At 42.2% G+C, this 57,671-nt stretch carries 41 protein-coding genes and 1 pseudogene (1 of these 42 only partly in view); 23 read left to right on the top strand and 19 right to left on the bottom strand.

Going from position 1 to position 57,671, the window contains the following annotated elements:
- Window positions 1-233 precede the first annotated feature (233 nt).
- The 6 genes from ACR5KR_RS10950 to ACR5KR_RS10925 all read left to right on the top strand — a co-directional run bounded on the left by ACR5KR_RS10950 (window position 234) and on the right by ACR5KR_RS10925 (window position 14,035).
- Window positions 234-1,412, top strand: a complete 1,179-nt coding sequence (locus ACR5KR_RS10950; protein ID WP_448266537.1) for a response regulator — start codon at window positions 234-236, stop codon at window positions 1,410-1,412.
- Window positions 1,413-1,735: 323 nt separating this feature from the next.
- On the top strand, window positions 1,736-2,101 hold the full coding sequence (locus tag ACR5KR_RS10945) for a response regulator transcription factor (protein WP_069073698.1): 366 nt from the start codon (window positions 1,736-1,738) through the stop codon (window positions 2,099-2,101).
- A 13-nt stretch (window positions 2,102-2,114) separates the two neighbouring features.
- Entirely contained in the window at window positions 2,115-2,645 is a 531-nt protein-coding gene (locus tag ACR5KR_RS10940; RefSeq protein ID WP_445626523.1) for a chemotaxis protein CheW, read from the top strand.
- 14 nt (window positions 2,646-2,659) lie between these two features.
- Entirely contained in the window at window positions 2,660-5,596 is a 2,937-nt protein-coding gene (locus tag ACR5KR_RS10935; RefSeq protein WP_448270163.1) for a methyl-accepting chemotaxis protein, read from the top strand.
- A gap of 189 nt (window positions 5,597-5,785) precedes the next feature.
- Window positions 5,786-11,596 (top strand): response regulator, encoded by a 5,811-nt coding sequence (locus ACR5KR_RS10930; protein WP_448266536.1) that lies wholly within the window; start codon window positions 5,786-5,788, stop codon window positions 11,594-11,596.
- Between the two features lie 369 nt (window positions 11,597-11,965).
- A complete protein-coding gene (locus ACR5KR_RS10925) occupies window positions 11,966-14,035 on the top strand; it encodes a prolyl oligopeptidase family serine peptidase (RefSeq protein ID WP_448266535.1) in 2,070 nt (689 codons plus the stop codon).
- A gap of 15 nt (window positions 14,036-14,050) precedes the next feature.
- On the opposite strand, the gene ACR5KR_RS10920 is transcribed toward ACR5KR_RS10925, so the two are convergent.
- A complete protein-coding gene (locus ACR5KR_RS10920) occupies window positions 14,051-17,875 on the bottom strand; it encodes a YlcI/YnfO family protein (protein WP_448266534.1) in 3,825 nt (1,274 codons plus the stop codon).
- Window positions 17,876-17,959: 84 nt separating this feature from the next.
- On the opposite strand from ACR5KR_RS10920, the gene ACR5KR_RS10915 reads away from it, so the two are divergent.
- Entirely contained in the window at window positions 17,960-18,382 is a 423-nt protein-coding gene (locus ACR5KR_RS10915) for a Uma2 family endonuclease (protein ID WP_448270161.1), read from the top strand.
- A 411-nt stretch (window positions 18,383-18,793) separates the two neighbouring features.
- Here ACR5KR_RS10915 and ACR5KR_RS10910 read toward each other — a convergent pair whose 3' ends face one another.
- On the bottom strand, window positions 18,794-19,261 hold the full coding sequence (locus ACR5KR_RS10910) for a hypothetical protein (protein ID WP_445626529.1): 468 nt from the start codon (window positions 19,259-19,261) through the stop codon (window positions 18,794-18,796).
- Window positions 19,262-19,662: 401 nt separating this feature from the next.
- Between ACR5KR_RS10910 and ACR5KR_RS10905 the strand changes: the two genes are divergently transcribed.
- Window positions 19,663-22,482: a M16 family metallopeptidase gene (locus ACR5KR_RS10905; RefSeq protein WP_448266533.1), complete on the top strand. Its 2,820-nt coding sequence runs from the start codon at window positions 19,663-19,665 to the stop codon at window positions 22,480-22,482.
- A gap of 185 nt (window positions 22,483-22,667) precedes the next feature.
- On the opposite strand, the gene ACR5KR_RS10900 is transcribed toward ACR5KR_RS10905, so the two are convergent.
- A complete protein-coding gene (locus ACR5KR_RS10900) occupies window positions 22,668-23,684 on the bottom strand; it encodes a sulfate/molybdate ABC transporter ATP-binding protein (protein WP_448266532.1) in 1,017 nt (338 codons plus the stop codon).
- A 95-nt stretch (window positions 23,685-23,779) separates the two neighbouring features.
- Complete coding sequence (yidD, locus tag ACR5KR_RS10895) at window positions 23,780-24,286, bottom strand: membrane protein insertion efficiency factor YidD (protein WP_448266531.1); 507 nt, start codon at window positions 24,284-24,286, stop codon at window positions 23,780-23,782.
- A gap of 326 nt (window positions 24,287-24,612) precedes the next feature.
- Here yidD and chlP point away from each other — a divergent pair, with 326 nt between their 5' ends.
- The gene (gene chlP, locus ACR5KR_RS10890; RefSeq protein WP_445626533.1) at window positions 24,613-25,833 is read left to right on the top strand and encodes a geranylgeranyl reductase; all 1,221 of its coding nucleotides are present in this window, start codon (window positions 24,613-24,615) and stop codon (window positions 25,831-25,833) included.
- A gap of 292 nt (window positions 25,834-26,125) precedes the next feature.
- Here the strand turns inward: chlP and ACR5KR_RS10885 are convergent, their stop codons facing one another.
- Window positions 26,126-28,138, bottom strand: coding sequence for a prolyl oligopeptidase family serine peptidase (locus tag ACR5KR_RS10885; RefSeq protein ID WP_448266529.1), 2,013 nt, complete (start codon window positions 28,136-28,138; stop codon window positions 26,126-26,128).
- Window positions 28,139-28,305: 167 nt separating this feature from the next.
- Here ACR5KR_RS10885 and ACR5KR_RS10880 point away from each other — a divergent pair, with 167 nt between their 5' ends.
- Window positions 28,306-29,667, top strand: coding sequence for a DUF3370 domain-containing protein (locus ACR5KR_RS10880; RefSeq protein WP_448266528.1), 1,362 nt, complete (start codon window positions 28,306-28,308; stop codon window positions 29,665-29,667).
- Between the two features lie 105 nt (window positions 29,668-29,772).
- The gene (locus ACR5KR_RS10875) at window positions 29,773-31,125 is read left to right on the top strand and encodes a pentapeptide repeat-containing protein (RefSeq protein WP_448266527.1); all 1,353 of its coding nucleotides are present in this window, start codon (window positions 29,773-29,775) and stop codon (window positions 31,123-31,125) included.
- 20 nt (window positions 31,126-31,145) lie between these two features.
- Here ACR5KR_RS10875 and ACR5KR_RS10870 read toward each other — a convergent pair whose 3' ends face one another.
- Window positions 31,146-31,760 (bottom strand): Uma2 family endonuclease, encoded by a 615-nt coding sequence (locus ACR5KR_RS10870; protein WP_445626537.1) that lies wholly within the window; start codon window positions 31,758-31,760, stop codon window positions 31,146-31,148.
- A gap of 218 nt (window positions 31,761-31,978) precedes the next feature.
- Between ACR5KR_RS10870 and ACR5KR_RS10865 the strand changes: the two genes are divergently transcribed.
- The 3 genes from ACR5KR_RS10865 to ACR5KR_RS10855 all read left to right on the top strand — a co-directional run bounded on the left by ACR5KR_RS10865 (window position 31,979) and on the right by ACR5KR_RS10855 (window position 35,229).
- Window positions 31,979-32,698, top strand: a complete 720-nt coding sequence (locus tag ACR5KR_RS10865) for a hypothetical protein (protein WP_445626538.1) — start codon at window positions 31,979-31,981, stop codon at window positions 32,696-32,698.
- A gap of 237 nt (window positions 32,699-32,935) precedes the next feature.
- Window positions 32,936-33,703, top strand: coding sequence for a DUF1350 family protein (locus ACR5KR_RS10860; protein WP_448266526.1), 768 nt, complete (start codon window positions 32,936-32,938; stop codon window positions 33,701-33,703).
- 389 nt (window positions 33,704-34,092) lie between these two features.
- Complete coding sequence (locus tag ACR5KR_RS10855) at window positions 34,093-35,229, top strand: PP2C family protein-serine/threonine phosphatase (RefSeq protein WP_448266525.1); 1,137 nt, start codon at window positions 34,093-34,095, stop codon at window positions 35,227-35,229.
- Here the strand turns inward: ACR5KR_RS10855 and ACR5KR_RS10850 are convergent, their stop codons facing one another.
- The 4 genes from ACR5KR_RS10850 to ACR5KR_RS10835 form a co-directional block, all read right to left on the bottom strand.
- Window positions 35,230-35,556, bottom strand: a complete 327-nt coding sequence (locus ACR5KR_RS10850; protein ID WP_322675524.1) for an STAS domain-containing protein — start codon at window positions 35,554-35,556, stop codon at window positions 35,230-35,232. It abuts the gene before it with no gap.
- Between the two features lie 869 nt (window positions 35,557-36,425).
- Window positions 36,426-37,070 (bottom strand): nucleotide exchange factor GrpE, encoded by a 645-nt coding sequence (gene grpE, locus ACR5KR_RS10845; protein WP_448266524.1) that lies wholly within the window; start codon window positions 37,068-37,070, stop codon window positions 36,426-36,428.
- A 96-nt stretch (window positions 37,071-37,166) separates the two neighbouring features.
- Window positions 37,167-37,658, bottom strand: coding sequence for a Dps family protein (locus ACR5KR_RS10840; protein ID WP_289799395.1), 492 nt, complete (start codon window positions 37,656-37,658; stop codon window positions 37,167-37,169).
- Between the two features lie 171 nt (window positions 37,659-37,829).
- Window positions 37,830-38,093 (bottom strand): ParB N-terminal domain-containing protein, encoded by a 264-nt coding sequence (locus ACR5KR_RS10835; protein ID WP_104907642.1) that lies wholly within the window; start codon window positions 38,091-38,093, stop codon window positions 37,830-37,832.
- Between the two features lie 115 nt (window positions 38,094-38,208).
- Here ACR5KR_RS10835 and ACR5KR_RS10830 point away from each other — a divergent pair, with 115 nt between their 5' ends.
- The gene (locus tag ACR5KR_RS10830) at window positions 38,209-39,906 is read left to right on the top strand and encodes a SpoIID/LytB domain-containing protein (protein ID WP_448266523.1); all 1,698 of its coding nucleotides are present in this window, start codon (window positions 38,209-38,211) and stop codon (window positions 39,904-39,906) included.
- Window positions 39,907-40,170: 264 nt separating this feature from the next.
- On the opposite strand, the gene ACR5KR_RS10825 is transcribed toward ACR5KR_RS10830, so the two are convergent.
- Window positions 40,171-40,470 carry a ferredoxin gene (locus ACR5KR_RS10825; RefSeq protein WP_445626543.1) on the bottom strand — a complete coding sequence of 100 codons (300 nt, stop codon included), beginning with the start codon at window positions 40,468-40,470 and terminating at the stop codon, window positions 40,171-40,173.
- A gap of 728 nt (window positions 40,471-41,198) precedes the next feature.
- On the opposite strand from ACR5KR_RS10825, the gene ACR5KR_RS10820 reads away from it, so the two are divergent.
- Window positions 41,199-42,224, top strand: coding sequence for a Gfo/Idh/MocA family protein (locus ACR5KR_RS10820; protein ID WP_445626544.1), 1,026 nt, complete (start codon window positions 41,199-41,201; stop codon window positions 42,222-42,224).
- Complete coding sequence (map, locus tag ACR5KR_RS10815; protein ID WP_322675519.1) at window positions 42,224-43,009, top strand: type I methionyl aminopeptidase; 786 nt, start codon at window positions 42,224-42,226, stop codon at window positions 43,007-43,009. Before ACR5KR_RS10820 ends, map begins: the two co-directional genes overlap by 1 nt.
- A 358-nt stretch (window positions 43,010-43,367) precedes the next feature.
- On the opposite strand, the gene ACR5KR_RS10810 is transcribed toward map, so the two are convergent.
- The 5 genes from ACR5KR_RS10810 to psaK form a co-directional block, all read right to left on the bottom strand.
- Entirely contained in the window at window positions 43,368-44,105 is a 738-nt protein-coding gene (locus ACR5KR_RS10810; RefSeq protein ID WP_445626545.1) for an SDR family oxidoreductase, read from the bottom strand.
- A 972-nt stretch (window positions 44,106-45,077) separates the two neighbouring features.
- Complete coding sequence (locus ACR5KR_RS10805) at window positions 45,078-46,976, bottom strand: M48 family metallopeptidase (protein WP_448266520.1); 1,899 nt, start codon at window positions 46,974-46,976, stop codon at window positions 45,078-45,080.
- Between the two features lie 6 nt (window positions 46,977-46,982).
- A complete protein-coding gene (locus ACR5KR_RS10800; RefSeq protein WP_322675516.1) occupies window positions 46,983-47,570 on the bottom strand; it encodes a LemA family protein in 588 nt (195 codons plus the stop codon).
- Window positions 47,571-48,009: 439 nt separating this feature from the next.
- Entirely contained in the window at window positions 48,010-48,261 is a 252-nt protein-coding gene (locus ACR5KR_RS10795; protein ID WP_322711045.1) for a hypothetical protein, read from the bottom strand.
- A 118-nt stretch (window positions 48,262-48,379) separates the two neighbouring features.
- Complete coding sequence (gene psaK, locus ACR5KR_RS10790) at window positions 48,380-48,640, bottom strand: photosystem I reaction center subunit PsaK (RefSeq protein ID WP_445626548.1); 261 nt, start codon at window positions 48,638-48,640, stop codon at window positions 48,380-48,382.
- Window positions 48,641-49,171: 531 nt separating this feature from the next.
- On the opposite strand from psaK, the gene ACR5KR_RS10785 reads away from it, so the two are divergent.
- The 5 genes and pseudogenes from ACR5KR_RS10785 to ACR5KR_RS10765 all read left to right on the top strand — a co-directional run bounded on the left by ACR5KR_RS10785 (window position 49,172) and on the right by ACR5KR_RS10765 (window position 54,725).
- Window positions 49,172-50,479, top strand: coding sequence for an efflux RND transporter periplasmic adaptor subunit (locus ACR5KR_RS10785; RefSeq protein ID WP_448266519.1), 1,308 nt, complete (start codon window positions 49,172-49,174; stop codon window positions 50,477-50,479).
- 518 nt (window positions 50,480-50,997) lie between these two features.
- Complete coding sequence (locus ACR5KR_RS10780; protein ID WP_445626550.1) at window positions 50,998-51,453, top strand: hypothetical protein; 456 nt, start codon at window positions 50,998-51,000, stop codon at window positions 51,451-51,453.
- A gap of 381 nt (window positions 51,454-51,834) precedes the next feature.
- Complete coding sequence (locus ACR5KR_RS10775) at window positions 51,835-52,575, top strand: SDR family oxidoreductase (RefSeq protein ID WP_322706141.1); 741 nt, start codon at window positions 51,835-51,837, stop codon at window positions 52,573-52,575.
- A 75-nt stretch (window positions 52,576-52,650) separates the two neighbouring features.
- Window positions 52,651-53,772, top strand: a pseudogene (locus ACR5KR_RS10770) (alkene reductase).
- Window positions 53,773-54,011: 239 nt separating this feature from the next.
- Entirely contained in the window at window positions 54,012-54,725 is a 714-nt protein-coding gene (locus ACR5KR_RS10765; protein ID WP_448266518.1) for a rubrerythrin family protein, read from the top strand.
- A gap of 126 nt (window positions 54,726-54,851) precedes the next feature.
- Here the strand turns inward: ACR5KR_RS10765 and ACR5KR_RS10760 are convergent, their stop codons facing one another.
- Both ACR5KR_RS10760 and ACR5KR_RS10755 read right to left on the bottom strand, forming a co-directional pair.
- Window positions 54,852-55,427, bottom strand: a complete 576-nt coding sequence (locus ACR5KR_RS10760) for a TMEM175 family protein (RefSeq protein WP_448266517.1) — start codon at window positions 55,425-55,427, stop codon at window positions 54,852-54,854.
- Between the two features lie 132 nt (window positions 55,428-55,559).
- Window positions 55,560-56,198, bottom strand: a complete 639-nt coding sequence (locus ACR5KR_RS10755; RefSeq protein ID WP_448266515.1) for a Uma2 family endonuclease — start codon at window positions 56,196-56,198, stop codon at window positions 55,560-55,562.
- Between the two features lie 97 nt (window positions 56,199-56,295).
- On the opposite strand from ACR5KR_RS10755, the gene ACR5KR_RS10750 reads away from it, so the two are divergent.
- The gene (locus ACR5KR_RS10750; RefSeq protein ID WP_448266514.1) at window positions 56,296-57,072 is read left to right on the top strand and encodes a DUF1877 family protein; all 777 of its coding nucleotides are present in this window, start codon (window positions 56,296-56,298) and stop codon (window positions 57,070-57,072) included.
- A gap of 313 nt (window positions 57,073-57,385) precedes the next feature.
- Here ACR5KR_RS10750 and hisS read toward each other — a convergent pair whose 3' ends face one another.
- On the bottom strand, window positions 57,386-57,671 hold the 3' portion of the coding sequence (hisS, locus tag ACR5KR_RS10745) for a histidine--tRNA ligase (protein ID WP_448266513.1). 1,103 nt of this gene lie beyond the right edge of the window; 286 of the gene's 1,389 nt are visible here — the last part of the coding sequence; its start codon lies beyond the right edge, outside the window; its stop codon occupies window positions 57,386-57,388.

Below are 57,671 nucleotides of genomic sequence, written 5' to 3'. Positions count from 1 at the left end.
ATCTGGTCGCGCCTTTATATTTTGTACTGATGACAGTGATGATGACTTCCGTGTTAACACTAGCTTTGTCAAAGTGTATTACGAAAGATAAAGGTTTATAGTTTAATGTATTCCCTAATGACAATCAGACATAGAGTAAAAATCTTTTCAATACTCCATAATCAATACTTAAAGAAGAAGTCATAATTCACGATTCAGAATTCAGCAATACTTAAGGAGTACTTTTTAGCTAAATGCAGGGAAATTTAAATGAAATTGATATTTGCAGTATCCTGCAATTGATTGAATTGGGACAGCGAACCGGGCAACTATGGGTGGAAGCTTATAGCTCTCACCATAACAACAAACTGGGTAGAGATGGAGCAAACATTCATCGCTCTAAACAACAGTCTTGGTTCGTTTTTTTCCTGAATGGCCAAATTATCTATTGCCAAGAAGGCGAGAGTAGTTTATCCAGAATTAGCGATTATTTACGTCATTATCGAGTTGAGATGCGACTCACCGACAAACAAATTGCCACCCTACCACCAACCGACGCGCCAGAGTATGCCTATCTTTGGGCACTGTTGGAGCGGAATATCATCAACCCAAAGATAGCTGGTAGTATTATTTACGGTTTGGTACATGAAACTCTCTTTGACCTGCTAAGTTTACGCCAAGGTAACTTCATTTTTCATCAGGGTGCAGCACTTGCCCCGCAATTAAACACTTATGAGATTGCTCCATTGGTGACTAAAATTACCAAGCAGCTGCAACAGTGGAAGCAACTCTATCCACACATTCAGTCTCCAGAGCAATTGCCAGTGCTATCTGACAAAGTTCAGCTACAATCTTCTTTACCAGAAGCAACTGTGAATAAGCTACAACATTGGGCTGATGGTAAAACATCCTTGCGACAACTAGCTCGCCATCTCAACCGAGATATTTTGACAGTCGCTAAGGCAATATACCCTTATGTGCAACAAAGTTGGCTACAACTAGTATATTCAGAGACTAATCACCCAGATACACACACGGATAGTTGGGAATTGAAAGAAAAACCGATGGGGCGGATAGTATGTATTGACGATGCGATCGCCATCGGTGAGACTATAAATTCCATCTTACAACCACAAGGTTATGAAGCGATCGCTCTCACCAATCCCTTAGAAGCACTGAGTCTGGTTTTTCAACTCAAACCAGATTTAATTTTATGCGACATTGCTATGTCGGAATTGGAAGGATACGAGGTTTGTGCCATGCTGCGACATTCAACAGTGTTTCGGCTCACACCGATTATCATGCTTACAGGGAAAGATGGGTTTATGGATAGAGTCAAAGCTAAGATGGTCGGGGCAACAGATTATTTAACAAAACCGTTTACAGACACTGAGTTACTGATGCTCGTAGAGAAATATATCAACAACCAATGAAAACTGGACATTGCGCATTGGGCATTGGGCATGGAGAAGAGGCAGGAGGCAGGAGTTCTAAAATGTTTGAATTTTGAATGCGTGAATTTTGAATTGATTTCTCCCTCATCTCTCACCTATGGAGCATATAAAGAGATCAAAGATTTGTTGATCTACTAAAAGATGAGTTAAAAGATGTTATCACAGAGTCAGTTAACTGAGTGAAACGTCAATCTCCGGGAAAATAGTGAAGACATAAAATTAATTTATACAGTTAATACTTGCGGAGGAATCAGGGAATGTTCCAATTAGGAACGTCTAAATCAGGAGGTAAATAGACACTTATGAGCACAGTTCTGATTGTGGAAGACAGTATAGCGCAAAGGGAGATGATTACAGACCTCCTGAAAGCAACTGGCCTAACAGTTACCCATGCTAGTGATGGATTAGAAGCATTAGAGGCAATTCAAATAGCACCTCCAGATTTAGTGGTATTAGATATTGTCATGCCCCGAATGAACGGCTACGAAGTTTGTCGGCGGTTAAAATCCGATCCAAAAACCCAAAATGTCCCAGTGGTTATGTGTTCTTCCAAAGGCGAAGAATTCGATCGCTATTGGGGTATGAAGCAGGGTGCAGATGCTTACATAGCCAAACCGTTTCAACCAACCGAGTTGGTAGGAACAGTCAAACAACTGCTGCGAGGATGAGGATAAAAACAACATGGTCAGCAAACCGGACTTTTTAAGTGGCGGCGGTCAAGACCACTTTCGACCAGAATTACAAGTAGAAAGTCCTGAAGGTGAGTTACATTTGAGGTTTTACATTCCCTCGCATCAGGAGTTTGCACTACAAGCAACTGGCATCCGAGAGGTAATTGAACTAAGTCCTGATAGAATCACCCCGATTCCTAATGCTTCTCCTTTACTTTTGGGTACTCTAAATTTACGAGGTCGAGTTATTTGGGTGGCCGATTTGGGTCAATTTCTGGGAGAAGCAGGTGCATTAAACACGGATAGAGCTGAAATTTCGGTGATTGCCATTGAAGAGCAAGACACGATAGTGGGTTTAGCAGTAGAGGAAATCGGTGGTATGGACTGGTTGGATGTCCAGAATCTCATGCCACCAGCTAGTGTTCCAGATACGATGGCTCCCTTTTTACGTGGAGAGTGGTCATTAGGTGCTAAAAATAATCAGTGTCTACGATTGCTCGATCAAATGGCAATTGTACGAAGTGCTAGGTGGGCAGGATGAAATTGGAGGAGGAAATGGCAGCAAGTATTGATAATTACGAGCCAACATATCAACAGGCGATGACCGCCTATGTTCAAAGAAATTATGAGGTTGCGGCCACTTTAGTTGACCAAGTGGTGCAAAATTTACCAGACGACCCCAATACCCATTTGTTGAGAGGTCACATCTACTATGTTTTACAGCACTATGATGTAGCAAAAGAAGAATATCAACAGGTGTTAGGCTTGACTAACGATCGAGAAATTATTGGTTTTGCCAAGAATGGAATTGACAATATCAATCAATATTTAGAGTCATTTAGTGGGCAGATAGATCCATCAGAAAGTCAAGAGGAAATAAACTCTTCAGAGATATCCGATCCACTGGCATATAGCGAATCAGAATTAGAAGATTTAAACGCTAATCAAGAGTTTGACAGCGACAACCTTGATTTGAACTTTTTTGGAGAGCATCAAGAAAGTATGAATGGCGTTGAAGATACATCTTCAAAAAGTCCATTCGACCTGCCCACAGAAGATAGTATTGGAACAGAAAAAATATCAGATTCTTCTATAGCTTTTGGTGATGACCCTTTTGCCATGAATGAAGAATCACAGGAACAAGAGTCAAATAAAAACTGGGAGGAGAACACAGAGTTAGAGTTGCCTGCTTTTTGGCAGGAAAGTATCTCAGAAGATATTTCTGAAGAATCATTAGCAAATAGTCAATTCTCAGATAATGAGATAAATTCTCCTTACGGAAATTCAACTATTGATAATAATAACTCTTCATCTTCTAATTCACAAACTGATAATAACGAGAATAATTTTTCTGATTTGTTGAGTGAGCCAAAGTCTCCATCTCAGAATATGGGAAATTTAGAATATAAAAAATCTAGTTTTGGAGACGAAACTTTACTGATTGTTGCAGAAGAATCAAAAAATGATTCGCCAACAACAAATAACTTGGAATACGGCAATCAAAATAACTTGTCTGAAACCGAATCCCATAGTTGGTTAACACCAAAAAGAGTTGAAGCGAAATCAGATTTTCAGCCGAATTTACCCGATAATGAATCAGCTTTTAATAGTAATTTACCTCGAAAAGAAAAGCAGTTTAAATCAGGTGAATTCATCGGTAAAAATAGCTTCGATGATGAAAATTTTGATATGGAAGCATTTGAGTCTGCCTTTGGCTCAGATGGTTTAAACTCTTATGAAGACTCAAGTAACATACTGAATGGAGAAAATTCTAAGAGCAATATCGAGTTTTTAGATGACTTTGAGGAATTTGATGATTTAGGCAATATTCCAGGGTTTGACCTGATCGAAGGAGATTCTAACTTCGGTAATGTCACAATGCATTCTGCTCCATCAGAAACTAGTGACACTGGACGCCCGCAAGTAGCAGAGGCTTTTGCAAGTAATTCAGCCGATCGCGAAGAAGAACTTTTCTCAATGACTGGTTCCCATGAAGCCGTTCCAGTCTTTAGCCAAACAGATATCTCGAAACTAGAACCCAACGTCAGCATTGAGCAAGGATGGTTAGCACCATTAGAAAATGCCTCCATCGAACGAAAACAATGGCTAATTGCTGGGAGTGTGGGCATAGTCTCAGCGCTGGTTGTAGCCACAGTTAGCTTTGTTGCCACCACATTTTCGCCACCACAACAACGAGAATCAGTACGAAACACAGGTTGGGCAATGTCATTGGCAGCCGGGATTGCAGGTTTTGCTACCGCAGGCTTTATGGGAAATCTGGCGCTGAAACAAATTCGGCGCACAACTGATGACCTCCAAGCTCAGTTTGAGGCTGTACGTCAAGGAAATCTGAATGCTCAAGCTACAGTGTTTTCCGAAGATGAATTGGGGCATTTAGCCACTGGCTTTAATGAAATGGCGCGGGTAATTTTCACAACCACAAGTGAAGCCCAACGCAAAGCCGATGAACAAGAGGAAGCCAAAGAAAATCTGCAACGTCAGGTGATTCGGCTCTTGGATGATGTAGAAGGAGCTGCTAGAGGCGATTTAACAGTCCAAGCGGAAGTGACCGCCGACGTGCTAGGAGCCGTAGCTGACGCCTTTAACCTGACAATTCAAAACTTGCGGGATATCGTTCAACAGGTAAAAGTGGCGGCGAAGGATGTGACAAAAGGTGCAACTAACTCTGAAACCTTTGCGAGAGCTTTATCTAGTGATGCTTTGCGGCAAGCAGAAGAGTTAGCGGTGACGCTGAATTCTGTACAGGTGATGACCGACTCGATTCAGCGGGTAGCAGAAGCGGCGCGGGAAGCCGAAACCGTTGCTCGTGATGCTAGTACGATCGCCTTGAAAGGTGGCGAAGCAGTAGAAAATACCGTAGCAGGGATTTTAGAAATTCGAGAAACCGTTGCCGAAACCACTCGCAAAGTGAAGCGATTGGCGGAATCTTCCCAAGAAATTTCTAAAATTGTGGCGTTGATTTCTCAAATTGCTTCCAGAACAAACTTACTGGCACTCAATGCTAGTATTGAGGCGGCAAGAGCCGGAGAAGCCGGACGCGGGTTTGCGATCGTCGCAGATGAAGTCCGCCAGCTAGCAGATAAATCAGCTAAATCCTTGAAGGAAATTGAACAAATTGTGATGCAAATCCAAAGCGAAACAGGCTCTGTAATGACCGCGATGGAAGAAGGCACACAACAAGTAATTAAAGGTACAAAATTGGCGGAAGATGCCAAGCGATCGCTCGAAAATATTATTCAAGTGGCGAATCGCATCGATATTCTGGTGCGATCTATTACTAGTGACACTGTGGAACAAACGGAAACCTCCCGCGCCGTTGCTCATGTAATGCAATCAGTAGAACTGACCGCCCAAGAAACTTCCCAAGAAGCACAGCGAGTTTCAGGTGCCCTACAACACTTAGTAGGTGTATCCCGTGACTTGATCGCCTCCGTTGAACGTTTCCGAGTGGAAACTATGGAAACCAGGTAAAAAAGTTAGGAGTTAGGAGTGAGGAGTTAGAAATAAAAATCACAACTCACATCTCACAACTCGTAACTTGGAAAAAAGTTAGGAGTTAGAGGTGAGGAGTTAAAAATAAAAATCATAACTCACATCTCACAACTCATAACTCATAATTCATAACTCATAATTCATAACTCATAACTCATAACTTTTGCTATGCTGCCGGAACAACAACAGCGGATTTTGGGTTACTTTATCGAAGAAGCCAGGGATCACCTGAATACCATTGAGCAGGGCTTGCTGAATTTAGAAGGTACCCTGAACGACCCGGAAATGATCAGTGAGGTCTTCCGGGCGGCTCACTCCATCAAAGGAGGAGCGGCGATGCTTGGATTGACTAGCATCCAGCATACCTCCCACCGTCTGGAAGATTGTTTCAAAATTCTCAAAGATAATCCGGTTCAGATTGACCAAAAGTTAGAGTCTTTATTTCTTGGTGTCTCTGATACCCTAAAATCGCTTTTAGAGCATTTGAGTGGGCCTTATGGTCTTTCTGAAGATGCAGCTAATACTTTGATGTCAGAAACTGAGCCAGTTTTTCAATGGCTGTATCAACATCTGGAACTACTTGTAGAACAAGCAAAGAGTGGAGTAGCCAGCAGTTCTGACGCAACAGAACTCACAACCTCTATAGAGAATGTCTCCACACTTACAGAAATTTTCATGCGGCGAGATATTCCCGATCTGGCAGAATACACTCATCAGGAATCTTCAGACTCGGTAGCACCCCAAGAGGCGCTAGCGCCAGTCACCGCTAAAGAAAATAATAACTGGAGTGAGTTTCAAGCCCAAGTGCTGCAAACACTGCGGGAAATGTTGCAATTATTTAAGCAAACTACAACACCTTCAACTCGGCAAAACCTCCAGCAATGCTGTCACCAATTAGTCAAACTTGGTGAAACTTGGAATTTGCCCAACTGGTGTGGTTTGTGTCAAGCAGCAGCCAGTGCGATCGGCAATCCCGAAAATACTTATCTGACTTTAGCTAAAATTGTCATTACCGAAATCAAACAAGCTCAAGAATTAGTTCTGCAAGGTAGAGAAGCCGAAATTGCAATTAGTCAGCAACTAGAGGCACTTTTAAACTTTGCAGAAATTGAGTTATTAGAAATAACCCCTGATTTATTTGATGAACAATCTCCGGTTCTGACAGAATCAGAGTCAGTTCTATCTGGTGACACCAAGGCGTTAGCCCAGACAACTGAAGAACTGAATTTAGACAAAGATAGTAGCGATAGCACAGCGTTAGGGAGTCCACGAGCGTCTGGCTACGCCAACGTCTCCGACGAACGCCCCTCCCTTCAGTTACAAGGAATACCACTAAACGAAAGTAGAAACACTAGTCTTACTTTCACCACACATGACGAAGCACACCCAATCAGTAACAATCTCGATCCCAATGGTCCAGAAGTAGGAATAGCTGAGTTAAATACCCTTGCCGATTTATTTGACGGTGAGACTCCCGAACTAGATGAAAGCTGGCATCAAGAAGAAACCTTAGATATTGTTACTATCGATGACTTTGGAATTGATTTGAGCAGCACTGAGGCTGAAGATGCTCATAACGATTTATCTGACTTACTCTCCTTTAATGAGGATATAAGCAACGCGCTACATCCAACAACCACCGCTACAACAGAAGATTTATCTTTGTTATTTGGCGACCATTTCCTAGAAAAAGATAATTCAGAACCGCAAAATCAACAAACATCTGCTACGCCTTTAGAGTTGAGCGATATTAACGAATTTGAGATAAATTTAGACTCATCTTCTTCAGAAATTTTACAAGAATTTATTGATATTTCTAGCGATCTAAACCAGACTAATAGCGAGATTGCCCAAAATAGTGTAGTCGAAGATTTATTGACACTGGGGTTAGATGATGATGAACTATTGCCAACTAGCAATGTCACTCAACCAGAAACTGAGCCGTTTACTAGTGTGGAACTATCTACTAACCAAGAAAATAATTTTGATAACTTATTTTTAGAAACTAAAAATGCAAATTGGGTAGAAGAAATTACCCCTAGTGACTACATAGAATTACCTCAGCCAACAGACTTGTCTTTGGACAACTTGTTTGCTGAAATGGAAGAACAGCCACAACTATCGACAAGTGAACCAGAAATCACTGATTTATTTGATACGCCTCCAGTAACAGAACCTGAGTTTTCTCAATCAGAAAACGATCTGAGCAACTTCTGGAACCAGGAAACCACAGAGGAAAAGGACGAATTCGATTCCTTAATTGAGCAGAATGTGGAAAGGGCGTTAGATGAAAGTTTGTTTACTGCGGCGGCTGATGACATTTTTGCTGATAATCAGCAGTCCATACCTTCTCCTATAGCCAATTTTGATATAGAAGAAGATTTTGATATCAATTTCCAGCATCAAGAACAGCTAGATTTGATATTATCATCAGACTCGGGAGATAATTTATTTGATGAATTAACATCAAGTAACTTAACTATTTCTCCTATAATCAACGATACCTCTACGCCTGAAACGCCTTTGTTCGCGCAGCATCCTGGAGAAGAAATTCTCAGGCCACAACAACCAGAATCTTTAGATTTTGTTCCAGAATTTACTCATGGAAGCTCAGATATATCTGCTGTCGATCTGGAAGTTAATTCATTAGGCTCTTTTGAGGATAATCCGCAACTGCTGTTTGAAGTCGCAACAAATGAATTGACCTATATTCAGATGGACACCACAGAAAATACTGTGGACGAACTCTCAGAAACTATTAGTTTTGGAGAAACTTCAGATTCAGCATTATCCGAAGCACAGCCAGGTGACTTGTTCGACTCTGAAGATGTCGCAACAAATGAATTGACCTATATTCAGATGGACACCACAGACAATATTGTGGATGAACTATCAGAAACTATTAGTTTTGGAGAAACTTCAGATTCAGTATTATCCGAAGCACAGCCAGGTGACTTGTTCGGCTTTATCGATGAAAATTCACAACTGCTGTTTGAAGTCGCAACAAATGAATTGACCTATATTCAGATGGACACCACAAAGAATACTGTGGACGAACTATCAGAAACTATTAGTTTTGGAGAAACTTCAGATTCAGCATTATCCGAAGCACAGCCAGGTGACTTGTTCGGCTCTATCGATGAAAATTCACAACTGCTGTTTGAAGTCGCAACAAATGAATTGACCTATATTCAAATGGACACCACAGAGAATACTGTGGACGAACTATCAGAAACTATTAGTTTTGGAGAAACTTCAGATTCAGCATTATCCGAAGCACAGCCAGGTGACTTGTTCGGCTCTCTCGATGAAAATTCACAACTGCTGTTTGAAGTCGCAACAAATGAATTGACCTATATTCAGATGGACACCACAGAGAATACTGTGGACGAGCTATCAGAAACTATTAGTTTTGGAGAAACTTCAGATTCAGCATTATCCGAAGCACAGCCAGGTGACTTGTTCGGCTCTCTCGATGAAAATTCACAACTGCTGTTTGAAGTCGCAACAAATGAATTGACCTATATTCAAATGGACACCACAGAGAATACTGTGGACGAACTATCAGAAACTATTAATTTTGAGGAAACTTCAGATTCAGTCCAGACAAGCCCAGAAGTTTTAGAGACTGAGGAAAATAATAATTTAGAAATTACCTTTGATACAAGAGAAAACACAGTTGTTGAAAATAATTTATTGTTGACAAAAACCACTGAAATAGTTGCTCAAGAAGATGAATTTGCAGACTTGGCAGCATTATTAGAAGAGGACATAGTACCCATCCCCAAAGCTAAGAAGATACCAGAAGTAGATTTTGCTGCCTTGGAAGACTTGCTAAGTACAGATAACAACAACGATGTCTACGACGGTCTACGCCAACGCCAGCCCTTCAACACTCAACCAGTCTCAGCTAAAAATGCTACTCCATCACCAGCCATAAAAGATGAATTTGGTGACTTAGAGAAATTGCTGGCAGAAGCGAATCAAACAATATCCCATTCTACTGTAGTAAAATCGAACACCAGCCAAGCTACCCGTCCGTCTACTCGTCGGGCTGCGAGATTTGAAGAAACGATGAAGGTTCCAGTTAAGCAACTGGACGATATGAGTAATTTAGTTGGGGAATTGGTGGTAAATCGCAATACCTTAGAGCAGGATCATGAACGACTGCGACAGTCATTAGATAACTTGCTAATTCAGGTACAACAACTCTCAGATGTAGGCGCAAGGATGCAGGAGTTGTACGAGCGATCGCTACTGGAAGCTTCTCTATTAGCTGGACGTAAAAAGAAAGACTCCGGCTTACAAGACCCTGATTCCAATGCCGATAGGGGTTTTAGCGAGTTAGAAATGGATCGTTTTACTCCCTTCCATACGCTGTCCCAGCAGATGATTGAGCGGATTGTGCGAGTACGTGAGTCGGCAAGTGACATTGATTTTGTTACCGAAGAAACCGAGCGCGTAGCAAGGCAGTTTCGCCAAGTAACCACCCAGTTACAAGAGGGATTAACTAGAGCGCGAATGGTGCCTTTTGCTCAAACTATCGATCGCTGGCGGCGAGGAGTGCGCGACAACGCCATTAAGTGTGGCAAACAAGTAGAGTTGGTGATCGAAGGTGGCGATACCTTAATTGACAAGATGATTTTGGATCATCTGACCGATCCGTTGACTCATATGCTGAATAATGCGATCGCTCACGGTATTGAAACGCCAGAAGAAAGGCAAACTGCCGGTAAACCACCTGTAGGAATCATTACTATCCGTGCCTTCCACCAAGGGAACCAAACGATCATTTCTGTCGGCGATGATGGTGCAGGTATCGATTCCGCAAAGGTTAAGGCTAAGGCGGTGAAGATTGGCATGATTACAGAAGCGCAGGCAAAAGCCATGTCTCGTCTGGAAGTCTACGATCTGCTGTTCCAGTCTGGTTTTACGATTAAAGATCAAGCCGATGAAATTTCTGGTCGTGGCGTGGGTATGGACGTAGTGCGCTCCGAAATTAGCGAAATTCGGGGAACAGTTAACACCGATTCTGCGAGCGGCAAAGGAACCACCTTCACCATTCGTTTACCACTGACTCTAAGTATTTGTAAAGCTCTCTGCTGCGTCTCCGATCGCTCCAGAATTGCCTTCCCGATGGATGGTGTAGAAGATACGCTGGATATCCCAGTCAAAAATATTCAGCACGATGCCAATGGGCAATCATTTATTTCCTGGCGCGATACGGTGCTACCATTCCGACCCCTGAAGGAACTTTTAACCTTCAATCGCCAAATCAGTCGCGGTAATGTCTATGGCGGCACCAGAGATGATGATATGGTTTCTGTGGTTGTGGTGCGATCGGCAAATACCCTGATTGCTCTACAGATTGACCTGGTGTTAAGCGAACAAGAAATTGTAATTAAGCAATTTGAAGGGCCAGCGCCTAAACCAATTGGTGTAGCTGGTGCTACAGTCTTGGGCGATGGTCGGATTATGCCCATTGCTGATGTACTAGAAATAATTGACATCTTCCAGGGACGGATTTCTACACAAGCTGGTGGCAATTCTTGGCAACAAAAACTCACTCCTCCAGATACCTCTCCCGCGAAGATTGACCCGACAGTGCTGATTGTCGATGACTCAATCACAGTCCGAGAATTGCTATCCCTGACATTTAATAAAGCCGGTTATCGCGTAGAACAAGCGCGTGACGGTCAGGAAGCTTGGGATAAACTCCGCTCAGGTCTGCCTTGCGATATTGTATTTTGCGATATCGAAATGCCCCGTTGCGACGGTCTGGAATTACTCTCTCGCATCCAGAAAGACTCTAACCTCAACCACTTACCGATCGCAATGCTCACCTCGCGCGGTGCAGACAAGCACAGACAGATTGCCGCTCAACTCGGTGCTAGTGGCTACTTTACCAAGCCCTATCTCGAAGAAGCTCTACTTGAAGCCGCAGCGCGGATGCTGAAAGGAGAGAAACTTGTTAACTAAATCAACCAAAAGACTTAGATTTTAGGGAAAACTCTACACGCTTCTACCTTTGTTAACGTGAGTTTGACAAGCCCTTTTTTGACCTCTCCCCCAACCCCTCTCCGACACGGAGAGGGGAGCCAAAACCCTAATTTCTCGTTACTCCTCCCTTTCCCCGTGGGAGAGGGAGGTTGTCCGGGAGAGGTTCATCGAACTCACGTTTTGTTACAGCTGATACCCGTTTTTATAGTACAATTGTTCTATGAATTAAAATAGCACGTATTGGCTTCGGCTTCTGCCGGGGCTTTCCCTTTGAGAAAAATTAGAGTGAATACCCCAAGTCTTGGGTCTATCTTTGTAGTATGTAAAGAAGCACTTTGACCTAAGACTATGCCTTCTTCTGAAAAATCTCTCAGTTACCCAACCAGCCATAAAAGCAATCAAGCTGACAATTACCACGGTACTTTAGTCGCAGATCCTTACCGTTGGTTAGAAGATCCTGACTCTGAAGAAACAAGAACTTGGATTGAGGCACAAAATCAAGTTACTTTTGGCTACCTGAGTGAAATTCCTGCTAGGGAAAAAATTAAACAGCGCCTCACCAAACTTTGGGATTATGAAAAATACGGTATTCCTTTTAAAGAAGGTGAAAGCTACTTTTATTTTAAAAATGACGGGCTGCAAAACCAAAGTGTCTTTTACACCTTGAAAACCCTCGACGACCAACCCAAAGTTTTACTAGATCCCAATAAACTCTCAGAAGATGGTACTGTTGCTCTTTCGGGATTATCGATTAGCGAGGATGGTAAGCTTTTAGCTTATGGTCTTTCCTCCTCCGGTTCTGATTGGCAAGAGTGGAAAGTACGCAATATTGAAACTGGTGAAGACCTTCAAGACCACCTGAAATGGATTAAATTCTCTGGCGCATCTTGGACACACGATAATCAAGGTTTTTTCTACAGTCGCTACGATGAACCAAATGAAAAAACTCAATTAGAAGATGTCAACTATTATCAAAAGCTCTACTATCATCAACTAGGTAAACCTCAATCAGAAGACGTTTTAATTTATCATCGTCCTGACCAAAAGGAATGGGGTTTTAGTGGTGGCGTTACTGAAGATGGACGCTATCTAATAATTTCAATTTGGCTAGGTACTGACTCTAAAAATTTGGTTTTTTCCAAAGATTTAACTAACCCTAATGCGGAAGTCATAGAACTGATTAACCAATTTGAAGCAGATTATAGCTTTATCGACAATGATGATAGCGTCTTTTATTTTCGCACAGATTTAAATGCACCACGGGGAAGGGTTATTGCGATTGATACCAAAAACCCCGCTCCAGAAAATTGGCAAGAAATCATTCCCCAATCTGCGGAAACTCTCGAAAGTGTCGGTATACTTAATAATCAGTTCGTTGCTGATTACCTCAAAGATGCTCACACTCAAATCAAAATTTTTGACCTCAAAGGTGCGTTTATTCGAGAGGTAGAACTACCCGGACTCGGTTCAGCTGGAGGCTTTGGGGGCAAGCGTTATGATACTGAAACTTTTTATAGCTTTACCAGCTTTACTATACCAGGCACTATTTATCGCTACGATATGGTGACAGGAAAAAGTGAGATTTTCCGTCAACCAGTGGTCGATTTTAATCCTGATGATTACGAGACAAAACAAGTCTTTTATCACAGCAAAGATGGTACTAGAGTACCAATGTTTATTACCCACAAAAAGGGTATTAAATTAGATGGAAATAACCCTACTTATCTCTATGCTTATGGTGGTTTTAATGCTTCAATGACACCTGGCTTTTCTGTGAGTCTGTTAGTGTGGATGGAGATGGGTGGTGTCTATGCGATGCCTAATATCCGCGGCGGTGGAGAATACGGCGAAGAATGGCATCAAGCAGGAATAAAGGATAAAAAGCAGAATGTCTTTGATGACTTTATTGGCGCTGCTGAGTGGTTGATTGCTAACAAGTACACTAAGACTGAGAAGCTAGCGATCGCAGGTGGTAGTAACGGCGGTTTATTAGTGGGTGCTTGTATAACGCAACGTCCCGATTTGTTTGGTGCAGCGTTACCAGCAGTCGGCGTTATGGATATGTTGCGATTCCACAAATTTACCATCGGTTGGGCTTGGACTTCTGAATATGGTTCTGCGGATAATCCAGAAGAGTTTCCGGCGCTGTATGCTTATTCGCCATTACACAATATCAAACCAGATACAGCTTACCCAGCAACCTTAATTACCACAGCCGATCATGACGATCGCGTTGTCCCTGCTCATAGTTTCAAATTTGCCGCAGCTTTGCAAGAGGCTCACACAGGTGATACGCCAACGCTAATTAGAATTGAGACTAAAGCCGGACATGGTGCGGGTAAACCCACGGCTAAAATTATCGAAGAAGCCGCAGACAAATGGGCTTTTTTGGTACGTGCTTTAGATGTGAAATTTTAGTGGGCATTGCCTACCCTATGAGACTAAACTAACTATCGCCCTCACTAACTTCTCTGGCTCTACAGGTTTTGTAATGTGAGTTTGAAATCCTACCTGAAGCGCTTTTTGTTGGTCAATTTCTGCGGCATAAGCGGTTAGTGCGATCGCTCGAATGTTTCCTCCTTGATTCGGTGGGCGAGATCGAATCTGCTGCATCAGCATATAGCCGTCCATCTCAGGCATACCTATGTCACTCACTAGCACGTCAGGAGTGAACTGCTCTAGAGCTTGCAAAGCTTCTAAGCCAGAAGTGACGGCTGTCACATTTGCACCGCTTTGTTCTAACACAAATGCCTGAAACTCGCGGGTATCGGTATTGTCATCCACCAGCAAAATTTGAACGCCGTCTAAAGGCACTTCTGCTTCTATCTGTGTGTGTATTGGCTCAGATGCGTTGAGCTTTGCTCTTGCCGCAGGCATCGCTCTTGCCTGCTGCATGAGGGGCAATTGGATGATAAAGGTTGCACCTTGATTCTCACCCTGACTTTCTGCTGTCACCGTGCCCCCGTGCATTTCTACAATTTGTCGCACGATCGCTAGCCCCAATCCCAACCCGCCAAATTTGCGTGTCGTTGAGCCGTCTTCTTGCCGAAAATACTCAAATACATAAGGTAAAAACTGGGGATTGATGCCCTTACCAGTATCGACTACCCGAATCTGAGCTAGCCCGTCGAGTTGCCGCAGTTCAACGGTTACTTGTCCGCTGTTGGGTGTAAACTTAACCGCATTGGTAAGTAAATTCCACATTACTTGTTGCAAGCGGGCTGCATCGCCAGAAATCAGAGCGATCTTAGAATCAAGATCGAGCGCGATCGCAATATTTTTTGCTTCTGCTGCCAAACGCACCGTTTCCACTGCGGCAGAAATCACAAAAGTCAACCTGACCGGAGCCGCTGTTAAACTGAGTTTACCCTGCATGATGCGCGAGATGTCGAGCAAGTCTTCGATTAGTTGCGTCTGTAAATTGGCATTGCGCTCGATAATTTTCAAGGCTTCAGCTCTACGAGCTTCGCTGAGTTTGCCGTTTTGTAGTAAGTGTGTCCAGCCCAAAATCGGGTTGAGAGGCGATCGCAATTCATGGGACAGCACCGCCAAAAACTCATCTTTGATCCGGTTGGCGCGATCGGCTGCCTCTCTTGCAGCTTGTTCGCGAACCAGGAGTTGTTCTCGTTCTGCATCAATGCGTTTTTGCTCAGTGATATTGAGTACAGTGCCAACAAAGCGTTGTGGATTGTCGGCAGCATCAAAGTAAGCCTGTCCTCTGGCCGCAATCCACCGTTCAACCCCATCCTGAATCCCAATCGTGCGATATTCTGCGTCATACTTGCCGTTGCTGGCCGGATTCAAAGTCCATTGCACCACCTGTTCTAGTCGTTCGCGATCGTCGGGGTGCAGTCCGGCAAAAAAGACCTCAATGCTGCTCTCGGCTTCTGGTGGTAAGCCAAACATGGCTTTGCAACCCTCATCCCAAATCAATTGGTTGGTGATGAAATTCCAGTCCCACGTACCTAATTGGGCAGCTTCGATCGCCATCCGAAAGCGGTTTTCACTGTCGCGCAAGGCGGCTTCAGTTCGGGCGCGTTCGATCAGCGGAGCGACACGCGCTGCAACGTTTTCCAGCAACAACATCTCATCCGCCGTCCAATGGCGCGGCTTGTTGGAACTGACTCCGATCGAAGCTACCCAACGCCCTTCACGGACAAACGGTGCGATGACGTAGGATTGCAGATTGATCGGCGTGTAATTGTCGGCGAAATCCTTTGTCCACGGATGCACGTTCACGTCATCAATCCCGAACGGTTGACGTGCCGCCGTTTCCCACCATTCCTTCGCGCCGAAAAGGGAAAGGTCGTAAGTTCCGGCAAGATCCGATCCGTCGAGCCGCCAATCGGGTAAAACCGTTACCTGGCTGCCGTCTGGCGTGACATCAAGATAATAGCAGCGATGCCCGTTCAAAAACGTTCCGACTTCGCGCGTGACGATGCGGTTGATTTCCACTGCATCCGTCACAGTGCCGAGTCTTCGGCTTAACTCGGTTAAAAACTCCACTTGTCGTTCGGCTTGTTTGCGCTGGGTGATGTTGCTGAAATAAACGCTGATGCCGTTTGGGGCCGGGTAGGTGCGAACTTCGTACCAGCGATCGTGATCCGGGTAAAACGCGGTCATTGACGCAGCCACACGATCGCGCATGGCGCTCCAGTAAACCTGGGCCAATTCATTGCTAATCAGTCCTGGATATTCTGACCACAAATTCTTGCCAACTAAATCGCCTGGAGTGCGATCTAGTAGTATTTCGGCAGATGGATTCATATAAGTAAACTGCCAGTTCTCATCCAGTGCAAAGAAGGCTTCAGCGATGCTCTCTAAAATATTTCGAGTCTGCTTCTCGCTTTGGCGCAAAGCTTGCTCTACCTGTTTGCGCTCGGTGATGTCTCGCGTCACGCCTGCCACTGCATCTACTACGCCGTTTATGCCCAAAATTGGCACGAAAATGTATTCATAGGCGCGTGTGCCGATTGCGCTAGTGTAGGGCATTTCATCCTTGAGCGGCTGGTGCGTGGCGATCACCTGTTGAATCTGCTGCTGAAGTCGGGTTGCTAAATCGGTTGGATAATCCAGCTCAAAAAAGTTTTTTCCCAAAGCTTCATGCGAAGTTTTCTGCCAAAGATTGAGCAACGCCGGGTTGACATACGTGAACCGTCCCGCCAAATCAAAGGTGTAAATAAAATCGGGAATTGCAGCGACAAGCGCGTCAAACTTCCGCAGTTGCCCTTCCAGTTCGGTGCGGCTCTTGCGTAATGCTGCTTCAGCACGGGCACGCTCGACAGCTGCCCACGTCTGCTCTGCGGTTTCCTCGACTCGTCTTACCTCATCTTTCGTCCACTGGCGAGGGTTTGCCTGATGCACCGCCAGCAAAGCGACAAATTGATCGTTCTCGATCAGCGGCACATCAATATGCGCCGCAATATCAATCGTTTGATATATTGCCTTTTCGCTGGCTGTGTATTTAGAGTAGTTGACCACATCAGGAACGATCGCCGTTCGCCCCGCTCGATGGTCATCTGTCAGGTTGCGCCCAAAGTCTTCTAGATGGTACAGTCCGCTCAGTTCGGCAACGCCGTTCGTGTAGTTTTTATGAACGATGATCTCCTTACTGCCGGGTAACACTTCGATGTAAATGACGCGGCTTGCACCTAGAGACTCGCCTAGAATGCGGGCAGCGATCCCCTGAATCTCATTAGCGTCAGTCAGGGGGCGTAACGCATTGGTGAGCTTGACTCGAAGCGCATCGGCTTGGGCAGCTTGAGGCAAGGTATCTGTTGATGTGCTAACCGACAGCAGATCGGATTCTAGCTGCTGGACTCGATCTAGTTCTGTCAATAGGATCTGCACAGCCGTTTTTAGACTGTCCGACCAGGTTTCGACGGCCCCTAGCGGCGTTTGCGACCAATCGTGCGATCTCAACAATGCACCTATCTCGCCGCCACCAACAAAGAGGTTTTCAGCCTTGGTGCGACGATCGGCAGCCCATCTCTGGCGGTGTCGCATTTCCCGTTCTAAAGCCTTAACTATTAAATCATTAAATGATTCGCTACCTTCCTTGAGTTTCCTGGCTTTTGCAAGCAAGTCAGGCGGAAAACAGATTGTTAAGGCTTCGCGTTCCATAGCAATGAGTGTAACCAGATATGGATACCATTTATTGTATTGTGCCCATAGAATAGTAAGACTAAGTTTGCTTCCACTCTCTTTATCTGCAATCAGAGGGTGAGTTTTAATATTGATAGATGAGTTAAAATTCAATCAATCACTCACTCTAGGCAAATATTAATTATGAAATGGTAAGAAGTTTGCGAACACAAACAATTACAAGATTTACCCTTCAAAATTGAATTAAATAAATGGGGTCAAATCGTCATGAGTCCAGTCAAAATTAAACATTATTTTTATCAAGTAAGAATCCAACGTTTATTGGAATCTTTATTGAATACAGGGGAAGTAATGCCAGAATGTGCTGTTAATATATCAGACGGGGTGAAAGGTGCTGATGTTGTCTGGTGTTCAGAAGAACGATTTTCTCAAATTGAAGATGAAGTATCAGCGTCTATTGCACCAGAAATTTGTGTAGAAGTGAAATCAACTGGTAACACTTTGGAAGAAATGGAATTTAAAAGAAATTTATATTTAGAAGCTCAAGCTGTGGAAGTATGGTTATGTAATGAACAAGGTCAAATGACATTCTATAATGAGCAAGGGGAGTTAGAGCAATCTTTGTTAGTTTCTAAGTTTCCTAGACAAATTAAACGGTAATTTTAGAGAACAAGGGAGAGAGCGTAGTTTACCGCCGTAGGCATCGCCTAAATTACTTATTTTTAAAATGTATCTTAAAAGTCTTGATAATCTTTAATTAAAACCTGGATAAAAATAACCTTTACTTCATTTAAATTATTATCTATTTCATAAATCATGCGATATCAACCTTAACAAAGGGTTAAGCAATAATAATGAAGACAAACAATTATTTACCTTCACCCTCAATACGCTTCGGTTAAGATTTTTTGATAAAAATTCTAGATTATTAAAGATGCGAGAAATCACCCTCTCTACAAAGGAATAATTATTGTAGAGACGGCGATTCATCGTGTCTTGCCTTAACCAAACAGTATTACCGCTTTTCCCGATGTGAGCAAGAAGTTTGATATTTTTATCCTTCTTGTGCGGTTAAAACGCGACAGCTTGAGCTGTACCAGTCAAATGGATTGTCGTATAAGTTTGTCTTTGCCCTTGGTTGAATTTAGGAATCACAGAAAAGAGATTTGTTGTTGTGATTCCCTTAGTTTCTACTGGCGCTGAGTTGGTTTTTCCAAGGTTTACACGGGGTAAAATCAAAGTAAACACGGTATTGCCAGTATCTACTGTCTTACGGATAGTCACACTTACTAATGTACCAATTTCTGTTTCTACACTACGGATCTGCTCAGTACCTTGAAAGTTTAATGTTTGTTGCTTATCTTTATAGGTAAAAAGGGGCTTGCCAGTAAAGCTTGTCGTTGAGTAACTAATGCTGACGTTCTTACCTTGAAACTGGTATAAGTTTGGTACTACTTCTGAGGCATTAGCTGATAATACAGGTATTGCTGTTAACAGCATACCTAATGTAAACGATCCAATCAAATTTCTTGTTTGCATATCTAAAAAAGTTTTTGCTAGTTTGACGGAGATACTTACCCGAATGGGATGACAATAGGTATCAAATCAATTTTAAAAGTAGATATTGCTACAATCGTGTAAAATGGAACACATTGCAATGCTTGTTAATATATTTGCAATAATTTCTAATATTCTGTAAAAGTTTGCTCTGCGAACCTGATAACCCTTGGGTAGTTTTAACAAATGCACCCAGATATGCTATGGGCAAAAAAGTAGTACAGCAATAAGTTTACATATCATCTTCCCCTGTCATATTTGTTTTAAGGAAATTTTGATTTCATTTTTGTCTTATTCCCTCAATAACTAGCAACTTGAGTTAGATTTAAATTTTGAAATACCCTTTGGGGTTTTATTTTAAAATTGGAAATTTTGTATTGCTTATGAAACGGCGATCGTACATGATGCTTTTAGGATTTTTCCTCAGCCTTATTTTAACTATCGTGCCAATGCATGGCAATTTCACTAATGCTGCAACACCAACAGCAGTCACACCTGTTTCAGCCCTCTCATTCACCCAAGGAGTGCAAAAAACGGTATTAGACAACGGCTTAACGGTACTAACTAAGGAAGTCCATACTGCTCCCGTGGTGAGCGTGCAAGTTTGGTATAAAGTTGGCTCACGCAACGAGGTTAAGGGAGAGAATGGTATTTCTCACCAGCTAGAACATTTGATGTTCAAAGGTACAAATGACCGTCCAGTACAGTTTGGACGGTTGTTTAGTGCTTTGGGTAGCCAGTTCAATGCTTTTACTAGTTATGACGAAACAGCTTACTTTGGCACAGTGCAGCGAGACAAATTAGAAGCACTGCTGACACTAGAAGCCGATCGCATGGAAAACTCCTTAATTGGGCCGGAACAGCTCACCAGTGAAAAGCGGGTGGTGATCTCCGAGTTACAGGGATATGAAAATTCACCAGGTTATCGTCTGAGTAAGGCAGTGATGCGGGCTGCTTTCCCCAATCGAGCTTATGGTTTATCAGTGGGAGGCACAAAAGCCGATGTCGAGAAATTCACGGTCGAGCAGGTACGGAATTATTACCAAACCTACTACAGCCCAGAAAATGCCACATTGGTGATTACCGGAGATTTTGCCACAAAACCCGCACTCAAAGTTGTCCAAGAAACTTTTGGGAAGTTATCGCAACGAGCAAAAAAGAATACGGTAGTCAATAATGCCAGGAGAACGATTGATAATTCCTCGGCATCTTCTTCTGTTGCCAACGCTTCTCCATCTACCCCTGCTGCGAAAAAAGCACCGATTGTCCTCAAGCAACCTGGAAGTACAGCACTATTGCAAGCGGTGTATCCTCTGCCAGATATTAAACATCCTGATGTTCCAGCAATTGATTTGATGGATGCCATTCTTACAGGTGGACGTAGTTCTCGACTTTATCAGGCTTTAGTGGAATCTGGACTGGCTAGTTCAGTGAGTGGTGGTGCTGCCGAACTGATCGAACCGGGTTGGTATGAAATTAATGCTACAGCGGCTCCCGGTCAAGAACTAGGGAAAATTGCCCAGGTACTCCAGGAATCTTTAGTAAAATTGCAAGAGCAGCCTGTTACCTCAGAAGAGTTGAAGCGGGCAAAGACGCAACTGCAAGCCTCGTATATTTTGGGTAATCAAGATATCACTAGTCAAGCTAATCAACTGGGATATAACCAAACGATCGCAGGGGATTATCATTTTATTGAAAGGTATCTGGCTGCGATCGCAAAAGTAACTCCTGCTCAAGTCCAAAAAGCTGCAAAAACTTACCTCAATCCGGCTCAACAAACCATTGGTTTCTTTGAGCCGACTCAACCAGATGGTAAACCAGGAACTTCTAGCGCTGGTTCTAGTCGCACGGTGGAAAATTTCAGCCCTGGTAAGCCTGTAGATCCAGCAGAACTAGCAAAATATTTGCCACCTGCCACATCAGAGACAGATTCAGCTAAACAATCACTACCAGAAGAGTTTACCTTAAAGAATGGTTTGAAGGTTCTGCTGTTGAGCGATCGCAATCTTCCCACTATTAACTTAAGCGGACAAATTGACGCTGGTAGTGAATTTGACGGCAATCAAAAAGCTGGATTAGCGAATCTAACTGCAAGCAACTTAATGAATGGGACGCAGACTAAAAATGCTCTGACCCTAGCAAAAACCTTAGAAGACCTGGGAGCCGATTTGAGTTTCAGCGCTAGCCGCGAGGGAACTAGCGTTAGTGGTGAGGGACTTTCAGCAAATTTGCCAATATTGATTCAAACTCTGGCAGATGTGTTAGAAAACGCCACTTTCCCCGCAGATCAGTTAGAACTAAGTCGCCAAAGGGCATTGACAAGTCTGAAAGTCCAGCTAGATGACCCTAGAGGTTTGGGAAGGCAAGTATTCCAACAGGCAATTTACCCTGAAAATCATCCATTCCACAGCTTTCCCACAGCCGAGAGTTTAAAGACTATTACTCGTGATGATTTGCTTGGTTTCTACCAGACACACTACCGACCGGATACCACAACGATCGCCTTAGTGGGAGACTTCGATCAAGTTAAGGTAAAAGCTTTGCTAAATGAGGTGTTTGGTAAATGGCAGGCCACAGGTAAGCCACCTGTTCTCAAAATACCAACCGTACCATTTCCGAAAACTTTGACACAACTAAATAAAGTAATTCCCGGTAAAGCTGAGGCTGTTACTTACATCGGCTACAACGGCATCTCCCGGAAAGATCCACGTTATTATGCGGCATTGGTGCTAAATCAAATTTTGGGTGGTGATACCTTAGCCAGCCGCTTGGGTACAGAAGTGCGCGATCGCCAAGGTCTAACCTACGGTATATATAGTGGTTTTGCTGCTGGGATCAATCCGGGGCCCTTCTTGATTCAAATGCAAACTGCTCCTCTTGATGCCCAAAAAGCGATCGCCAGTACTCTCGCTTTACTAAAACAGTTACGCGAACAAGGAGTAACTGAAGCTGAATTCAACGCAGCAAAACGCTCAATTACCAATAGCTACCCTGTGGATTTAGCTAATCCTAGTGATGTATCCAGTATCATTTTGGATAATGCTGTTTTAGGGCTTTCACGCTCAGAAATCCGAGAGTTTCCTCGGCGGATTCAAGCAGTCACTATGGCTAATATGCAACAGGCAATTGAAGATTTAATTAAGCCAGAAAATCTGGTGATTGTCACCGCCGGGCCTGGAGATAGTGTAACCAAGGGTAGCTAATTATTTCAGATAAATAACAATCTTATCTGATTGGTAAAAATCGCAATCACAAAATCCCCGACTTCTTAAAGAAATCGGGGATTTCATTGTTTACATGGCTAACATCACCTCGTACCTTCTGCCTTCTGCCTGGTTGTTGAGTTTCAACTACGCTCAACTGCCGCGTAGTCGAAACACTGCCTCATTCAAATTGAATAAGACACTGGAAAAGACTTTGCATCTTTTGGCTTCACATACACTCGCTGTAGGGGTTCTAACTCTAAATCATTAAAGCGATCGCGTGTTAAATGCGCCATCACCACTTGCCCATCATCGAAAGTTAATTCTACCTGAATTTCCCAACCCAAATGTATTAATCGGCTTACTGTTGCAGGTGTAGTGGTACCGTTAGCAGCCTTTTCTAAAATCACATCTTGCGGGCGCAAAAATACTTGTGGGTGTGGCGCATCAAACCCGCTACTTTGAAAAATCTTCGAGTTGCTGGGTAACACATTCACCGGGCCAATGAAGCTCATTACAAATGCGGTGGCAGGATTATCATAAATTTCAGATGGTGTCCCCACCTGTTCTACACGTCCTTTATTCATCACCACAACCTCATCGGAGACTTCCATTGCTTCTTCTTGGTCGTGGGTAACGAAAACTGTGGTAACATGAACCTCATCATGGAGGCGGCGTAACCATGCCCGTAAATCTTTGCGGACTTTAGCATCAAGTGCGCCAAAGGGTTCATCTAGCAATAAAACTTCCGGTTCTACTGCCAAAGCCCTAGCTAAAGCTACGCGTTGTCTTTGACCGCCAGAAAGTTGTGATGGATAGCGATCGCCTAATCCAGTCAATTGCACCAATTCGAGTAACTGTTCTACTCGTCCTTTAATCCTCTTTGGCTGTGCCTTACGAATTTCTAAGCCAAAGGCAATATTTTGCTTAACTGTCAGATGCTTGAATAGAGCATAGTGCTGAAATACAAACCCAATATTTCGTTGTTGCACACTTTGGTATGTAGCGTCCTTACCGGTAAGCAGGATTTTACCGCTATCTGGCATTTCTAAACCTGAAATTAACCGTAGTAGCGTAGATTTACCCGATCCCGATGGACCAAGTAATGCAACTAGCGAACCACTCTTAATTTCTAGGCTAACCTCATCAACTGCCTTGAAACTCCCAAATTGTTTGGAGACGTTCTCAACTACTATACCCACTGCTACTATAACCTCTGCAACTAAATCTACAGATCCTTGGTAGGATTACTGTGTCCTACATATACCATATATTGTTATTTATGGATGAACAAGATTTAGCTACCGCAACTACCGCAATCGAGGAAGCTACAGTCAGCACCACTGCAATCTAGGGAACTACAATCAGCAGCACCACAATCTAGGGAACCACAATCGGGAGTTATGCTAACGATCTCGACACAATTACAGCCCAAATCGGCACAATCAAAACAGTTGGTATTGTCGCTACTAATAAATGAAGATTTTTGAGTAACTTTACCAGATGCTTGTCGTTGCTGCATGTCTCTTTCCTCCTCTGTAGATTCTTCTGAGTTTTCGCTCTGCATTCGCAATATTTGATTGGCTTGCTTGCAAGCTTGAAATCGTTCGCGGGAATTAACAAAAGCTGCTTTTAACCCTTCCTTAGCAACTATCCGCTTAATGTATTGCGAGCAAGATTCGCCGCCATATAGTATTCTGTGGGCACAAGCAAAACCTTTGTGCGGAGAAATATGTTTTTGATATCCAGTAATTGCGGCAGTACTAATTTGTCTAGTAAAAGAATCGAATAAGGAAATCTGCATATTTTATAACTGGGGCATTGGGCATTGGCACTAACCAATATTCTTTTGTACTTACGCAAAAGCTCTTTGAAACTCTTATTTCTTTGCGTTATACCCTGCAAGAAGCCGCTTTGCATCTATGAGGTTCGTTTTTCATGATTTTGCGTAAATCCTGTTCTTCATTCTTCCCAATACTCAATACCAAATACTCAATACCCCAGGTTCAATTCGTATCGAAACATTAAGGAATATTGCATTTGTGCAGAAACCTGGAGGTAAAGCGCCAAATCACCAGAAAGACCGTGGTAGTATGCTCTCGGTAAATGTGAAGATTGGGAGAAAGACCTTTGACACTACGGGTTGCTGTTATTGGGTCAGGCCCTGCTGGTTCATCTGCCGCAGAAACACTGGCAGCCTCTGGGATTGAAACCTACCTGTTTGAGCGCAAGCTAGATAATGCGAAGCCTTGCGGGGGTGCAATTCCCCTATGTATGGTGAGTGAATTTGACTTACCACCAGAGATTATCGATCGCCGGGTACGGAAGATGAAAATGATTTCACCTTCCAATCGCGAGGTTGATATCAATCTGGTAAATGAAGAAGAATATATAGGAATGTGCCGCCGGGAAGTGCTGGATGGCTTTTTGCGCGATCGCGCAGCCAAACTAGGCGCAAATTTAATTAATGCCACTGTTCATAAACTCGATATACCAGGAAACAATACCGATCCCTATACGATTCATTACGTTGACCACACAGATGGGATATCACAGGGTATTGCCAAAACTCTGAAAGTGGATCTAATTATTGGGGCGGATGGGGCTAATTCCCGCGTTGCCAAAGAAATGGACGCTGGGGATTACAATTATGCGATCGCCTTTCAAGAGCGAATTCGCTTGCCCGAAGACAAAATGGCCTACTATAACGACCTCGCCGAAATGTATGTCGGTGATGACGTTTCTACCGATTTCTACGCTTGGGTTTTCCCCAAATATGACCACGTAGCTGTCGGTACTGGTACGATGCAAATCAATAAAGCCAGCATCAAACAGTTACAAGCTGGTATCCGCGCTCGTGCTTCCGAGAAGCTAGCAGGCGGTAAAATCATCAAAGTTGAAGCCCACCCCATTCCCGAACATCCCCGTCCCCGTCGTGTTGTCGGTCGCATCGCCTTGGTGGGAGATGCTGCTGGTTATGTTACCAAGTCCTCTGGTGAAGGTATTTATTTTGCCGCTAAATCTGGGCGGATGTGTGCCGAAACCATTGTCGAAGCATCTAATAATGGTAGCCGTATTCCTACAGAAGGCGACCTGAAGGTTTACCTGAAGCGTTGGGATAAAAGATACGGACTCACTTACAAGGTGCTGGACATTCTGCAAACCGTATTCTATCGTTCCGATGCTACCCGCGAAGCGTTTGTGGAAATGTGTGATGACCTTGATGTACAACGGCTAACATTCGATAGCTATCTGTATAAGACGGTTGTCCCAGCTAATCCGATCACTCAACTGAAGATTACTGCCAAAACTATCGGTAGTCTAATTCGCGGTAATGCCCTTGCACCTTAATTGAGTGCGACTTCCAACAAATAAATTACCCGATTTTGCCGATTGGAAAGAATGTCAAGTTGAAATTGATGGGTAAACAAGTTCGTAGTAAGGACTTTAGTCCTAGATTTTGAAGCACTGAAGTGCTTACTACAAACTCATCATATTTAATCAGACATACCACTTGGTAATACCATTTTAGATTTTGGATTTTAGATTTTGGATTGGTGCGTCTGAACTTGCTGTGAATCCATCTGTCGCAATCATTTTTCAAAATGGTATAATTTGTGAAGTTAAAAGTATGTATTTATACTCACAATCCATGCTTGCTATACCAATTAAGATAGCGTTGTAGGCGATCGCGCAGGTAACTCGGCTTGCTAATGTCGTGGGATTGCTCAGGATAAATAATCAATTGAGTATCAACCCCTAAACTTTTGAGTGCTTCATACATCTGCTCGGAGTTGTGCAACGGAACAGAAACATCGCGATCGCCACCCAGAAATAGTGTTGGTGTTACGATTCGGTCGGCGTGCAGGAACGGAAAAGAAACTCTTAGCCAAGTGTTGAGGTTTTTCCACGGCACGCCCAATTCCTGTTCGTAGTCATAAATATACTCGTCAGTACCGTATCCTGCCAAAATATTGGAAATACTAGCTCCACTTACCGCAGCTTTGAAACGGGTATCTTGGGCAATCGTATAGTTTGTTAACATACCACCGTAACTCCATCCACCTATTCCCAACCGAGATGGATCGGCTATTCCTTGTGCTTCAACGTAGTCAACAGCAGCAAGGACATCTTGAACATCTTTATTTCCCCAGTCAGCGTAAATAGCCTTCGAGAACGCTTCACCCCGTCCCGAACTACCCCGTGGATTAACTGCAACGACAACATAACCTTTTGCTGCAAACAGCTGCCAGTCATACATAAACTGGTTTGTGTACTGCCCAACTGGGCCACCATGAAGTTGAAGGAGTGTTGGGTACTTCTTTCCTGGTTGAAAATTTGGTGGTTTGACTAAGAAACCGTGGATTTCGGTGCCGTCTTTACTCTTGAAACTAATTTCTTCCGTGGTTCCTAATAGAAGTTGGGCAAGCAATTCCTGGTTTTGGTGCGATATTGAACGCAGCTCAGTGCCTTTAAGGGTAAAAACCTCACTTGGCTGCTGTGGCATTGAGGATAACAAGGCAATCCTGTCGTCACCCGCTAAGTCAAAAGCGCTGATATTTCTACGTCCACCTAGTAATCGCTCTATCTTACCGCCTGCTACTGGTACTTTTGCTAGGTGAACATTGCCATCGTCTTCCAGCAAAAACAGAATTGATTTGCCATCAGATGTAAAGCGTGGCTTAACAACATTGCGATCGAGATTTGCTGTTAACAGACGTGGAGTACCTCCTGATGCTGGAATAACGGCAAGATGGTAAACGGCATACTCAATTAGCTTTTCAGGGCCTCCTTGCAGATAGGCTATTAACTTTCCATCTGGACTCCAAACAGGTCGGCTACCCCAGGAGGGATCGCAATTGGGGACTTCATTGGTAGTTATTTGATGTACTTTTGCTCCTGGTTGGACTTGGATTGTGTAGACATCCCAATTGTTATGCCGATCGATATCAGCACCGCGCTTGCTAACAAAAGCAATCTTCTTGCCATCTGGAGACCAGCTGGGTAAATACTCATTAAACTCACCTGGTGTCAGAATATCTGCTTTGTGAGTTGCTAAGTCAAACAGGTAGAGGTGTTCGCGACTTTTTCCGAGATATCCAACCCCGTCCTCTAGAAATTGAAAGCGATCGATGACAATTGGCTGTGCCGTCTTTTGTTCGTTGTGAGTTTCTGGGGGTGGATCGTCGGCGATTACAGCCAGTTGTTTGCCATCGGGCGACCAAACGAAATCAGAAACGCCTCCTGGAAAATCTGAAATCTTTTCTGCTTCTCCATCAGCAAGATTCAGCAGCCAAATTTGATTGTCTTCACTGTCGGACTGACGACTGGAGAGAAAAGTTAGGTACTTTCCATCAGGACTGAAACGAGGAGAACTTTCGCTATCTTTACTGTTAGTTAATTTTAGGGTGCGGGAGCCATCCCACGAAGCCAGATAAATATGGTTGTTGACAGAATCATTCTTGATATCGGTACTCTTGACTGTATAGGCTATCCAGGCTCCATCGCTAGAAATTTGCGGTTCGCTAACTTGGTGGAGAGCAGACATATCGTCTAGGGTAATCAGCCGCTTGGACGTTGCTTGAACCTTGAGACTCGTACCGATTAAAGCAGCGATCGCACTACAAGCTAATGCCAGTTCCCTAAACTTTTTCATGTTTGTTGTCAAAATTAGCAAGGACGCTTATCTTACATCTGTTAGTCACTTTGCTGGATGTTACTTGCAACTTTATTTTACAAACAGCCTCTTGTAATTTGTCACCCTTGGGGGGAGGTTAAGTATGCTGTATTCTGAACTTCAGCGATAAATTGCTTTTTGAATAAATGCTTAATTTTATTTCCTATTTGTTTTTAGCTCAAGCATCGCCTTCTCCTCCACCACAAGAAATCTTCATTCCCCAACAAACAAGACCTTTAACAGGACATCTTGACGAAGTACCGGTATTTAACAGTAATAATCCAGAAGTAGTTAAAAGTGAAGGAATTCTGCTTTCTACATTTCCTCCTCAAGGCAAAAAATTTCCCAGCGCCCACCTAAACTTTCCATTTCAGGGACGGTTTGATTTATTTTCTCACCATATTGCTAGAGCGATTGAGACGCCAAATGATTTGCGGACTCTTTATTTGGGAGTGATTGTTTACAATCCCAGCGATCGCACTGCAACTGTCAATATATTGCAAGCAGCTAGTTATGTGAGTCAACCCGATGCACCTTTTGTCAAGCTGCCTCCTATGCTGTCAAATAATTCGGGAAACATTTATGCCGGGCCTGGCGATCGCGTAATGAATGATGTGCTGCGAACCAGACAACAAGGATGGCCAGCCCAGTTGGTAATTCCACCAAAACAAAGCCGGATGTTAATGAATCATCCCATTCCTGTGCGGACTTTAACGCCGCCATTGAATGGACGTTCTACTTTGTTACGTTTGTATAGCGATCGTCCTATTTATCTGGCGAACCTGGCCATGTTTGCCAAACCCAATGCCGATGGTAGCGAACGAGCGCCTACTTTAGAAGAATGGGAGAATTTATTAGAAAATGGTGATTTTGCAGGGCCCCGCGAACCTGCACCCAGTCCTCCAGATCGGCTTGCAGGGGCAACAGAAATTTACGGACGGGTAGCAGGGGTAGCTATTGGCTCTCGTTGGCAAGCACAAGTTACCGACTCTAATAGTTCATACCTGACAATTCCCGGATCGGGACAAGCTTTTTCTTACGGTTTAAGTACCCTTTTGGCTGGCAAAATGGGTACAGGACAAAACCAAACTGCTAAACTCGTAGCGCGTTATCCTGGTACTGCTTACGAAGCTCACGGCAACTATGGCATTGAATACAACATCTCTCTACCATTATTCAACAATACAGATAAGCCGCAAACTATAAATGTACTTTTCCAAACGCCTATCAAAGAAGATGAGTTAAGTAAACCAGGGCTTCGCTTTTTTTCACCACCTGAACCATCTGTGTTTTTCCGAGGTACAGTTCGTATTCGCTACAATGACGATAATGGCTTACCCAGAACCCAATATTGGCATTTAGTTCAACAACGGGGACAGATGGGAAAACCGCTGGCTCAATTAAAAATATCTCCTAGACAGCACCGACTGGTAGAAGTGGATTTTCTCTACCCACCTGATGCTACGCCTCCTCAAATGTTGACAATTCAAACTGTAGATCGAAATTAACAATTTAAAATTCCAGAAGTATTGTATGGAATACAAGTCTTGAGTTGAGTGCAATTTCTGATAAAACAGATGTTGTTCTGAATCTACTGGGGCAAAATAGAAAACATGACGATTGAATCCAATTCCTCTAATCTACCAACCCCAGAACCAGGCCCCGAAAATGATTTGCAGCCGGATGACTTTGACGGGAGTGCAAATGAGAAAAACCTAGCCTCAGAAGTACTAGCGACACAACAAGCACTAGTAGCAATTGGGTCTTTGCAATCTTCGCAACATCCAACTGCTTTACAACAAGCCCGTTCTGACTTCAAACAACCCATTAGTAAGCAATTCACAGTTAAGCCGAGGGCATTGCTGATTATTTTAATAGCGATCGCCATCACCTTCATTGGAATTATCCTCAATAATTGGATCGTCGGCATTATCGGCACGCTGATGGCTTTGCTATTATCCCTGGCGATATTATTGCCTTGGTTGCAAGAAGTTTTAGACGAATGGTTTTCACCCCAAGAACGTACCCTGTTTGTGGCCTTTTTGGGACTAATAGTAGCCATTATCGGCACGATCAGATTCACAGGTGTAGGCGATCGCTTACTTGTTTTAGGACGCCAGATTAACTGGGAAACTGCTGGTAGCCTTGCAGAATGGTTTGGCGCTTTGGGGCAAATTCTGATCGCCATCATTGCCGTTTACGTAGCATGGCGACAATATGTGATTTCCAAAGACTTGACAATTCAGCAAAATATGCTGACAGTTCAGCAAAATATCATCACCCAGCAACAGACAATTGATTCCTACTTCCAAGGCGTTTCCGACTTGGTATTAGATGAAGAAGGATTATTAGAAGATTGGCCCCAAGAAAGAGCGATCGCGGAAGGACGCACTGCGGCAATTTTAAGTAGTGTCGATGGTAGTGGGAAAGCGAAAATTCTCCGTTTTTTGTCACGTTCCAAGTTACTGTCACCCCTAAAACGCGATCGCTTATTAGGTCGAGCCATTCTTGATGGAACTGGCGGATATGCAGAAGACCGCCTCGAAGGTGTGCGCGTCATCGATTTAGGCGTAATGCTAGCCGCAGCCGACCTTTCTGGTACTGATTTACGTTGGACTGATCTGAGCGAAGCTAATCTTGTCCGCGCCAATCTGAGCGGTTGTGATTTAGTAAAAGCCAACCTCTCCCGCACAATTTTATATGGTGCGAATCTCAATGATGCTGACATCAACGGGATTCGCCTATTCTATGGTGTAGTAGATAAAGCCTCACCCCGCAGTCGCACCCAAGCACCAGATTATGAAACCGGCGAACAAACCGGCGCTGTGGTAGAAAATGCCGATTTCAGCAACGTACAACGAATGTCTGAGTCTACACGTAACTACTGTTGCACTTGGGGTGGCGAGAAAACTAGAGGTACTATTCCTGGTGGTTGTGAAGGTATTCCTAATAAGTTGGGAAGATAATTATAAGACTAGATAAAAAATTAGTTAGCCGCATTAAAAATCTGCTGTGCAGTTAAATTTAATTGGGGAAAGGTAGGTGATGAAATCGCGGTGTTACCTTGAAACGCTGTCATTTGATATTCACCATCAACTAATTCGCATACAAAAATAGTGGGTTGTTTGGGATTACCGATGAACTTTCTTGCACCCAATGCAGCATAATCAGCAATCCAATATTCGGGAATGCCCATTTCTTCATAATCTCCAAATTTATTGTAGTAATCATCTCGCCAGTTGGTTGAAACAACTTCGATGACTATTGGAACCGATGCAGCTTGGCTTACTGTTGACTGTTTTTGAAAAAGCGGTTCATTGTCGAGATTATCAAGATTTAGCAGCAACACATCAGGCGAATAAGCGGATTCGGCAGAAGCAGTTTGGAGCAATACAGTTTTGGGAATTCCGTAGGGTAAATTGAGACGATCGAACTCCACAGTTAATTTCCGCGACAAAAATGCAATAACTTTTTCATGTGTTCCGGTTGGAGGCGGCATTTCAATAATTACTCCTTTGTGCAACTCATAGCGTTTTGCATCATTGGGATACCATTCGATAAATTCATTAAAGGTGAGTAATTTGGGCAACGCTTGGATCATAATCTTACCTCCATATATGTTTTACTTTATCATCCAATAAATGTTGATTAGGACTTACGCATTGACAAAGTGATAAAAGAGTATCATATTGTACAAAAATTCTTGACATTGCCTACAAGTATTAATTTGCTTGCAAAAGTTTAGACAAAATGCCAGCATTCTAGAAATTTGATTGCTATATTAGATTAAATAACTATTCTGGCAAGGGTTGAAAAGCTGTGCGGGATGATTTACAGGGATTGGAAATTAGTCAGAACGATCTGCAAAAGCTGACTAATTTACCTGTCAATGAGGAACTTTTAATCATTACAAATCCTCTCAAAAGATTAGTAAATGTATATATACAAAAACTTCAAAGCTCTGAAGGAGCAACTGTGGTTTTTATTGGATTTTCTACATTTATTTTTATCTATATTTTATTCGATTTAATTATTAAAATGTTTGTGACGTGGATAACAATTCCATCATGGATATTATTATTTTTTTTAGGACTTTGGGCTGGTGGTCTGACGCAAAGCATTTTATATTTTGTCTGGAAAAGTAAAAGTAAGCTTGTTAAAGCTAACATGACAAAATCTCTGCAAATCCTGTTAAATGAGGTTAATAGATATAATACTGTTATTAGAGTTATAGATATCAATGACCAAATAGAAGAAGCTGGTAATCCAGAAGTGATTATAAAGGAAAGGGAGGATGTAATCGAAGCGCTTAAACTCACCAAAGCTGATTTAGTTCGCGCTTTGAAGACAGAAAGGATTTTAAGAGAAAATAAGAATTTTATCCTCAGTAATACAGAACTATTTATCAACAATTTAGCAACGTTAACAGCGATGCAAGTAACAGAGGAGGCTACTGAACATGGAAGGTTACTCAATGAAGCATTACAAATTGCATTAGATGTGCAATACGAAATGAAAAGATTACAGACTCAACGTTAAGATAATTCGTAATTAAGTTTTGTAATAGGAATTTAGAAAGCACTCGTAAATTCACTCGGTACTCAGTCAGAGTGAGAGAAAGCGTAGATGCTACTGATAAATCCATAGAGGTTACTGGGTGAGTTAGCTTCCAATCTGCTAGTAAAATATTCTTAATGGCTTTTTTCCATAATCTTTCCCACGGTTGCAATCCCCGGTCTACCATAAAGAATAATCGTAAAGCGATCGCTTATCCGTATGGACTGGAAAGAAATTAGAGGGAACTGGGTAATCATTCCCCAAAATCCCATAGGTATCGTTCATTTTTTAGGAGGTGCATTTGTCGCCACTGCACCACACATCACTTATCGCTGGTTGCTCGAACAACTGGCAAGTAAAGGCTACGTTGTAATTGCTACGCCTTTCGTCAATACATTGGATCATACTGCGATCGCAAAATCCGTGCTGTTAAACTTTGACCGCACCCTCGAACGATTGCATGATTCTGGGGCATTACGCAAGCTTTACTTCCCTATCTACGGCGTTGGACACAGTATGGGCTGTAAACTCCACTTGCTGATTGGTAGCCTGTTTAAAGTAGAACGTGCAGGAAATATTTTAATATCCTTCAACAACTACGCCGCTAAAGAAGCTATCCCTCTAGTAGAGCAGTTCAATTCTACTTTTGCGATTGAATTTACCCCCTCACCGTTGGAAACTAACAAACTTGTCCAAGAACATTACAATATCCGGCGCAATTTATTAATAAAATTTAGTAATGACACCATCGATCAATCGGCAGCTTTAACCAAAATCTTACAAGAACGTTTTGATGAGATGGTGACAGCGAAAACGTTACCAGGAAATCATACAACACCTTTAGGTCAAGATATCAAATGGCAAACGGGAACATCTTTTACCCCCTTTGATGCTTTAGGGCAATGGTTCAAACAAGAAGCATACCGCGACTTAAACCAGTTAAGAAGCAACATTCTTTTATGGCTAAATCCTTTGGGAACGCCATAATATTTTATGACTCTTAAATAGTCGTAAATTTGATGAGTAAATAGAAATGAGTTATAGTGCTTCTTTCTCATTTGAGTCTAATAAAGACCAAACTCTCAACTCCTTACGCCTGTTGCCCCAACGTCAGGTACTTTCTCTTAAAAAGAGAGAGTAGTCAAAGTCTATTGCATACATAGACACGTAGCGGCTACTTTACGAGTTATCTGTTCGTCCTAGCGTCTCCCCTTCTCCCAAAGGGAGAGGCTAACGCCAAGGGAGAAGGAGTACCCGCAGGGTACGATAAGCGCTATAGCATCTCTGTATTGATACTACTAGCTTATTAGCTCATATCATATTTTTATTTTCTAGTTTGACAAAAAATTATTAATGAGTGTTTTCAAAAAATTTATATGTTTCAAATACTAATAATTGATGACGATCATTCAATAAAAATACTCCTGAAAAGGATGTTGGAAAAACAGGGTTATGAAGTAGTTACTGCCAGTAGCGGCGAGGAAGGAATAGAAAAGGCATTAGTTTATCGTCCAGCACTAATTATTTGTGATTGGATCATGCCGGGATTGAATGGTCTGGAAGTTTGCCACCACATTAAGACAGACCCAAAATTTTTCACCACATTTTTTATTTTATTAACATCCTTAGATTCCGTTGCCGATTGCGTCAAAGGTCTAGACGCTGGTGCTGATGATTTTATCTCTAAACCTATTGAGCATAATGAATTACAAGCACGGGTAAGAGCAGGATTACGCTTGCATCAGTTGAGTAGAGATTTGCAGGCTCAAAAGTTGCTTCTAGAATCAGAAATGTCAGAAGCAGCAGAATATGTGCGATCGCTGCTACCTCTTTCAATGACTGAACCCTTCAATATAAATTTTCGATTCATTCCTTCACGACAACTAGGCGGTGACTGTTTCGATTACTATTGGCTCGATGATGACTATCTAGCAATTTACTTACTCGATACCGCCGGACATGGACTCAAAGCTACTCTTCCTTCTGTTTCAGTGCTAAATCTGCTGCGTTCCCGTGCGCTCAAAGGTTTCGATTACTATCAACCTAGTGATGTATTGAAAGGTTTAAATGACACTTTTCAGATGAATTATCAAAATGATAAATACTTTACGATTTGGTACGGAGTTTACAACCGAATCAACCGCCAGTTAATTTATGCTAGTGCAGGTCATCCACCAGCAGTTTTAGTAACCGGCACATCTCCAAGAAAGTCTGAAGTTCAACTCCTAAAAACCCCTGGTATGCCAGTTGGCATGTTTCCAGAGGCAAAATATATTGATGGGTTTTGCAATATTGAAAAATTCAGTACCCTTTATATTTTTAGTGATGGCGCTTATGAAATAACTAAATCAGACGGCACACTTTGGAGTTTGGATGCTTTTATTCAGCTACTAGTTAGCTTACAAGATCCTGTTGATAGCCAACTCGATCGCGTACTCAGTTATTTAATAGCTCTGAACTCCAAAGATGCTTTTGATGATGATTTATCTATTTTGCAAATTAAGTTTGATTAATTACGTGTTAGAGACTAAAACCTGATTAAATGCGTCTTGGCTGGGAAAGATTTCAAATACTTTATCCATATTAGTCAGTTCAAATAATATCCTGACCTGCTCATTAATTGAGCAGAGAACAAGCTTAATATCTGCGGCTCGCAAGGTTTTAAAAGCTAATACTAAAGCTCCCAAACCCGAACTATCCATAAACGTTACATCTTTAAAATCAACTAACACAATTTTCGCACCACTTTCTAGAATATTTGTGATATTTTGCCGAAAGTCTTGTGAAGTTGTGGCATTCAAATTACCACTGAGCTTAATAACTTTTACTTGTTCTCTCATAATTATGTCACTCTGACTTATGTAAATAATACTCTGATTTCGCTATTATAGAACATTTAAAAATGCTTGTAAAATAAAATTTAAGATTAGAGATGGAATAATTATTAATCATTAATCAGGATAGAGAAAGATTAATTATCAAAATTTGAATCTATTTTCTTGTAATTTTAAAAAACTATTAGTTCAATTAAATATAGTTTTTTAACTATAAATAGATCAGCTATAAATCAACCAGTTAAGTAAGCTCGCATAATAAACAACTAGTATGTTTAGTTTTGTAAAGATGTTAAAATGACTAATTTATAAGCCGTTCGTTGATTTGATGTTCTATCATATATGTTGATTTTTTGACGACGACTTATTTGCATCTTATCGATTTAGATATATACTTACTTATATACAAGCTGAAGTTAGTGCTTTTCAGATTATTTCCCAAAAATTTTTGCAAAACTGAGATTCTCCAATAAATCTCACGATCGTAGCTGTCATTAAGCAATTCAAAATTCAAACAGTCTGAGCTACACTTACGTATAGCTAAACCTGGTCTAGCAGCAGCTTTTCCTCCGTGAGTATTTATGATAGTAACTAGGATCTACATTTATTTATGTCCAATTACTTACATAATTGAAAGAATTTACCTCTGGACTACCGCTCTAGAGCCAAAAATTTAGGTTTCAACAGCGCCAAGCAAGCTAGAACCGACACCAAGGCTTTAAAAGAAGTTTTCTCAAGGCGATCGCCTTTGCTATTTTAGTATTCCCAATATCTGTCATTTATCGACAAACAATACAAAAAGTAAAGAGTTATGAATTTGTTACTCCTAACTCCTGGAAAGACTTGGGTTAATCGCGTCTCTATTCCTCACGCTCTCAAACAGGACTCACTTTAGCTCTGTAAAGCAACTTCTCACCTTGAAGGTAGCCAGTGTAGCGTACTTTGACTGTTTCTCCAGGTTGTGCAGTTCCCTCCAGCAATTGGTGCAGTTGGGGATCGTAAGGTAATTCTGCTCCCACAGGGGCGATCGCTTCCACTCCCCACGCCTGTAATAGCTTTTCTAGGGGTTTCTGCACCAAAGGTACTATTTTGACTGCTGCTAGCTGGGGATTCTCCTGCGCTTTCTGTGCTGCTGTTGGCCATTGCAATAATAAAGACTCCAGCAGTTGTAAACTCGACTGCTGGAGTTCTTGTAGTAATAATTCTCGCTGTTGTTCTAATTGAAGCTGCGAGCGATCGTACTCTCTTCTTAAATCTGTAATTTCTTGTAACAATTCCTGAGTAGGCGCTGTTTTCTCTTGTAATAACTCTACGGTTGAAAAAGTTGCGATTAATTCATTCAATGGCATCTGTAGCACTGGCGAAAGCTTAAGCAGCACATCTACCCGCATCTGCTCTAACTTTCCTTGGCGTAAGCGTAAAAGTTGACGCTCTGAGACACCAGCAGCGCGACTCAGCCCTTTAAAACTAGAAATACCTACCTGTTGCATTAAATCTTGCAACTTTTGGGAATGGAGCATTGGAAATGGGGCATTGGGAATGGGGCATTGAGAATGGGGCATTGGCGATTAAGTTTTTTCTCTGTTCCCTATTCCCTATGCCCTATTCCCTATTCTTTATTCTTCCAGTAAACTTCTCAACATCCAAGCTGTCTTTTCGTGTACTTGCATCCGCTGAGTCAATAAATCGGCGGTAGGTTCGTCGTTAACTTCCTCTATCACCGGAAAAATAGACCGTGCAGTTCTGACTACAGCTTCTTGTCCTTCCACAAGTTCGCGAATCATCTCCACAGCTTTTGGAACTCCGGGAGTTTCTGGAATCGAACTTAGTTTGGCATATTCGCTGTAGGTTCCTGGTGCAGGATAGCCAAGCGCTCTAATTCTTTCGGCTATTAAATCAACTGCTAAGGCTAATTCTGTATACTGGGTCTCAAACATCAAATGCAATGTTTGAAACATCGGCCCCGTTACATTCCAATGGAAGTTATGAGTTTTCAGATACAGTGTATAAGTGTCAGCTAACAGGTGAGATAAGCCATCGGCAATTTTAGCCCTACTCGCCTCGTCAATGCCGATATTTACATTTTTGACTGTTACTTTCGATGACATAATTTTCTCCTAATTAGGTTATATGTAATGGGGGATTGGAAATTGGGCATTGGGCAGAAGAGGCAGAAGTTCTAAAATGTTTGAATTTTGAATACTTCGGCTACGCTCAGTACAAGTTTTGAATTTTGAATTGATTTCTCCCCTGCTCCCTCATCTCCCCACTCCCATTCTCTATGCCAAGTGCATCTTCAAAACGCTACGGGGTGCTTTACGAACTCTGGCTAAAACGGTTTCTTTGCCTAAACGCTGGCAAGCTTCATACCGATGGCAACCAGAAAAGCCATAATATTGTCCATCTACTTCTAGGACATCAATAGGTTCTTGCTGCCCAATCTCCGCAATCGATTCCATTAAGGCTTGTACTTTATTTGGATCGTTTGTACGCGGCAATGGCCGTTTTATCTGATTTAATGGAATTTCTTGGACTTTAACCATAAAGAGTTTATCCAACTAGTTCTGTTTTTTGTCTCTATATAAATCATAGTCATTATGACTTCGTTTTGCAACTAGTATTTAGGGCAAAATTGGTAATGGTATCATTGGAGCATTCATGCGACAAAAAAACCGCACTACAAAGCAATTGGAAAATCAGCTCCAACGACGCATTAAGGGGCAGAAGACGCTTGAGTACTCGCTATCGCTTCCCTATCAGATAGCCATGAAATTTTCGTTTTGGCGTTTTCCCCACGCTGTGCTTACAACATTTTGTCTATTGGGACTGACTGCTGCATCAGGGCCTGAGAGCAACATCCAGGATATAGAACTGAAAATTGGGATTGTACAGCGATTTGGCGCCGAAGCCACAGCCAAGCTGCAACTCGAACCGATCAAAGGCGATCGCTTAAAGCTAAAATTTCAAGTGGGCAATAAGCAGCAAGTCCTGTTTACGAAAAATCCTGTAAAGCTGGAAACAGTCATGCAAGCTTTACCCCAGTCAGCAGTCCAAGAAGTAGTAGTTTTGGGCACATACCGTACTTTTGAAACTGCGGAAGACAGTGCTAATAAATGGCGTTCTCAGGGAATGGAAGTGGAAATAGCCCAGCCAGAACGCTGGCAGGTTTGGGCTAAACGAGATGTTTACAGCACCCCTTTACTGCGACGCTTGTTATTACAAAACATCCAAGCTTCTACTCAAGATAAAGTATATCTTGATACGAAAATTTTGAAGCAAGTGCCGCGAGTGAGCTGGGTAGTGGATGGTAATCGCTATAGCCCAAATAACTTGGAAATTAGCACTGATAAAAACTTGATTCGGGTAAATAAAAGCGAAAAACCAGAGTTTGCTCGTCTTTATGCCGGTCGAATGAATTTGCAGCCAAATGCTTATGGCACATACACTCTCGTTAACCAAGTACCTTTAGAAACTTATTTACGTGGGGTCGTACCTTACGAAATAGGAACAGATGCACCAAAAGCGGCGCTGGAAGCTCAGGCAATTCTCGCCCGGACTTATGCTTTGAGAAATTTACGTAGGTTTGCCGCCGATAACTATCAGTTGTGTGCTGATACTCACTGCCAAGTTTATTATGGGTTGAAGGGAGCAGCAGCCAAAACAGACCAAGCGATCGCCTCAACTAAGGGTAAAGTACTAACTTATCAAAATGAACTCATAGACGCCCTGTATTCTTCTACCACTGGTGGCGTCACCGCTTCCTTTAGCGATGTCTGGAATGGCGAAGATCGGCCCTATCTGCGCCCTGTACTGGATGCTCCGACTAATTTTTGGGACTTGTCTAAGCAGAATTTAGCAGATGAAAAGAACTTTCAGAAATTTATTAATACGCAACAAGGATTTAATGAAAGCAAGTGGGATATGTTTCGTTGGCATAAGGAAACGCCTTTAAAAGATATTATCAAGGACTTGCAAAAGTTTTTACAGGTGAAAAACAGTCCCCATGCCAAATTTAAGACAATTCAGGCTATGGCAGTAGTGGAGCGCAGCCAGAGTGGACGTATCCTAGAACTTGCGGTTAAAACCGATCGCAGTACTTTTATTTTGCACAAAGACGAAGTTCGCAGTGCTTTTGCCGCTCCTACAAGTACGCTTTTTTACATCGAACCCCTGAACAAAGGCAAACCAGAACTCTGGGGATACGCTTTTATTGGTGGTGGATTAGGACATGGAGTTGGCTTGAGTCAAACTGGCGCTCAAAATTTAGCTAAACTAGGTTGGTCAAGTCCAAAAATTCTCCAATTTTACTATCCTGGTACTCAGATTCAAATTCTTAACAAAAAAACTAAGCTTTAAGCTTATTAACATTTAAGTTGCATCTTTCGCTAGGAGTCGGGAGTTAAGAAGAGGTAAAAAATAGAGAGCAAACTCATACTTAAAAAATTAAGCAGGAACACAACATTTACTGTGTTCCTGCTCAACACAAAATTAGACTTTTTGTCAAAGTCCCTTCAGAGGTACACACGGCATTGCATTGCCAGGATGTTAACTCTAGATATCTTGTTTGTATTTTGTCAACATTAGTAACTCTTGCAAGTTTATGGTTGAGTCGCTTAACTCTTAGTAAAGGTCTTCTTCTTTGTGAGTTTCGATTGTTACGTCAGAGGTTGGATAGGCGACACAAGTCAGTACATATCCTTTTTCTATTTGTTCATCATCTAAGAATGACTGGTCACTCTGATCGACAGTACCCTTGGTAAGTTTACCTGCACAGGTCGAGCAAGCACCAGCGCGGCAAGAATAAGGCAAGTCAAGACCAGCTTCTTCAGCAGCATCTAGAATATAGGTATCGTCTTCAACTTCAATTGTTTCGTTCAGTCCTTCAGCGTCGTTGATTAGTGTGACTTTATAACTTGGCATTGAGTAATCCTCTCTTTTGCGAACGGCAGTATAAGTTATCTTAAGGCAAAGGTCACGGCTGTTCTGTGGAATTAGCCGTTAGTTCAAATTTGCTTCAATTCTGATACTACGAGAAAAATTAAACGATGTGACTGGAAATTGAACGCGATTAGTAATGAAATTTAGTTACTTAATCCCGATAAGTTTTGTTTATATTATTTTCGACCCTATTCAGGTTGTAATTAGAAAAAATTATATACCTAAAACATAAACATGAGTAAGGTTAATGTTACCGAGATGTTGTAGAACTTACGTAGAAAAGATTCCCTGGCTCCTTGAAAAAATAGGGCTGTTTCATTTTCTAATCTGATTTAAATGCGCCCGTTATAACAGTAGAGATGTAATTTTTCTTTGGCCATTTTTTTGCTCATAATATTGACAAATTTCTGAGATTATGGATAAAAAAAGGCTTTTGTTTTGAAGTCTTCATTTTTGAGTACACGTAATTTTATTAAATAGGACTTACGCACTGAAGCCTGAAACCCCGATCCCCCCTAACCCCCCTTAAAAAAGGGGGGAACCTCTAAAGCCCCCTTTTTAAGGGGGTTGGGGGATCTGAGTGCGTAAGTTCTATTAAAGTCTTATCGATCCTTGAGGAGGTAGGACGAATGTTGTAAAGTCTAGACTGGTGAACCCCATGAAGAGAGAATCTGACTACTAGAAGCGTGGGAAGATCGAGAACAGAACTAATGAGGATCGTGTATAATTCAGAAGCAGCTTTGGAAAAAGCAAGAGTGCGTGTAGGTTTGGTAGGTACTGGGTATGCGGCAAAGTTTCGGGCTGAGGCATTGCTCCATGATGAGCGATCGCACATAGTCGCAGTTGTTGGTCATACAAGAGAAAAAACCGAAAGCTTTGCCAAAGAGTACCAGATTGAAGTCTTGAGTACTTGGCAAGAGCTAGTAGAGCGTGAAGATATAGACCTAGTAGCGATCTCCACTATTAATCGAGATCATGGGGCGATCGCTCGTGCAGCACTTACCAACGGCAAACATGTAATTGTAGAGTATCCTCTTTCGTTGGATGTATTTGAAGCCGAGGAACTGATTGCCTTAGCCAAAACACAACAAAAACTCCTGCACGTTGAACATCTGGAACTTTTGGGTGGTTTGCATCAAGCTTTGAAGCAAAACTTAGACAAAATTGGTGAGGTATTTTATGTTCGCTACAGCACCATCAATCCTCAAAATCCTGCACCCCGCAAATGGACTTATAACCACGAGTTGTTCGGCTTTCCCTTAATTGGTGCCTTGTCTCGCCTACATCGCCTGATCGATTTATTTGGTACAGTATTTACTGTTAACTGTCACCAGCGATATTGGGAAATAGAACCGGAATACTACCAAACCTGTTTCTGCAATAGTGAACTGTGCTTTAACAGTGGACTTTTAGCCCAAGTAGTGTATGGCAAAGGCGAAAGTATTTGGCAATCAGAGCGGAAGTTTGAAGTTCACGGTGAAAAAGGTGGTTTAATTTTTGATGGCGACACCGGAATATTCGTGCAGCCAGGGGAAACAACACCTATAGAGGTTGGGCCTCGCCGGGGTTTGTTCGCTAAAGATACGAGGATGGTGTTAGACCATCTTTTTGACGGGACTCCTTTGTACGTTACCCCAGAGGAAAGCTTGTATACCCTGCATGTTGCTGATACTGCACAAAGAGCTGCACAGACAGGGTTAACTATGTTTATGAAAGATACTTTAGATAAAAGTTAATGAAAACTGAACTAATTGTTATTTTATCCCAACGAGAAATAGAGAAAATGCGTCAAGCTGGGCGTTTAGCTGCTAAACTTCTCCAGCATCTAGAACCCTTTGTGAAACCAGGGGTTAGCACTCTCGAACTAAATGATGAAGCCGAACGTTGGACGCAAGCGCATGGAGCAAAAAGCGCACCCCTTGGCTATAAGGGTTATCCTAAATCGATTTGTACCAGTGTAAATGAGGTAATTTGTCACGGCATTCCCAACGCCAAGCAAATTCTTAAGGAAGGTGACATCATCAATATTGATGTGACGCCAATTGTTGAAGGTTATCACGGCGATACATCCAAGACATTTTTTGTTGGTTCTCCTTCCCCAAAAACGAGAAAGCTGGTAGAGGTGACAGAAGAGTGTTTGCGTCTAGGTATTGCTGAAGTTAAACCTGGGGCACGCATTGGCGATATTGGTGCAGCCATTCAAGAGTATGCTGAAGGACAAGGCTTTTCTGTAGTGCGAGATTTCGTTGGCCACGGCATCAGTAATATTTTCCATACTGCGCCGGATGTTCCCCACTATGGCACACGCGGTAAGGGCAAGCGTCTCAGACCAGGGATGGTTTTTACCATTGAGCCAATGATTAATGAAGGTACTTACGAAGTCGAAGTTCTGGGCGATAAGTGGACGGCGGTAACGCGCGATCGCAAGCTTTCTGCTCAATGCGAGCATACCTTAGCTGTAACTGAAGATGGGGTTGAAATCCTTACCTTACCTGAAGGCGAGAATTACTGGGCTGTATGAGTAACGAGAAAAGAAAAGTTTTTGCTCCCCTCTCCTGGTAGGAGAGGGGCTGGGGGAGAGGTCAAAATAGCACTCGTCGAACTCACATTAACATGAGTCCCTTTTCCCTAAGAGTGCAAAAATATATTTTTGCAAGAGACTCCATAAGTGGAACTCACAAGGAACAATGAAAATACTTATCCGGTTTTGCAAATTGTCGTTAAGAAACTGGTGGCGAAGTTTCCGCAGTGGAGTATCGCTTGCGTAAATGGGATGCTGGTGAATTAGGAGGAGTAGTGAATCAATACAATCGAGAAGAGTTTTGGCTTGCTGTTTAATATCCAGATACCCTTGTCTAGAGCGTTACCCGGCAATGTAGTTAACTTGATGACACCTCAATGACATTTTGGGCAAAGCTTTTATAAGCATCGCCCATTTGTTTAGCTATCGAGTCAGGAAAGACGTGAAAATCCCCAGCTTTGAGAGCTTTTATTATCCCGTCTGCCACAAGTGCAGGTGACTGTGCAACCTCACTCATTCCTGCTGCATCGCTCATATCCGTGGCAATCGGGCCAGGGTGAACACTTAGCACAATCGTGCCCTGCTCACTCAATAGTTCTCGTAATGCCTGGGTGATTGAATAGGCCGCAGCTTTTGAGGCACAGTAAGTAGCAGAGTCGGAGAAAGCCTTGAGCGAAGCAACAGAATTGATTTGGGCAAAGACACCACCTCCATTGGCTTTGAGTACCGGGGCAAACGCCTGAGCCATGTAGATCAATCCATATACATTGATGTTCATCTGAAATTCGAGAGCGGCGATCGCATTCTCAGCTAAGGGAGTTCCAGCTTGAAAGACTCCTGCATTATTGATAACAACTTGCACATCTGGGGCAGTTTGAGCAGCAGCAACAATAGATTGGCGATCGCCTAAATCAACCTGAATTGGTACTACCCGTAAGCCGTATTGTTCAACCAATGAGGAGACACTGTTGAGCTGACGAACAGCCGCATAGACTTTAGTGGCTCCGTGTTCAATAAACGACTCAACTATCGCCTTGCCGATGCCGCGATTTGCGCCCGTAACCAAAATGGTTTTGTCTTTGATGTCGTAGTTCATTGGGATTTTTACTTATGGTTTTTCACGATCTGAAAAACCTTGGACAATCGCTCTAAGTTAGGGCAAAGAAATTTAGCTGCTCTCTTGAAGAAAGACTGCGGCTTCCACCGCTCCTTCTAGCATGGTATCATCATCCATCATGCGAATCTAGCAACACCAATTTTTTAGCCTTCTTGAAAGTTTGTGCTTTTGGACACCTCGTTTCAAGCCTCTCCTTTATGGAGAATATTTAAAAAAATCATTATTGAAGCCTCTTCTTTAAAGAAGAGGTTAATCCTTGCATCCAAAATCGACGTGACCTTTCAAAACTTTTCAAACATCCTCTTAGAGCTTAGTATTTATTAATAGTAGTGTACAAACTATTGCACCAAGCATATAAACCATAGACGTGTCAGCCTCTTTTAAAAATAGAAGATAAAACATAGACAACACTACAAAAATAAACACTGTTATTTTCAACATAAAACCTAACAATTTCAACTATAACTACCAAAAAATACATCAAAAATATATCTTACGTTTTTTGAAATTGTTGTTTGCAGAAAATAGTTCAATTTCTAATAACATTTAAGACTTTATACCGTTTCTTTGTAAAGCTGCATATATTTACCCCCCAGCTACGCTGTCCCTCCAAGGCATCGGGGGACTACAGGGGGGTCTTATTATGTGCTTCTTCATGCAGAATTAGTATTAGCGTGAAAAAATTATTGAATCACTATTCTTAATATATTTCTCAAGTAATTATTTACCTGATTGTAATTATGACAGTTTTTTTTGTGGTAGTAACTAATCTAGACAAAAGTACCGATACCAAGTACTTTTATCTGTCTAAGTTAAATCTTGGTCAGAAATATGCCGTCTCTAGCATTATTTATTTTATTCTCTGGAAGTCCCTTAGTTAGATAATCTAAATAGTGTGAGCTTCTTTTTATTTTTCAGCAACCCCTAAATCATTGTGTCTTATTCGTTACATTAAGTTCGTTTTGGCTGAGGATTTAAAAATGGGGGGATGGGACACTCTAGCGTCATGGCGATCGCTCTGAGTAAATCTGCTTCTGAAGAAGTAACTTTGTTATCTAATAATACGGTGTGGGCGCAAGCATCAACAATAGCTTGTTTGAGTTTGGGAGTGGCAAGACGCAGGCGCTCAATACTTTTCTTTAGTTCGGTAAAATTACAACTTAATGGCATTTCTGGTTTTTCTTGCTCTCCGGCTTTGGGAAGTCGAAAAACTCCAGAACGAAAAGCATAGGCGATGTCTTCAGTAGACGCATCAGGTTGGGAGTGTCCGACACGGGCAATTACGGACAATATTAATAGACTATCTGGCCAAATCTGTTCGATGGAGGTGAATTCTACGGTTGTAGTAGATGTGGGATTTATACTAGGTTGCAGACGATGCCACAGTATTAACTGCAATACAAAATGCCACAGCGATAAACTTCCCGTGGCTACAACTAAACCGTGGACGCATTTGCATAGCCTTTGGCATTCTTTGGCATTTTGGCGCAATATAGGCACTGCCAAATCCACAAGCGGCAAGCGAATTCTAGGATCTAACTGACTAATTTCGCTACTTAGTTCCAAGGTTTTGTCTACCAACTCAGCAGGCTGTACCTCGCGTAACCAAGCAATTTGACGTTCTTGAATTTGGAGATTTTCCGTATCTAAAGCTAGCGTCAAAGCTAGGGCCATTGCACTTTGTTGCTCCCGCGCACCCAAACGCAAGGATTCTGGTAACTGCGATAACAGCGCTTGAGCATGGGCAAAATGCTCTGGTGTAACGCTTCCAACTTGGTTTACAACCTGTGATGGTATGGTGTTGCCACCACCAGCAAAGCCCATTGTTAAGGATTCTTGGGAAGGGGAACGCATTTGATTGGGAGATGGCATTGCTGCTAAATTTCTGACGTTCAAACCCCCAACGCGGCGGATACGTTCTGCTAAGGGTGGGTGGGTAGAAAACATATTTTCCCAAAAAGAGGGGTTGAGGGCATTGCCAAAAAACATGTGGCTAGAGGCTTCTGCACGTGGCGATATCAGGCGTGAATCCATCTGTTGGAGTTTTTGAAAGACTCCGGTAAGTCCGTTGGGGTTGCGAGTGAACTGTACGGCTGAAGCATCAGCGAGAAATTCGCGTTGGCGAGAGACGGCGGCTTTAATCAAGCGTCCGCAAAGTAATCCGATACCGCCAATGGCCATTAGTGCCAAGCCAAATGCCCAGATAGGTAAACCCTTGTCTTCCTTTCCTAAACGGAAGCTACCGCGAAGGCGCCAGAGCAATTCCCCGGTTAAATAAATGAATAAAATCCCATGCAGTAGTCCCACTAAACGCAAATTTAGCCGCATATCTCCATTGAGAATATGACTGAATTCGTGGCCGATGACTCCTTGTAGTTCATCCCGGCTCAAGTTTTCTAAAGTTCCACGGGTAACTCCAATGACAGCATCATTGGGCGTAAATCCGGCAGCAAAGGCATTAATGCTGGTTTCTCTATCGAGGAGATAAACTTGGGGGACGGAAATACCAGAAGCGATCGCCATTTCCTCGACAATATTTAATAGTTGTCGCCCTTGTTCATCGGCTATTTCTGGTAGCAGGAGTCTTCCTCCTAACTCTTGGGCAATGACGCTTCCGCCCTGCCGGAGACAAGCAATTTTATACAGACTTCCGATTGCGATCGCAATTATTGTAATCCCAGCTACGTAGAGAAATAACCCTGGATGCCACCAAACACGAGGAGCCATGCGAAACAGAAATAAACTGGCAATATAAATTGCCATAATCATGACTGCGATCGACAGGGAAAATAACCCGATTAATTGTTGCGTATTTTGGCGTGCCCGATCCTGATGTTCAAAGAAGTTCATAGACACCTAAAAAGATACGCGTGGAGCATTTCTAATTTCTGGAGTAGCTTCGGGGAGCAATTCTGCAACAGTAAAGTTAAAAGTATTTGCCACAAGGTTGCTGGGGAAAGATTCGCTCTTGGTGTTGTAAAGTGTCACCGCGTCATTAAAAGCCTGACGGGCAAAAGCAATCCGGTTTTCAGTGGAAGATAATTCTTCCATTACCTGAGTCATGGCGCGATCGGCTTTCAATTCTGGATAAGATTCTGAAAGTACCATCAACCGACTTAACGCACCCGTTAGCGCCCCTTCAGCATTGCCCAACTGTTGCATCGCTTGGGGATCGCCAGGATTTTGTACCGCCCGACTGCTAGCATTAATTGCAGAATTTCGGGCAGCAATAACTGCTTCTAAGGTTTCTCGCTCATGTTTCATGTACCCTTTGGCAGTTTCCACCAAGTTGGGAATTAAATCATAGCGGCGCTGTAATTGAACATCGATTTGAGAATAAGCATTTTTGTAACGGTTGCGATACTTAACTAAATCGTTGTAGGCATTAATGATAATTACAGCAACAATGGCAACTAAAGCAACAGAAAATATTAAAAGCCCCATATTTTTAGATTATTTCCATCAGGTACTTACTTTTTTGCAGATTTACCAAACACGGTAATCCTGATATCCAGCAAAATTAGTGTGGATATAAAGATGAGTCTACTTGTAGCAAGTTGGCTTCGTCGTCTGTAGAATTAGTTACGCAAGTTTACTGATGTAGGATTTTTAAATAACCGCAGAGGCGCAGAGAATGCAGAGTGAAATAATTTACAACAATTCCAAACTATTTGTGTCTAAGTATTTAGGCATAAATAAATTAAAGTTTGTAGTAAGGACTTGAGTCCTGATAATCCTTGTTCTGAGCGATAAATCACTCACTACAAATTAAGAGTTTATTTTATTGTATTTAATTATGTCTACCTATTTACCTAATTATCATCTCTCTTTTCTCTGTGTACTCTGCGCCTCTGTAGTCGATTAAAAATTATAGCCAGATATATTACCTATGAATCTGCATAAATAGGGAATAACCACTGACAGCAAAAATAAAAAGGATGGCGGCAGGAAAAATTACTACATCTCTAACAATAAATAAAATCCAATCTTTTCTTAGTTCTTGTTTAAACTTGAGTTCTCGTAGTTTTCGCTCAAGTTCTACATCTTCTTGTGACTGCAAGTTGACAGGTGACAAACTTAGCGGATTATCGCCTTTGCTGGCAATTCTTTTTGATAAATCTGTTATATCTGTCATACCGTTGAGATACTGATATTACTTAGTGTCTCATAAAAAAGAGCCAGAGAGTTCTAACTCTCTGGCTCAAAGCTGGAGACAAAAGAATCATCAAATAAAGGCTAACTTGGGTAAGAACCTAAATTCTTCCCAGGTTATGCAGCCCTAAAATAGCACCCACTCCTAAGATATGACCAAAGGCGGTAGTTGCTAAAAGGGCTGGTAAACCAAAATTACCAAAGAAATTGGCTGAGGGTAGTTTTGGTTCGGCATTGGGATACTTGATGCTAGATTTGCCAAAGGCAATGGCAATGATATTAGCAATAATCATAATCAGTCCAACTGTAGGACTCCATTGCAGAGGTGTAGTTGCAGCAGCGAGTAAGGTTGAGGTCAACACCTAGATTTGCTCCTGAGATTTATTAATGGTTGAAAACATAATCTGAAACTTTCCGAAGCAAATTCAAGAAATTGCCCGATTTTGCATCAATATTTAACAGTTATTCTTACTACTTAATACAATATGAGTTCAATGCGGCGAGCTGATTGTGGTAGCTAGTTTGAATTTCAATGTCTGATACAAACGAACTGTTAGTATTGATTTATACTTACAGTAAAATTCAGGACTAAAATACGCTTTATATCTGGGTAACAGACTTAATTTGCGTACCTCCCGAACTTGAAATCTGCTGTAATAAAAGTGATTCCGATAAAATTATCCCTAACTTTTTGAAGGATACAGTTGAAGTCAGAAATTTCAGGAGCGGATTCACCTTTCGGTAGATTTAGACAGAATCATCAAAACTGTATATTTGGATGGGATAACATATAATTTGCCGCAAAACCTCATGCCAAATCAGTAATTTCAAGAACGACAGATGAAATTTTGATTGAATTCTAGTTAATTTGTTCCTTAAGTTCCTCAAAAGCCATGACATCCCCTGAGCCTCAAACTGATTTGGGAGAAAAAGCTCCAGAAACGTCATTTGAGCCACCTTCTGGAAAACGGCGGTGGCTTTGGTTGAGTTTAGCCGCACTCTTATTGTTAGGAAGCGGAGCAACTCTATGGCGTTTACTCACTCCACAAAATTCAGCACCTTCAAATGCTAACGCTCAACCTCAAGGGGTAAGAGTCAAAATATCAACAGTACAAAGCGGCATAATTGAGGAAAGTTCAGATTTTATTGCTAGTCTAAAATCCCTGCGCTCAGTCACGCTTCAGCCGAGAATTCAGGGTCAAGTTACCCAGATACTTGTCAAATCTGGAGATCCAGTTGTCCAAGGAGCGCCAATTCTCCAAGTAGATTCTACACCACAGGCAGCGATCGCTAGGAATAATCCTGTGCCTCAAGCATTTTTAGTGCAACTGGCAAATGCTCGCGCCACGCTCAAATCTTTAGAAGCAGAACGACCATCCTACGTTGCGAATGTGCAATTGTACCAGCAGAACTACGAAAAGTTTGTCAGCCTAGCTGAACAAGGAGCCGTGTCTCGACAGACTAGCAATCTGTTTGCTAATCGTCTTGCTAATGCTAAGACTAGTCTGGATGCAATAGATTCCAGAATTCAAGCACAACGAGCCACCATCTTGCAGGCTGAAAAATCTTTGCACCAATCGAATGTAAATCCTCAAACACAACAGCTCCAGTCTGACAAAATTACCGCTCCTTTTAGTGGCACAGTTGGTAACATCCCTGTGAAAGTCGGTGATTTAGTTAATACTTCTACACCATTAGTTAATATCACGCAAAATCGACCTTTAGAAGTGAATATCTCTGTACCAGTACAACAAGGGCCCCAACTGCGTAAAGGTATGCCAGTAGAGGTGATGAACACACAAGGTCAAAAGCTTGGTAGAAGTAGGATATTTTTTATTGCACCTAATGCCAGCAATGAAACACAAACGATATCGATCAAAGCACTTTTTGACAACAAAAACGGCCAGCTACGTGCAGATCAATTGGTCAGGACTAGAGTGTTCTGGAATCAGCGCCCCGGAGTTTTGATTCCCACAACAGCAATGACTCGTATAGGTGGAGACACTTTTGTTTATGTAGTTGAAACAGAGATATCTCCCCAAGGTGTATCCCAACAAGTAGCTCGGCAAAGGCGAGTAAAGCTAGGCGAGATCAAAGGTAATAATTACCAAGTTATTGAAGGATTACAGCCAGAAGATAAAGTGATTATTTCAGGGTTGCTCAATCTCAGAGATGGTGTTGCGATCGTTCCAGAATTTTAATTGAGGGGAGTAGCACTTCGACTTCGCTCAGTGACCGAGGAGCAAGAAAGAAGTCTCAATCTTGTCTCCTACCAATTTTCACCCAAGAGCGTTACTATAGCGATCGCTCTTTGTTAGAGAACTGGCAAAATAGTCTCTAAGTGTCTATCTATGCAATACACTCTGAACTCACTTCCATTCTTTTCTCGTACAAAAAAGCATTCATAACATTTTAAGATATAACTCGTTTTGTCAATAGTGATTACGCTGTAAATTATCTATGCTATCGAGTATCTAATTAAGCTTTATACTAAATTTTATGGCAAGGATGACCGATGTTTTTAAATATGCGTAGGCGTAGCTAGTCTTGTCTATGAAACGCTATGCGAAGGCATCACAGGCTGGAAATTTACGTTTGTAACCTCGATTTTGACTAAATTTAATCACCACTACTTATTGGCAAATGGTTAACGATCTTAACCTGTCACCAATGAGTAAAAGTAAGCAATTACTTGATTACGTAACAGAGGCAAACAATTATGTCAGTGAAAATCATCCAATCTAAGTTTGGTTTAGTTTTAACTTGTTTACTTGGACAAATAATGTTGTTGGCTGCGCCAGTACAAGCTGGAGTGGAGGGCAAAAGCTACGATGTCAATGTTCAGTCAAGTCAGGGAGATAATTTTACTGCTTGTTTTGAATTTAACGCCAATGGTAACAGCCTTCGCTTTGTTGGGCTAGATGCTACTTATAGCCGTACAAATCTAGGTCGGGATCAGAGAAATTGGCAAGCAGTAACAAATCCAGGTTCAGAAGTAAGTATCGCACTTAGCGGTCAAGTAAGAGGAGACTTTATTCCAGATCGGAGGATAAGTGGTAATGCTATCAATTCCAAGAACACTACTTATACATTTAATGGAACACTCTTATCTGAGCCAACATGTCCAATTGAGAATGAATCCGTGATAGGTTCAGAAAATCCCTTCTTCAAATAATTTAATCTACGCAGATACGATCGACCAGATGAGCTTCAATACTTGTCGGGTTTTGGGGAAAAGGTACTGCAAAAGTCCCTTCCCCTTTAACCTTTACCCTTTTCCCCAAGAGTGCAAAAAGCACAAATGCCAAGAGGTCTAATATTCGCCAAGCCGTAGCAAATCTTAATCTGCTGTGAAGATGCCGCCAAGAGGGCACGTATCTTTACCTTTTGCAAAGTATTTTCATTTCTCCCGCCTGAGAGTTACTTGAATTCACTGGCGGGATTTTAGCTGGAATCAAGTCGGGAGTTTTAGCAGCGATCGCTAAATTTAACCTTGGAACAGTACTGTAAAAGCAGATAATCACTTTGGTGAACCAAAATAAAACTCGATTAATCTATGGCATCAATAACCGGAAAAGTTGCAATTATCACTGGTGCATCGCGGGGAATTGGACGAGCGATCGCACTCAAGTTAGCTGGTAACGGCGCATCTATTGTCGTTAACTATGCAGGTAATGCAGGCAAAGCACAAGAAGTTGTTGCAGAAATTGAAAAGTTGGGAGTAGAAGCGATCGCTATCCAAGCTGATATTAGCAAAGTACCCGACATCAAAAGGTTATTTGAACAAACACTTGAACGTTTTGGTAAAGTCGATATTTTGGTCAACAATGCTGGAATTGCTTTCTATAAACCAATTACTGAGGTGAGTGAAGAAGATTTCGACGCGATTTTTGCCATTAATGTCAAAGGCACTTTTTTTGCTTGTCAACAAGCCGCGCAGCACATGACAGAAGGCGGACGGATTATCAACTTTTCTTCATCAACCACGGTGATGATGCTGCCAACTTATAGTGCTTATGTCGGAACCAAGGGTGCTGTTGAACAAATCACACGGGTACTAGCTAAAGAATTAGGTGCAAAAGCGATCGCAGTTAATGTTATTTCTCCTGGCCCCACCGATACAGAACTATTCCGAGAAGGTAAAACACAAGAACAGATAGATCGTTTAGCCCAAATGGCTGCTTTTAATAAACTGGGAGATGTGCAAGAAATCGCCGATGTAGTAGCGTTTCTCGCTAGCGATGAAGCTAGGTGGATTACTGGGCAAAACATTCGTGTCAACGGTGGAATTGCGTGAGGAAAAGCTCTGCTAACGATCCCCGTTTTCAAACCTCAGCCAGTAATGTGCAACGCCGTAATAGAAATTTAATTCATGAATTCCAATATCAATCTTTTCACACCAGTTCAGCTTGGCCCTTACACCCTACCAAACCGAATTGTAATGGCACCGATGACACGTTTACGGGCAATTGCAAGCATCCCCAACTCGCTAATGGCAACTTACTACACCCAACGCGCCAGTGCTGGGCTGATCGTTACTGAATGTACAATGGTTTCACCTCTGAGTTTAGGATACATTAACTGCCCAGGAATTTACTTAGAAGAACAAGTGGCAGGATGGCGGTTGATAACTAATGCAGTACACGAACAAGGGGGGAGAATTTTTTTGCAACTTTGGCATTCTGGGAGAGTTTCTCACTCAGCTTTACTTAATGGAGAATTGCCAGTTGCTCCCAGTGCGTAGACGCAAAGCGGCTTGTCGTTAGACATCGCAGGGATTGGCTCACTCCACACACCCATAGGTAAAGTATCGTTGGAAACTCCCCGCGCTTTAGAAATTCCAGAAATTACTGAAATTGTCGAGCAATTTCGCAAAGGTGCCGAAAATGCCTTGGCGGCTGGTTTTGATGGGATTGAACTTCACGGTGCATTTGGCTATTTAATCGACCAATTTCTCCAAGATGGCTCGAACCAGCGCACAGATGAGTATGGCGGTTCAATAGAAAAGCGTAGCCGATTCCTCTTAGAAGTTGTGGAAGCAGTCGCTAGCGTTTGGGGTGCAAATCGGGTTGGGATCAAACTTTCGCCAAGTAACACTTTTTATGGAATGCATGACTCCAATCCTGAAGAAACTTTTGGTTATGCTATCAATGCTCTTAACTCCTTTGGACTTGCCTATCTTCACCTGATGGAACCGAACGAAGTCGATTTAGCAACCCGCGAAGTCATGAACCCAGTTACACCCTACTTTCGGCAAATATTCCCAGGTACTTTGATTACTAATGGTGGCTACGATCGCCAAACAGGAGATAGCATTCTTGCTAGTAGCAATGCAGATTTAGTTTCTTTTGGCAAGTTATATCTTGCTAATCCTGACTTACCAAAACGCTTAGAACTTAACGCCCATTTGAACGCTCCAGATCCAAAAACATTTTATGCCCCTGACGCTACAGGATACACCGACTATCCATTTTTAGAACTTCAGACAAATTAAAGCAATCACAGTCATCTCTAAATCAAAAATATAATTTGTCAGATGCACAATTTTTCGGTTTTATAATTGTCCAAGTAGGAGAACACAGCCGTGCTAGCTTCCGATTAAAACGGATTGCTAAATATGGGATGACAAAGTTTGTATAAAGCATTTATTACTTATACAAATAACGGCTTCTGTATCCGGTTGTAGAGTCTGTGCTTTTGCACTAAACATCACTTATCAGGCATTAAAAAATTATGGATTTGTCCAACTTTACTACACTTCAAAACCTAGAAGCTGCCTTCGGTGGCGAATCGATGGCAAATCGTAAGTATCTGTTTTTTGCTGAGGTGGCGCGTCAACTTGGGTTTACAGACTTGGCGAAACTTTTTAAAGAAACAGCAGATCAAGAAACTGAACACGCTTTTGCACATTTTAAGTTACTACATCCAGAACTTGTAGTAGAAAATGCAGCTGCTTTAACTGATGAACAAAAGCGGGAAATTGTATCTCGCTGTTTATCTTTGGCAATTGAAGGCGAGACTTACGAATATACCACAATGTATCCAGAGTTTGCCGCAGATGCCCAACGCGACCGCGACAATCCGGCAGCTGAAGAATTTCTCAAACAAGCTCAAGAATCTACCGATCATGCCAATACATTTCGGGAAGCTGCACACCGTTTTGACTTGTTAAAATTCATCGAAAATTACCACGCCGATCGCTACGCTGAAGCCTTAGAAGTATTAAATGGAGGACAAGCAGCAACTAGAGTTGCTGGTGAAGAACCTAAAACTCGGAAATGGATTTGTAAACAATGCAGCATGATTTACGATCCCGTTGCTGGCGATCCTGATTCGGGAATTGCGCCAGGTACACCTTTTGAAGAAATTCCTGAAGACTGGGAATGTCCGATTTGCGGTGCTAGCAAAAAAACCTTTAAACCATTTGAGGAAAAAGTTGCAGCTTAAGACGACAATCAGTTAGGCAATCTTTTTTAGCAACTAAACGCGAAGCGTCTTAAAAGATACTTCGCGTTCTTGATTTTTTATACGTACAAATTAAATGCGTAACAGCTGAGGTAATTCGTAATTCCTTTAGGAAGTGAGAGTCTTCTCAATGCGACGGTCAGGAATCAGCCACATGATTGCGACTAAAACGTACAATGCACAAGCAAACCATGAGTTTACAAAGGCAAGTAGAATTCCCACAGCATAGACAACTACTGATATTTTTCCTTTGAAGTCTTCACCAACTGCGATCGCTAGAGTCGAATCTTTGCCGTGGTGAGAAATCAGCGTGCGGGTAAGAATGAAGTAAGCGATCGCATTCAACAACAATACCGTACCATAAAGGGCAACAGGCATGGCGGCAAAGTGATTCTCGCCCATCCAACCGGTGACGAAGGGGATTAGCGACAACCAAAACAGCAGATGCAAATTCGCCCAAAGGATACGCCCATTAACGTGTCGGACTGCTTGTAGTAGGTGATGGTGATTGTTCCAGTAGATGCCGATATAAATAAAACTCAACAAATAGCTGAGAAATACTGGGATTAGTGGACGTAGCGCGGCTAGATCGAATCCATGCGGCACTTTGATTTCTAGCACCATGATAGTGATAATGATGGCAATCACTCCATCGCTGAATGCTTCTAATCTCCCTTTTCCCATGTAGGCATTCCTTTTCTATTTACTTGAGAGTTAAGTTGTGAGACTCTGTACTTTATCGTACCAAGTAGCCGCCGTTGATGAAGATTCTCGGCGTTGGCGTAGCCCGCCAAGGGCATCGCAAAATCAAAATCCTTAATTCTCACTTGCGAATTTCCGCCGTAATTCCCGAATAGCAGCGCTAGTATTGCGTTCGTAGGCAATTTTTAGAGACTCTGTGACTACTTCTGACACATTGATGTTAGGGAAATAACGGCTACTGGTTTCAACAGTGTAGCGATCGCCCTGCAATCTGTAAATTACAAGCTGGTTCTTCCTGAACAACCAAACTTCTGGTACTCGATAAGGTAGGTAGTCATTGACATCGGTATAGCTGGTGATGTCTATTTCCACTACCAAATCAGGTGATGGATCGACACCCCAATTAATTCGATCTTTACCTGCGATTGCCTGCCAGTTTTCAATATAAAAACAGTAGTCTGGTTCTATACCACTTTCCTGTGGTAGTTCCATTGTGATTGGGGTAAATGCCTCGTATTCTCGTCCCAAACGATCGAGCAAAACTTTGACTACATCTGCAATTACACTTACTTTACGCCCATGTTCTGGTAGCGGTGCCATCAAGATAATTTCTCCATCTCGATATTTAATGCGAGGAGAGGAGCGATCGCCTAGTTGTTCATTGAGTGCTTGATAATCTTGCCAGCTTCCAGGTAAGCGTACTACCGCACCTGGGGGCAAATGGATTGTATCGGGTGTGACAACAGCAAACATACAACTGAACCTCCACCTCAACTGTAATGCTTTGGATAAACTGTAGCTATACTTCGAGGATAATAACTGTTAAAGGCTGAAACAAAGTTTTAGTTTTATGGGAATCACAGGTGAGATTAAGCAGATTTCGGCATCGACACTTGAATTATTGAAAGAAGATCCACTTCTTGTTGAGGTATTTCGTGATGCTCAATGGTTGCCAGAATCCGCTCTTTGGCAACGAGAAACTTATGGGTTAGGATATGAAACAATCAAAAAGAAAGCGAGGGCGCGGTTTGATAAATTGCCTACAAGTCAGGGTTTAAGTAGGTTTATTCCTGGAAATCGCCGACAGTGGAAAAAGAATTATGCTTGGCAAGCGCTAGAACAACGGTTTCTCGCAGAATGGGAAAATCCCGAACTAGATTTACACAAATATTGGATAGAACTGACATTTCTATTAGCTGGTTATGTTCCAGGTTATTATGCGACATCTCAAGGAAAAATTCCAGAATTGAAAGTAGATCAAGGATATAAAAAAGATTTTCTACCATTTTCAGTGATAGAAAATTCTCCGTGGGATAGTATGCCTTTGATTAATGCTTTTGGTGCTGGTAAAGAAATCGGTGATAAAAATACAACGAGTTATGGCCCTATGAGGTATCTATCGCCAGGTGATGAAGTTGGAGAAATTCTGGATGGGTTATTAGAACTTTCACAAGAGGGGTTCCAGAATCGTTTCATCCGAGAATCACAGAAATCAGAACCAATACCCTGGATTGACTGGTCTGAAGAAGAAATGTTGGATTGGATGACAGATTACTACAACGAAATTGTTGATTATTACCAGAGTGCTGTCAGACAGCACAAGGCTCTCCTACTTTACCTTACTTAGTACAGCCCACCACAAAAAGAGTATGAAATTTAATCATTCGTAGATTCGGTGGAACGTAGTGAAACCCAACATCAACCCTCGATATTTCCGACCCCTTTTACGTTGACGTGTACTTAGTTTTTGTAATCGTTTAAATATCAATTGCTGCGGCTGAAAAATACAGCAGCTATAACAATTAAACCTAAAAGTGCTAAAGGAACCCAGAGATTAGGGATATCGGACAAACTCATAAAATACTTCCAAATAAGTAAGGTATATGAGGCGAAAGCTATAACGCATCACGATAGACAGTTGCTACTTGATAAATCAACTTTTAGGTAAGCCTTCTTTTAACTTCCTCAGCTAAATTTTCTAGTAGTACTTCTACTTGCTCGCCTGTTTTCAAATCTTTGAGCGATGACTTTTGTGCTGCTGCTTCTTCAGAACCAATAATTACACAAAATTGAATTCCTTGCTTCTCTGCTAATTGAAATTGTTTACCCAAAGGACGTTTATCAAAGTTAGTTATGACATTAATTCCTACTTGACGTAGATGTTGAGAAACTTTTAAATAAGTGGGCATTAAATCTTCTTGCATATTCACTACCATCACTTGAGCT

The sequence above is a fragment of the Nostoc sp. DSM 114159 genome (assembly GCF_053470285.1).
This window is presented reverse-complemented; position numbering and strand designations above follow the sequence as displayed.

Excerpts from the sequence above, each read along its gene's own strand:
- ACR5KR_RS10785 (WP_448266519.1), top strand. The coding sequence starts at position 49,172 with ATGACATCCCCTGAGCCTCAAACTGATTTGGGAGAAAAAGCTCCAGAA.
- ACR5KR_RS10805 (WP_448266520.1), bottom strand. The coding sequence starts at position 46,976 with ATGAACTTCTTTGAACATCAGGATCGGGCACGCCAAAATACGCAACAA.
- ACR5KR_RS10780 (WP_445626550.1), top strand. The coding sequence starts at position 50,998 with ATGTCAGTGAAAATCATCCAATCTAAGTTTGGTTTAGTTTTAACTTGT.
- ACR5KR_RS10870 (WP_445626537.1), bottom strand. The coding sequence starts at position 31,760 with ATGATCCAAGCGTTGCCCAAATTACTCACCTTTAATGAATTTATCGAA.
- ACR5KR_RS10835 (WP_104907642.1), bottom strand. The coding sequence starts at position 38,093 with ATGGTTAAAGTCCAAGAAATTCCATTAAATCAGATAAAACGGCCATTG.
- ACR5KR_RS10930 (WP_448266536.1), top strand. The coding sequence starts at position 5,786 with ATGCTGCCGGAACAACAACAGCGGATTTTGGGTTACTTTATCGAAGAA.
- yidD (WP_448266531.1), bottom strand. The coding sequence starts at position 24,286 with ATGCAGATTTCCTTATTCGATTCTTTTACTAGACAAATTAGTACTGCC.
- ACR5KR_RS10875 (WP_448266527.1), top strand. The coding sequence starts at position 29,773 with ATGACGATTGAATCCAATTCCTCTAATCTACCAACCCCAGAACCAGGC.
- ACR5KR_RS10820 (WP_445626544.1), top strand. The coding sequence starts at position 41,199 with ATGAGGATCGTGTATAATTCAGAAGCAGCTTTGGAAAAAGCAAGAGTG.
- ACR5KR_RS10765 (WP_448266518.1), top strand. The coding sequence starts at position 54,012 with ATGGATTTGTCCAACTTTACTACACTTCAAAACCTAGAAGCTGCCTTC.
- ACR5KR_RS10880 (WP_448266528.1), top strand. The coding sequence starts at position 28,306 with ATGCTTAATTTTATTTCCTATTTGTTTTTAGCTCAAGCATCGCCTTCT.
- ACR5KR_RS10945 (WP_069073698.1), top strand. The coding sequence starts at position 1,736 with ATGAGCACAGTTCTGATTGTGGAAGACAGTATAGCGCAAAGGGAGATG.
- ACR5KR_RS10860 (WP_448266526.1), top strand. The coding sequence starts at position 32,936 with ATGGACTGGAAAGAAATTAGAGGGAACTGGGTAATCATTCCCCAAAAT.
- ACR5KR_RS10940 (WP_445626523.1), top strand. The coding sequence starts at position 2,115 with ATGGTCAGCAAACCGGACTTTTTAAGTGGCGGCGGTCAAGACCACTTT.
- grpE (WP_448266524.1), bottom strand. The coding sequence starts at position 37,070 with ATGCTCCATTCCCAAAAGTTGCAAGATTTAATGCAACAGGTAGGTATT.
- ACR5KR_RS10800 (WP_322675516.1), bottom strand. The coding sequence starts at position 47,570 with ATGGGGCTTTTAATATTTTCTGTTGCTTTAGTTGCCATTGTTGCTGTA.
- map (WP_322675519.1), top strand. The coding sequence starts at position 42,224 with ATGAAAACTGAACTAATTGTTATTTTATCCCAACGAGAAATAGAGAAA.
- ACR5KR_RS10830 (WP_448266523.1), top strand. The coding sequence starts at position 38,209 with ATGCGACAAAAAAACCGCACTACAAAGCAATTGGAAAATCAGCTCCAA.
- ACR5KR_RS10775 (WP_322706141.1), top strand. The coding sequence starts at position 51,835 with ATGGCATCAATAACCGGAAAAGTTGCAATTATCACTGGTGCATCGCGG.
- ACR5KR_RS10750 (WP_448266514.1), top strand. The coding sequence starts at position 56,296 with ATGGGAATCACAGGTGAGATTAAGCAGATTTCGGCATCGACACTTGAA.
- ACR5KR_RS10950 (WP_448266537.1), top strand. The coding sequence starts at position 234 with ATGCAGGGAAATTTAAATGAAATTGATATTTGCAGTATCCTGCAATTG.
- ACR5KR_RS10910 (WP_445626529.1), bottom strand. The coding sequence starts at position 19,261 with ATGCAAACAAGAAATTTGATTGGATCGTTTACATTAGGTATGCTGTTA.
- ACR5KR_RS10760 (WP_448266517.1), bottom strand. The coding sequence starts at position 55,427 with ATGGGAAAAGGGAGATTAGAAGCATTCAGCGATGGAGTGATTGCCATC.
- ACR5KR_RS10810 (WP_445626545.1), bottom strand. The coding sequence starts at position 44,105 with ATGAACTACGACATCAAAGACAAAACCATTTTGGTTACGGGCGCAAAT.
- ACR5KR_RS10850 (WP_322675524.1), bottom strand. The coding sequence starts at position 35,556 with ATGAGAGAACAAGTAAAAGTTATTAAGCTCAGTGGTAATTTGAATGCC.
- ACR5KR_RS10825 (WP_445626543.1), bottom strand. The coding sequence starts at position 40,470 with ATGCCAAGTTATAAAGTCACACTAATCAACGACGCTGAAGGACTGAAC.
- ACR5KR_RS10905 (WP_448266533.1), top strand. The coding sequence starts at position 19,663 with ATGAAACGGCGATCGTACATGATGCTTTTAGGATTTTTCCTCAGCCTT.
- ACR5KR_RS10795 (WP_322711045.1), bottom strand. The coding sequence starts at position 48,261 with ATGACAGATATAACAGATTTATCAAAAAGAATTGCCAGCAAAGGCGAT.
- ACR5KR_RS10840 (WP_289799395.1), bottom strand. The coding sequence starts at position 37,658 with ATGTCATCGAAAGTAACAGTCAAAAATGTAAATATCGGCATTGACGAG.
- ACR5KR_RS10755 (WP_448266515.1), bottom strand. The coding sequence starts at position 56,198 with ATGTTTGCTGTTGTCACACCCGATACAATCCATTTGCCCCCAGGTGCG.
- ACR5KR_RS10855 (WP_448266525.1), top strand. The coding sequence starts at position 34,093 with ATGTTTCAAATACTAATAATTGATGACGATCATTCAATAAAAATACTC.
- ACR5KR_RS10925 (WP_448266535.1), top strand. The coding sequence starts at position 11,966 with ATGCCTTCTTCTGAAAAATCTCTCAGTTACCCAACCAGCCATAAAAGC.
- ACR5KR_RS10935 (WP_448270163.1), top strand. The coding sequence starts at position 2,660 with ATGGCAGCAAGTATTGATAATTACGAGCCAACATATCAACAGGCGATG.
- ACR5KR_RS10885 (WP_448266529.1), bottom strand. The coding sequence starts at position 28,138 with ATGAAAAAGTTTAGGGAACTGGCATTAGCTTGTAGTGCGATCGCTGCT.